The following is a 48,158-nucleotide window of genomic DNA, read 5'->3' on the forward strand; positions in this document are numbered from 1 at the left end:
GCGTGTGGGGATGGCCCCCGGGGGTCGGCACACCCACCGCGCTCACCCTCCGGCGCCGGGTCTCCCGCCCGGGACCCCGCACCGGGTAATCGGGCCGGGGTGGGGGCGGCTGGCTGCTTATTATAGCAACCGCCGCCCGCCCCCAGTTCGTGGTCGCCGCCCGCGTGGCCGCAGTTCTCCCTGGGTAGCCCGATCGTCCTCCACACCATTTCCGTCAGCGCGGAATTCACCCGATCGTGTCACCACTGCCGTGTCACGACAACCGGCAACGCTCAGCTCCCATTCATCCCAGCCGGACCATGCGCTCACCGGCCCAATTTAACGCAACAATCCGCCACTAACAAGCACCTGCGTTTCGCTGTCGGCGTACGGTGCGACTTGCGGGATCATCGGCTGCATGACCGGGCGGCAGGGTGGATCCGACAGTTCGTGGCCCCTCGGCCGGTTGCTCCGCGAGGCACGGGAAGACGCCGGACTCAGCCAGACGGCGGCGGCGCAGCGGGCCCGGATCTCGCGCGCGCAATGGCAGAACCTGGAAAAGGGAACGGGCTCGGGCGGAAAGCCGGTCCGGCCGAAGCCGAACACGGTCACCAGCGCGGCCGAGGCGGTCGGCCTCGACCCGCAGCACGCGTTGGAACTGGCCGGACTCGACCCGTCGAACTACGACCCGGCGCGCCCCGGACGGCCCACCGCGTCACTCGCCGAGGCCCGCGACCTGCTCGCCCAGGTGACCGAGCGGCAACTCCAGGCGGTCATCGACCTGCTGCACGCGTTCCTCGATACCCGGCCGACCTCGTCGCCGACGACGGCGGAGCCGTATCGGCGCGGCAGCACCCTCAGCGACGCCGAGCAGCAGCACAATTCCGGGCGCACGCCGGAGTAGCAGCTAGCCGCGTTCCCGGCGCGCGTCGTAGAGCGCGTCGTCGAGCATTCCCCGTTCCATCGTCGGGTCCAGATCGCCGATCGGATAGCACCGACCCCGCCGAGTCACCGCCTGGCCCGCGTCGTCGGACTCCAGGGTCCTGAAGACGACGACCGCGTGCGTCACGACACGCCCTGGTGGCAGGTGGCCCTCGGCCACCAGGAAAGCCTTGATTGCCTCCCCCACGTCTGCGGAGGTGCGGTCGATGTCAGCCAACAGGACTCCTTTCCCCGAGCCCGACGCCCCGAATCAGCGCGCCGCTATGTCCCGCTCAAGTGGACCACGGAGTTCCGCATGACCGCACCTGTGCGCGGCTCAGCCTGTGGACAACTCGCGGGACTAGAAGTCCTCGTCCAGCGCTACCGAGCCTGCGACAGCCACCTGGTAGGCCGAGACGCGGCGCTCGAAGAAGTTGGTGAGTTCCTGGACGTCCTGCAGTTCCATGAACCCGAACGGGTTCTCCGCGCCGAATTCGGCCGGGTAGCCGAGGCGGGCCAGGCGCTGGTCGGCGACGAACCGCAGGTACTGCGCCATCTCGCCGACGTTCATGCCGGACAGGCCGTCGCCGCAGACGTCGCGGGCGAACTCCAGTTCGCAGTCGACGGCCTCGCGGATCATCCGAACGACCTCGCCGCGCAAGGCGTCGTCGAACAGGTCGGGTTCCTCGGCGCGGACGGTGTCCACGACGCTGAACGCGAAGTTCATGTGCATGGACTCGTCGCGGAAGACCCAGTTGGTGCCGGTGGCCAGGCCGTGCAGCAGCCCGCGTGAGCGCAGCCAGTACACGTAGGCGAAGGCGCCGTAGAAGAACAGGCCCTCGATGCACGCGGCGAAACAGATGAGGTTCAACAGGAACTGCCGCCGCTGCGCCTTGGTTTCCAGCCGTGCCACCGATCCGATCGAGTCGATCCACCGGAAACAGAACTCGCCCTTCTGCCGGATCGACGGGATGTGTTCCAGCGCGGCGAATGCCTGCGCGCGCTCGTCGGGATCGGGCAGGTAGGTGTCGAGCAGGGTCAGGTAGAACTGGACGTGCACGGCCTCCTCGAACAGTTGGCGCGACAGGTAAAGCCGTGCCTCGGGGGCGTTGACGTGCTGGTACAGGTTGAGCACCAGGTTGTTCGCCACGATCGAGTCGCCCGTGGCGAAGAACGCCACCAGGCGCTTGACGAGGTGGTGCTCGGCCGGGGTGAGCTTCGCCAGGTCCGTGACGTCGGAGGCGAGGTCGACCTCCTCGACGGTCCACGTGTTGCGGATCGCGGCCCGGTACTGCTCGTAGAAGTCCGGGTAGCGCATGGGCCGCAGGGTCAGGTCCATGCCGGGGTCGAGCAGGGTGGTCACTGGCATGCCTCGCAGGTCTCGGGGTTCTCCAGCGAACAAGCCACCGCAGTGTCCATAATGGACACCATGGTCGGCTGAATTCGGGTGGCGGGACGGGAACGTAGGTAGTACGTGGTCTTGAGGCCGCGACGCCAGGCGTAGGCGTACATCGAGGACAGCTTGCCGATCGTCGGACTGGCCTGGAACAGGTTCAGCGACTGGCTCTGGTCGATGAACGGCATGCGGGCGGCGGCGAGATCGATGAGCGCCTTCTGCGGCAACTCCCAGGCCGTGCGGTACAGCGCGCGCAGCTCGGCGGGCAGGTCGAGGCCCTGTACGGAGCCGTCGGCCTGCTTGATCGCGTCGCGGGTGCGCTTGTCCCAGCGCCCCAGGCGTTTCAGGTCGGCGACCAGGTGCGGGTTGAGCTGGATGAACTCGCCCGACAGGGTTTCCCGTTTGAACACTGTGGACACGATCGGCTCGACGCACTCGGAGCAGCCCGCTATGGCGGCGATGGTCGCCGTGGGCGCGATCGCGATCATCAGCGAGTTTCGCAGTCCGGTCACCGCGATTCGGTCCCGCAGCGCCGCCCAGCGCGCGGGCTCGGCGATCTCCGCGCCCGGGAAGTGGTCGACGTGCAATTCGCCGCGCGCGGCGCGGGTCTGGCCGTACGCCGGGTGTGGGCCGACGTCGGCGGCCAGGTCGGCCGAGGTCTCCGTGGCCGCGAGCGCGATCCGCTCGGCGATCCTGGTCGAGAGCGCCAGCGCCGCGGGCGAGTCGAAAGGCAGGCGCAGCGCGAAGAACACGTCCGCGAGACCCATCACACCGAGCCCGATCGGTCGCCACTTCTGGTTGCTGCCGGACGCGGGCGGTGTCGGGTAGAACGACAGGTCGATGGTGCGGTCGAGGAACCGGACGGCCGTGCGCACGGTGCGCTCCAGCTTGTCCCAGTCGAGGCCCACGCCGTCCACATGGGACGCGAGGTTGACCGAGCCGAGGTTGCACACCGCGGTGGCGTCGTCGGCGGTGACCTCCAGGATCTCCGTGCACAGATTGGAGAGGTGCACCACGTTGCCCGGCTCCGCGGTCTGGTTGCACGCCCGGTTCGCCGCGTCCTTGAAGGTCATCCAGCCGTTGCCGGTCTGCGCGAGGGTGCGCATCATCCGGCCGTAGAGCGTGCGTGCGGGAATGGTGCGCGCGGCGAGCCCGCGGCGCTCGGCGTCGGTGTACGCGGCGTCGAAGTCCGCGCCCCACAGGTCGGGCAGGGTGGGCACGGCCTTGGGGTCGAACAGCGACCAGTCGGCGTCGGCCTCGACCCGGCGCATGAACTCGTCGGGCACCCACAGCGCGAGGTTGAGGTTGTGCGTGCGACGGGCCTCGTCGCCGGTGTTGTCCTTGAGTTCCAGGAACTCCTCGATGTCGGCGTGCCACGGTTCCAAGTAGACACACGCGGCGCCCTTGCGGCGGCCGCCCTGGTTGACCGCGGCCACGGACGCGTCCAGGGTGCGCAGCCAGGGCACGATGCCGTTGGACTGGCCGTTGGTGCCGCGGATCAGCGAGCCGCGCGAGCGCACCCTGCTCCAGGAGATGCCGATGCCGCCCGCGTGCTTGGACAGCCGCGCGACCTCGGCGTAGCGGTGGTAGATCGAGTCCAGCTCGTCGCGCGGCGAGTCGAGCAGGAAGCACGACGAGAGCTGCGGGTGCGCGGTGCCGGAGTTGAACAGCGTGGGCGAACTGGGCAGGTACGACAGGGAACTGGTCAGCGCGTACAGTTCCGCGGCCTCGGCAGGGGACTCGGCCAGTCCGCAGGCGACGCGCAGCAGGAAGTACTGCGGCGTCTCCAGCACCTGGCGCGTTTCGGGGTGGCGCACCAGATACCGGTCGTAGACGGTGCGCAGGCCGAAGTACCCGAACCGGTCGTCGGCGCCGTGGTCGACGAGCGAGTCCAGTTCGACGGCGTGCGCGGCGACGAAATCGGCCAGCCGCGCGGAGAACACGCCGACCGCGCGGCCGAGCGCGACCGCGCCCGCGAAGTCGCCGACGCCAGAGTCCTCGACCTCGGCGCGGATGTGCGCCGCGAGCAGCCGGGCCGCGAGCCGGGAGTACTGCGGCTCCTCGCCGATCAGCCCGGCGGCGGTGCGGATCGCCAACTCGCGCAGTTCGTGCGCGGTGGCCCCGGGATGCGCGCCCGCACTCGCCGCGGCCACTACCCGCGCGACGTCCACATCGGACAGTCCGACCGCCGCGGCCGCGATCGTGTCAAGGGTGACGGTCACTGACGCTCTCCTTCACGAGGGCAGGCGGGGAGTCGGCGCGCGAAGGCAGGCGGACCTGACCCGTCCGCGTCGACCCACCCACGAGGCCCGGGACCGCGCGCGCCGGGATCGACGCGCGCGCCGGTGGCAGGTCTTCGGACTCGCGGGCACCCGCCGGGCGACCCCGGCGGACCTACTGGCCGTCGCTTCCCAGGCTCGTGCCCAGTGCTCTGTGACGGCGGTCGCTCCCACTCACCGCTGCGGGGCAGTCCCGGGTTCGCACCGGGTTCCCTCTTGCCTCGCCCGAACCGGGCGAACCACCAGCACGGCGAAGACTACATGTTGGGGTAAGCAGCTCGCCACACCCCTAGATGGTCCGCGTGTCGGCTACATGCCGCGGTAGTCCCGGGGGGCGAACCGCGGCGCGAAGCGGGGTTTGCGGAAGCCGCTGGCCTCGATGTAGCGCACCGCGCGCTGACGCTGCGGCGCGTAGGGCGCGAGCACTTCGAGCATGCCCGCGTCGTCGAGTTTGCGGCCGACCAGCGCGTGGCCGACCACGCCGGGGATGTGGTAGTCGCCGACGCTGACGGCGTCCGGGTCGCCCCAGGCGCGCTGGGCGACCTCGGCGGCCGTCCACACGCCGATGCCGGGCACCTTGCGCAGCAGCGCCCGCCCCTCGACCCCGCGCAGGTCGGCCGCCCGCTCCAACCGGTCCGCCACCTGCGCCGCCGCGATGATCGTGCGGCGCCGGGCACCGTCGACGCCCGCCTTGTGCCACTCCCAGTCCTGGATGCCGAGCACCGCGCGCGGCGTCGGCGGCACGAACAGCTCCGCGGGACCCGGCGCGCGCTCGCCGAAGCGGCGGGCGAGGTCGCGCCAGGCGCGGTGGGCCTCGTGGCCGGTGACCTTCTGCTCCAGGATGGCGGCCAGCAGCACGTCCCAGACCCGGCCGGTGGACCCCAGCCGCAGCCCCGGACTGCGCCGCCGGGCCTCGGCGATCAGCGGGTGGTGGGCTTCGAACCCGGAGTCGTCGTCGTGCGCGCCGAGCAGCGCGGGCACGCCGTCGAGCAGCACATCCGCGCCCGGCCCCCATGCGGTGCTGTGCACCTCGCCGCCCGCGACCCGCAAGCGCAGGGTGCCCGGACCGGCGGCGGTGTTGGCGGCGAACCAGGCGCCCGCGTCGGTGCGGCGCAGGGTCGGATCGCCGCCGCCACGGCGCAGGGGCCGCAGCAGCGCGGCGACGTCGAGCGGGCCATCGGGCACCCAGCGCCCGGTCCGCTCCGTGCCGGTGGGGATCGCGGTCATCACGAGGACCGTACCGGCCGGGTGGCTAGAGTGGCGCCACATGGCTGGATCGTCGGGGACAAGGACACCAAGCTCAGTGACGTCGACCGAACTGCACATCGTCGTACCCGCGGGCGGGAGCGGCACCCGGCTCTGGCCGCTGTCGCGGGCGGCGAACCCGAAGTTCCTGCACCGGCTCACCGGCACCGACCGGTCGCTGTTGCAGGCCACCTTCGACCGGCTGGTTCCCTTGTCGTCAGCGGAGAATCTGCTCGTGGTCACGGGCACCGCGCACGCGGCGGGCGTCGCCCGGCAGTTGCCCGACCTGCCCGAGCGCAACATCCTGGTCGAGCCGTTCGCCCGCGATTCGTGCGCGGCCATCGCGCTGGCCGCCGCCGTGATCGACAAGCGCGGCCCCGGCGCGGTGATGGCGTCCTTCGCCGCCGACCACCTGATCGCCGACACGGCCGAGTTCGCGCACACCGTGGCCCGTGCCGTCGACGGCGCCCGCGCGGGCCACCTGATGACGATCGGGATCACCCCGACCCGCCCCGAGACCGGGTACGGCTACCTGCGGTGCGGCGAGGTCGCCGAGCGTTCGGTGATCCAGCGGGTGCTGGAGTTCAAGGAGAAGCCCGCGCTCGACGTGGCCACCAAGTACGTGGAGTCGGGCAGCTACCTGTGGAACGCCAGCATGTTCGTCTGGCGCACCGACGTGTTCCTCACCGAGCTGGCCGCCCGCCGCCCGGACGTCGCCGACCCGATCCGCGCCATCGCCGCCGCGTGGGACACCCCCGCGCAGGACGCGGTGCTCGCCGAGCTGTGGCCGACGGTGCCGAAGGTCGCGGTCGAGTACGCCGTCATGGAGCCCGCCGCCGAGGAGGGCAAGGTCGCCACCGTCCCCGGCGATTTCGGCTGGAGCGACATCGGCGACTTCGAGACGTTGGGCGAACTGCTGGGCGTCGACGCGGGCGCGGGCTGCCGCTCGGTCGCCACCGGCACCCACGATGGCAAGGTCGTCGCGGTCGACGGCGCCGAGATGATCATCGTTCCGGCCGGTGGCAGACTGGTCGCCACGCTCGGTGTGCGCGACCTGATCGTCGTCGACACCGACGACGCCGTGCTGGTCTGCGCGCGTGACCGCGCCCAAGACATCAAGATGCTGACCGAGATCCTGCGCACCCGGGGTGACCTCGACTACGTCTGATTTCACCTGACCGATTCGCCGTGTCCGCTGACGGCACGTGAGGAGAGGGATACTCTGGCAGAGCACATCGATGGACGCAGGAGAGGCCGATACATGGACCCCCGTGACCGGGCCGACGCCATCCTGGCGCGAGCCCGCGCGCGCGGCGCCTACGTGGTCACCCCGGAGAGCGCCATCTCGCCGATGGACGCCGCCGCGACCCTGCAGATCCCGCGAGCCGTGGTGTCCGCGCTCGACAACGACGACCCCGATGTGACGATGGTCTTCCCGATCGCCCGCATGGACGATGAGCTGCCCGCGATCGCCCAGGAAGCGGCGACCCAGTCGCTCGCGGCGCCGGGGCGGCCGACGGAGCGCTTGCCGGTGCCGCAGCAACCCCCGCCGCCGGAGCCCGAACGCGTCGACGGACTGGTGCCCACGGTCAAGCAGCCCCCCACCGCCCGCCCCACCCTCACCCAACGCCTCGACGGCGGCCATCACCGCTGAATTCCGATTCGTCGGTCAGCGGGTTTGCAATTTCAGGCGCACTGCGAGGCCGGCCTTGATCGCCATTCGCACCGGCGCCCAGTGGGGACCCTGGTGCCGATCGGCGATGTACCGGTACGCGCTGTCGTGATGCGCCGCCAGCATCTTCGCCGATGATTTCGCCGTGGAAACGCCCTGGATGTGCATGATCTCCGCCGACGGCACGTAGACGTTCTGCCACCCGGCCCGGCTCAGCCGTGCACCCAGGTCCGTGTCCTCGAAGTACATGAAATACCGCGAATCGAACCCGTCCACCGAATCGAATGCCTCGCGCCGGATCAGGAGACAGGAGCCGGACAGCCAACCCGCCACCCGCTCACGCACATCGGCGGACGACTGCTTGTACGACTTCGTCCACGGATTGCCCGGCCACACCTTTCCCAGCACGCCGTGCCCGATTCCCTTTCCCAGCGACGGGAGATCACGCGCCGACGGGTAGACCTTTCCGCTCGGTTCGGTGATCAGGGGACCGAAAGTGGCGCCGCGGGGCCAGCGGTCGGCGGCGTCGAGCAGGGTGTCGAGGGAGCCGGGGTGCCATTCGACGTCGGGGTTGGCGACGACGATCCAGCCGTAGCGGGAGTCCAGGGCCGCCACGCCGCGGTTGGCGCCCGCGCCGTAGCCCAGGTTGCCGCCGGTCGGGACGAGTTCGACGTGGTCACGGGCGGCCGCGGCGGCCTCGGGGGCGCCGTCGGTGGAGCCGTTGTCGGCCAGGACCACGTGCACGGGCCGGGTGGTGGCCTTCGCGAGGGTGTCGAGGAACCGCTCCAGCGTCTCCCCCGGCGAATACGTCACGGTCACGACAGCGAGGTCGCTGCCGTAGGAGGTGTGTTCGGTCACGGTCAGACATTGTGCACGCCCGCGCGGACCCGACTCAGCGCGCCCTGCGGTGCTGGGCGACCGCGCGCCCGTACGCGGTCCGGTGGAGTTCGGCGCTCTGGCTCCAGGAGAACTCCTTCGCCCGCTGCTGCGCCGCCGTCGACAGCGCCGCGCGGCGGGCCGGGTCGTCGAGCAGGTCGGCGAGCGCGGCGGCGATGTCGCCCGCACCGACGCCGCAGTACGCGACCGCTTCGCCACCGACCTCGGGCAGTGACAGGCGGCGGGTGGTGAGCACGCACGCTCCGCACGCCATGGCCTCCAGCACCGGCAGGCCGAACCCCTCACCGAGGCTGGGGTACGCGACGAGCGCGGCGCCGCCGAGGAAGCCCGCCAGGTGCTCGAACGGCAGGTACCCGGCCCGGATGACGCGCAGCCGGTGCGGCACGCCGTCGAGCGCGCGCTCGATCTGCCCGTCCCACCCCGGCTGGCCCGCGAGCACCAGCGACGGCGGCTCGGCTCGGCCGCGGCACGCGGCGGCGAACCCGCGGACCAGCGCAGGCACGTTCTTGCGCGGCTCCAGCGCACCGAGGAACGCCACGTACGGCTGGTCGCCGAGGCCGATGGCGGCGCGGGCGGCGCGCGCCTCGTCGGGCGAGGGCGGGTGGAACCGGTCGTCGTCGACACCGTGCTGGATGACGTCCAGCGCGCGCGGGTCGGCGCCCGCGACCCGGGTCAGCTCGGCGGCGGTGGCCTCGCTGGGCACCACGCAGCGGGACGCGCGCATCAGCGCGGTCTTGGTCCACGCGCGGAAGAAGCGGGCCTTGATGGAGTGGTGCAGCGCGGCGTCGGTGAAGAAGGTGGCGTCGTGCAGGGTGACCACGGATGCGGCCGGGTTGGCCAGCGGGCTCGTGTAGTGCGGCGAGTGCAGCACGTCGACCCTGAGCCTGCGCACGAGGCGCGGCAGCGTTGTCTGCTCCCAGGTGAGGCGCGCGGTGCGGGTGGTCACCGACTCGGAGGTGGGCACGATCCGCGCGTGCGGCGCGAGGTCGGTGTAGAGGGCCGCGTCCCGCGGCTGGCAGACGACGCCCAGGTCGGCGCCGTCCGCGTCCAGGGCGGCGACCAGCGAATCGACGTAGCGGCCGACGCCGCCGCGGTCCGCGGGCACGGCTGTCGCGTCGATGAGTACGCGAGGATCGGCCGGGGACACGCAGGGAAGAGTACGACGACCGCTGTCGACCCATCTCACGAACGGGTTAACTTCCACCGATCGGGTTCAGCCGCCGCGCACCGTGGCGTGGACCTGCAGGTGCAAGCGCCACAACGACTCGGCGGCGCGCTCCCAGGTGAAAATGTCGGCCCGGGCCCGTCCCCGCGACACCATCAACGCCACCCGATCAGGTGACTCCGCCACGCTGCGGAGAGCGCGGGCCAGGCCGACCGGGTCGTCCCGGCGGGTGACCAGGCCGGTGCCGCCCGCGACCTCGACCAGCGCCGGAGCGTCGGAATGCACCACCGGCACCCCGGCGGCCATCGCCTCCAACACGGGCAGGCCGAAGCCCTCGGCGCGGCTGGGCGCGGCGAGCACGGTGGCGCGGTGCAGCACGACGGCGAGTTCGGCGTCGCTGACCCGACCGAGGGTGTGCAGACTGCTCTGCGGCAGGCCGTGCTGGTCCGCGAGCCCGCGCAGATCGACCGCGCCCCAGCCGGGCGGACCCGCTACGACCAGCGGCAGGTCGGGCCCGACGGAGGTGGCCATCGCCGCGATCAGCACGTCGAGGCCCTTGCGCGGCTCGACGGTGCCGACCGCGAGCACATACGCCTCGGGGAGCCGGTACTTCGCGACGACGTCGGCGACGACCGCCGGGTCGGGCGGGGTGCGGAGCACGGCGGGCACCCCGTGTCCGACGACGTGCACCCGCGCCGGTCCGGGGGCGTAGCGGGTCAACTCCGCCGCGACGGCCGCGGTGGGCACCACGATCGCGTCGGCCCGCGCGACGGCGCGCTTGATCATCGTCTGGTGCCACGCGGCGCCCCGCTTGGTGAGCGTCTCGGGGTGGGTGAACGGCACGGTGTCGTGCACCGTGACGACCAACCCCCGCCCGCGCCGCGCCGCCGCGGGGGCGAGCGGGGTCGGCGCGTGCACGACGTCGCCGCCGGGCCACAGCGGCACGCCGTGCTCCCAGGCCAGGGTGAGCGCGCGGCGGGACAGCGGCAGCGACCGGGGACCGGCCACCCCGGACACCACGGCGGGCCGCGGGTCGGGGTGCCGCGCGGTGACGCCCGTGACGGTCCAGCCCACGGGTGCGCCGGCGGCCAGGGCGGCGGCCAGCTCGCGGGTGTAGCGGCCGGTGCCGCCTGGGACCGGAGCGAGGAGCTGCTCGGTGAGCACGACGAGCTCTGGCACCCGCACAGGGTGCCACGGCGCGCGGTGGTTCACTTTGACCGTGCGCACGACGGTCGTGGTGGTCACCTGGCGTGGCAGGGACCACGTCGGCGCCTGCCTGGACGCGCTCGCCCGGCAGACCCGTCCACACCGGACGGTCGTACTGGACAACGCCTCCGCCGACGGAACCGCGACGGTGCTCGCCGCGCACCCGTTGTCCCCCAAGGTGATCCGGCTCGACCGCAACGCGGGCTACGCGGGCGGACTCGCCGCCGCGCTGCCCGCCGTCGACACCGTCTACATGGCCTGGCTCAACGACGACGCGGCGCCCGCGCCCGGCTGGCTCGCGGCCATGGAGGACGCGCTCGACGCCGACGAGCGGGCCGGGGCGGCGAGCGCGCGCCTGGAGCGGCCGGACGGGGCGGTGCAGTCGGTCGGCGTGGGCCTGACCCCGGACGGGCACGGGGTGGACGTGACCGGCGGCGCGGTGTTCGGGTTCTGCGGCGGCGCGGCGCTGCTCAGGGTGTCCGCGCTGGCCGAGGCGGGCGGGGTGCCGGGCGAGTTCTTCTGCTACTACGAGGACACCGACACGTCCTGGCGGCTGCGGCTGGGCGGGTGGCGGGTGCTCTCGGTGCCCGCCGCGCGCGTCACGCACCGGCACGGGGCGAGCACCCGGCCGGGCTCGCGGCCGTTTCACCGCTGGAACGAGCGCAACCGGCTACTGATGCTGCTGCGCTGCGCCCCGGCCGGGGTCGCGCTCCGCGAAGTGGTCCGGTTCGCGCTGGTCACGGCGCTGCTCCCGGTTCGCCGCGCGCTGGGCAGGCCGGTGCCGGACGCGGCGAACTTCGCGGTGGGGCTGCGACTGGGGGTGTTGGGCGCGGTGCTGGCCCGGCTGCCCCGGACGCTGGGCCAGCGCCGCGCGATCAGCAGACGCGCGGCGGTGACCCGCACGGACGTGTGGGCGAGCGTTTTGGACGGTTGAGCGACTGTCACGCACCGCGATGAGGCACGCTATGCGGAACGAGGACGTGAGGAGGCCGACTTGGCAGAGGGGGCGGGATTGCTTCCCGTGCTGTCGGTGGTGGTGGTCAACTACCGAGGCGCCGAGGACACTGTGACGTGTCTGCGGGCGCTGCGGACCGACCTGGACTACCCGAGCGACCGGCTGCAGGTGATCTGCGTCGACAACGCCTCCGGGGACGGCGGCGCCGAGCGGATCCGCGCGGTCGAGGGGGTCGACCTCGTCGAGGCGCCCGCGAACCTCGGCTTCGCGGGCGGCTGCAACCTGGGTGCCCGGCGGGCCACCGGCACGGTGTTGGCGTTCCTCAACAACGACGCCAGGCCCGACCCGCAGTGGGCGCGCGCGGCGGTGCGGGTGCTGGCCGAGCAGCCGGATGTGGCGGGTGTGGCGAGCAAGGTGCTCGACTGGGACGGCGCGAACATCGACTTCGTCGACGGCGGGCTGACCTGGTTCGGCATGGGCTACAAGCGCCACGCCGGGCAGCCGGACGACGGCAGCCACGACGCCCCGCGCGACGTGCTGTTCGCGACCGGCTCGGCGATGTTCGTGCGGGCGGGTGTTTTCCGCGAGCTGGGTGGGTTCGACGAGCGCTTCTTCATGTTCTACGAGGACGTCGACCTGGGTTGGCGGCTGAACCTGCGCGGCTGGCGGGTGCGCTACGAACCCGCGTCGCTGGCCTTCCACCGGCACCACGCCTCGGTGTCCAAAGTGGATACCCCGGACAACTCGCGCGAGCTGTACCTGCTGGAGCGCAACGCGTTGGCGGCGCTCTACAAGAACCTGTCCGACGCCACGCTGGCCAAGGCGCTGCCTGCGGCGCTGGCGCTGGCCGTGCGCAGGGCGACCGCGCGCGGCGAGATCGACCCGACCCAGTTGGAGATCACCCGCCGCGCCGAGGGCGACGGCGGCGACGTGCCGATCGCGCGGACGACGCTGGCCGGGCTGCTGGCCATCGACCAGTTCGTCGAGCTGCTGCCGTCGCTGGCGGCCTCCCGCGAGGTCGAGCAGGCCAACCGGGTGCGCACGGACGCCGACCTGATCCCGTTGATGCGCAAGGCGATGGAACCCGCCTACCCGCTGCCGCGCTACCTGGCCGCGCACGACATCCTGGTCGAGGCGTTCGGCCTGGAGGCCGCGTTCGGCGGCGCGCGCCGCATCCTGGTGATCACCGGCGACGCGATCTCCGCGCGGATGGCGGGTCCGGCGATCCGGGCCTGGAACATGGCCGACGTGCTGGCCGCCGAACACGACGTGCGGCTGGTCACGGTCAACCCGATCTGCGCGCCGCCGGACGCGTCGTTCGCGGTGCTGCGCGCGCACCGCCGCGAGCTGGACGCGCACGTGGCCTGGGCCGACGTGGTGATCCTGCAGGGCCACGCGCTGGAACTGGTGCCCGCGCTGAAGAAACCCGGCTCCACCAAGATCGTCGTGTGCGACGTCTACGACCCGATGCACCTGGAACTGCTGGAGCAGGGCCGAGACGAGATCGCCGAACAGCGCGCGCTCGACCTGGCCGGGGTCACCAAAGTGCTCAACACCCAGCTCGACCGGGGCGACTTCTTCGTCTGCGCCTCCGAGCGGCAGCGGCACTTCTGGCTGGGGCACCTGCTTTCCCTCGGCAGGCTCACCCCCGACCTCTACGACGCCGACCCCACGCTGCGCTCACTGCTCGCGGTCGTCCCCTTTGGACTCCCCGGCAAACCGCCGCAGCAGAGCCGGTCGCCGATCAAGGGCACCATCCCCGGGATCGCCGAGACGGACAAGGTCGTGCTGTGGGCGGGCGGGGTCTACAACTGGTTCGACCCGCTGACCCTGGTCGGCGCCATCGGCATCCTCGCCCGGCGCCGCCCGGACGTGCGGCTGGTGTTCCTGGGGATGAAGCACCCCAACCCCGAGGTGCCGGAAATGGGCGTGGGCAGCCAGGTTCGCGCGCTGGCCGCCGGGCTGGACCTGACCGACCGGCACGTGTTCTTCAACGAGATCTGGGTGCCCTACGACGAGCGGCAGGACTGGCTGCTCGACGCCGACTGCGGCGCCACCACGCACTACGAGCACGTGGAGACCACGTTCGCGTTCCGCACCCGGGTGCTCGACTACCTGTGGGCGGGGCTGCCGATCGTGACCACCGACGGCGACTCCTTCGCCGACCTGGTCCGCCAGGAACGGCTGGGCGTGGTGGTTCCCGCGCAGGATCAGGAAGTGCTGGCCGACGCGCTGGAGCGGGCGCTCTACGACGCGGAGTTCGCGCGCGGCTGCCAGCAGCGCATCGCCATCGTGCGGGAACGGTTCACCTGGGACAACGTGCTGGCCCCGCTCACCGCCTTCTGCCGCGACCCGCGCCCGGCCGCCGACCGGCTGCCTGGCCGGGAACCGTTGGTGCGCAAGCCATCGCTGGGCGCGTCCGGCACCGCGCGGCGCGACTTCGGCCTGGTGCGCGAGTACCTGGACGCGGGCGGCCCGACCGAACTGGCCCGCCGCGCGGTCGGCCGGGTGCGCAGGCTCGCCCGCGAACGGTTGACGGGACGCGGGAATGGCTAGCCGCCCGGTCCGCGTGCTGATCGACGGCACGCCGCTGCTCGGCAACCGCACGGGAATCGGCCGCTACACCTCGGCCCTGGCCGAGGAACTGGCCGCGTCGTCCGATGTGGACATGCGCGCCGTGGCCTTCACCCTGCGCGGGTGGCGCGGACTGCGCCGCGTGCTCCCGCACGGTTCGCAGGCGCGCGGCATGCCGGTGCCCGCCCGGCTGCTGCGCAAGGCATGGCTGCGCGCCCCGTTTCCGCCGGTCGAGCTGTTCGCCGGGTTGACCGATGTCGTGCACGGCACCAATTTCGTGCTGCCCGCCGCCTTCCGCGCGGCAGGCGTGCTCACCGTGCACGACCTCGCTTTCCTCGACGCCCCAGGCGATCTGCCGCCCAGCGACGCCGAACTGCCGCAGCTCGTGCACCTGTCCGCCCGGCGGGCCGATGTGGTGTGCACCCCGACCCAGGCCGTGGCCGAGCGGGTGATCGACCGGCTCAACGTCTCGGCGGACAAGGTCGTGGTCACTCCGCTCGGCGTCGACCTGGCCTGGTTCACCGCCCGCCCGCCGAACGAGGCGCTCGCCCGCCGCATCGGCCTGCCATCGGAGTATCTGCTGTTCGTGGGCGCGGCGGGACCCCGCAAGGCGTTGAACTGGCTGCTCGACGCGCACGCGGCCACCCCGTCGCTGCCCCCGCTGGTGCTCGCCGGACCTGGCCACACGGTCGGCTCGGCCAGGGTACTGTCCACCGGCTATCTGTCCGAAGTGGACTTGCGGAGCGTGGTGGCGGGCGCGTCGGCGCTGGTGCTGCCGTCCCGGGACGAAGGGTTCGGCCTGCCGGTACTGGAGGCCATGGCCTGCGACGTGCCGGTGGTCTGCTCGGACGTGCCCGCGCTGCGCGAGGTCGCCGGCGGACACGCCACCCTGGTCCCGTTCGGCAACCGCGAGGCGATGGCGGTCGCGCTCACGGCCGCGCTGGAGAACCCGCCGTCCCCCGCGGTGCTGACCACCCGCCGTGTCCACGCCGCCAACCACACCTGGCGCCGCTGCGCGGAACTGACCATCGCCGCCTACCGCAGAGCGTCGGGCCGCTGACCCGTCAGGGCCGGAAGTCCTTGGGGTGCAGGAGAAAAGCAGCCGCCAGGGCGTCCCGCCACAACCGCATCGGGGTCAGCCCCTCGGCAACCCACGCCGCCCCGGACAACGCCGAATACGCGGGCCGCTCCGCCTGCGTCGGATAGTCGCGCGAACCGCACGGACGAACCCGTTCCGGGTCGGCGCCCAACTCCTCGAACACCGCCCGCGCGAAGCCGTACCAGGAAACCGCGCCCGCGCCAGTGCAATGCAACACCCGGCCCACCGGCGGCGCACCGCTCGCGATCTTCGCCGCCAACTCCACCAGACCCCGCGCCAGATCCCCGGTCCAGGTCGGCGAGCCGACCTGATCGTCCACAACAGACACCGTGTCCCGCTCCGACTCCAACCGCGCGAAGGTCTTGGCGATGTTCGCGCCGTAGGCGCCGTAGGCCCACCCGGTCCGCACTATCCACGACCGCGCACCGGACCCGAGCACGGCCTGCTCGCCCGCGAGCTTGGTGATCCCGTACGCCGACTTCGGTCCCGTCGCGTCGCCCACTTCGTACGGACGGTCGGCGTCACCGGGGAAGACGTAGTCGGTGGACACGTGCACCAGCGGGATTCCGCGCGAGGAACAGGCGGCGGCGAGAACGCGCGGTCCGTCGGCGTTGACCGCGAACGCGCGCGCGCGCTCGGCCTCGGCCCTGTCGACCGCCGTGTACGCCCCGGCGTTGACCACGACCGGGCGCCTGCCCTGCGCGCGGGCGGTCTCGGCGAGGGTGGCGACCGCGTCGATGACCGAGCCCGCGCTGGTCAGGTCGAGGTCGGCCGACCCGGGCGCGTGCACGGAGACCTCGTCGGTGCCGAGCGCGGCCAGTTCGCGGCCGAGTTGGCCGTGGCCGCCGGGAACCAGCAGTGCGAGCTGCACGGTCACCGACCGAAATGCCCGGTGCGCTCCCGCAGCGGCTCCCACCAGGCCCGGTTGTCCCGGTACCACTGCACGGTGCTCGCCAGACCGTCCGCAAAGGACACTCGCGGCTGGTAGCCCAGCTCCGTGCTGATCTTGGTGATGTCGACCGAGTAGCGCCGGTCGTGGGCCTTGCGGTCGATCACGGGCCGCACGAACGACTCGTCGGTGCCGGTGGCGTCGAGCAGCAGGCTGGTCAGCTCGCGGTTGTTCAGCTCGGTGCCGCCGCCGATGTTGTAGATCTCGCCCGCGCGGCCCGCGTCGGCGACGAGCTGAATGCCCTGGCAGTGGTCGTCCACGTGCAGCCAGTCGCGCACATTGAGTCCGTCGCCGTAGAGCGGGATCTTCTTGCCGTCGAGCAGATTGGTGGTGAACAGCGGGATGACCTTCTCGGGGAACTGGTACGGCCCGTAGTTGTTCGAACACCGGGTGATGCACACCGCGAGTTCATGGGTGCGGAAATACGAGCGGGCCAACAGATCCGAGGACGCCTTCGACGCCGAGTACGGCGAATTCGGCTCCAGCGGGTGCTCCTCTGGCCAGGAACCCACCTCGATCGAGCCGTACACCTCGTCGGTGGACACGTGCACGAACTTGGCCACGCCCTCGTCGACCGACGCCTGCAACAGGGTCTGCGTGCCGAGCACGTTGGTCCGCACGAAGTCGGTGGAGCCCGCGATGGAGCGGTCCACATGCGACTCGGCGGCGAAGTGCACCACCAGGTCGGCGCCCGTGATGCTCTCGCGGACGATGTCGGGATCACAGATGTCGCCCTCGATGAACCTCAGCCGCGGGCTGTCGGCGACGGGCGCCAGGTTCTCCCGGTTGCCCGCGTAGGTCAGCTTGTCGAGGATGACGATCTCGGCATCGGCCAGCGTCGGGTATGCCCCCGTCAGCGCTTGCCGTACGTAGTGCGAACCGATGAATCCGGCACCGCCTGTCACCAACACCCGCATCTTGGCCCCATGTCTCTCTCGCCTTTGCCGCCGGATGCCGCAGTCTTTCACGCCATTGGCCAACCTCGGCAGCCACCAGTGCGTTCTATCGGTGGAAGGGGCGAAAGCCTTACCGATCGAATCTGGGTAATCTGAAATCGGACGGGACGGACGGGGAGGAGCGTGCGTGGACGAGCGTGCGCAATCGGGGGCCGACAGCGCGGCGGTATCCGCGGCGAATCTTGCTGCGACAGTCCGGCCTCCCCCGAATTTCGGCAGGTCAGAGCCGCGATCGCGGGTCGGCGGAGCGTTCGTGCGCACGGTCGCGGTGGCCACGTCCGCCGCGGTGCTGGCCGCGATGGGTTACGGCTGGTGGACCTTCGGTGACATAGACGACAACACCGTCACTACCGACGTCATCTCCGCCGAAGTGGCCGACCGCGGCCCGGTGCCGCTCGACGGCGCGATCGACCTGCTCCTCGTGGGCATGGACAGCCGCACCGACGCCTACGGCAACCCGCTCCCGCAGGAAGTCCTCGATCTGCTCAACGGCGGCAAGGTCGACGGCGAGCGCAACACGGACACGATGATCCTGGTGCACATCCCGATCGACGGCCGCCGCGCCACCGCGATCTCGTTCCCCCGCGACTCCTGGGTCGACATCGGCGAGGGTTTCGGCAAGCACAAGCTCAACTCCGCGTTCGTCTACGCCTACAACGACGCCCGCAAGACGCTGGCCGCCGAGGGCGTCACCGACCTCAAGGAACTCGACGCCAAGGCCACCGTGGTGGGCCGCAAGAACCTGATCGCCACGATCGAGCGACTCGTCGGCAACGCGGTCACCATCGAGCGCTACGCCGAGGTCAACCTGGCCAGCTTCTACGAGGTCACCAAGGCCATCGGCGGCGTCGAGGTGTGCCTGAACAACGCCGTGGACGAGCCCCGGTCGGGGGCGCGGTTCGCCGCCGGGCGCCAGACCATCGAGGGCAGGGACGCGCTGGCGTTCGTGCGGCAGCGCTACGACCTGCCCGGCGGCGACCTCGACCGGATCGTGCGTCAGCAGGTCTTCCTCGCCGCGCTCGCCGACAAGGTGCTCTCGGCCGACATGCTCACCAACCCGGCCAAGGCGCGCGACCTGATCACCGCGGTGCAGAAGTCCGTGGTGCTCTCCAAGGGCTGGAACCTGTCCCGCTTCGCCGCCCAGATGCAGGGCCTGACCAGCGGAAACATCGAGTTCTACACGATCCCGAACCAGGGCGACGCCAAGATCGGCGGCGCCGACGTGATCAAGGTCGACCCGCCGGAGGTGCGCGACTTCGTGGCCAGGCTCACCGGCGGCACGCCGAGCACGCCGTCGACCGGCCGCGGCTCCGCGCCCGCCACCACCGCGCCCGTGCCCGTGCCCGTGCCCGGGACGTCGTCGGCGTCCGCCGAGGCCATCACCGTCGAGGTGCGCAACGGGTCCAACACCCGCGGCCTGGCCTCGACGGTGCTCTCCAGCCTGACTGGGCTGGGCTTCCGGGCGGGCGCGGTCGGCGACGCGCAGGTGCAGTCCAGGTCGGTCATCCGGTACGCGGTGGGCGAGCTGGCGAAGGCCAACCGGGTCGCGAATTCGCTCAGCGGCGGCTTCGTGTTCGAGGAGGACCGGACGCTCCCGCCCGGCCGCGTCCGGGTCGTGCTGGGCACCAACTACCAGTCGGGCTCGCCCGCGGGCGAGCGGGCGATGCGGCTGCAGCCCACCGCGAGCGACGCGCCGAGTACCCCGCAGCCGAGTACCCCGCAGCCGAGCCGGATCGAGGGGGGCGGCGTCACCTGCGTCAACTGAACGGGCCGACCAGTCACGATCCGTGCGGGAACGTCACTACTCCGGGTGAACGACCGTCATTCCATCGAGGTCGTTGTCTAGTGTCGTGACCGGCGCCCGCCGGGGCGGAGAAGGAGACCGACGTGACCGACCGGCTGCCGCCCGATCCACCGGACGACGACGCGGCCGAGTCTGCCCCGGCGGCCTCCTGGTTCACGGCACCGGTGGACGACACCGAGGTGTTCGGCGCGATCCCGGCAGACCCGAAACCGCCCGCGGCCCGGAAACCCTCGCCATCGCCCGCGGCGGGCCGGAAACCGGCACCGTCGGCAGCTCGAAAACAGTCGACCGCCCCCAAAAAGTCGGCCGGGCGGCGGGCCACGGTTCGAAGACCGCCACCGGTCCGCGCGCGTCCATCGGGCTGGCTGGCCGCGGGCCGCACGCTGGTGGCGCTGGTGTCGGTGGCCACGCTGGCCGCCATGGGCGTCGTGTGGTCCCGCGTGGACGAATTCCAGCAGAGCGTCACCACCACCGACGCGCTCGCCGTGGCCCAGCAGAGCCCGGACACCCCGCCGCCGCCCGCCGACGACGGCGCCAACGACATCCTCGTCGTCGGCAACGACACCCGCACCGACCTGCAGGGCAGGCCGCTGTCGCTGCGGGTGCTGCGCGAGCTGCGCACCGAGGCGACCGAGACGATCAACACCGACACCCTGATCCTGCTGCGGGTGCCGCGCGGCGGCGGCAAGACGGCCGCCGTCTCCATTCCGCGCGACACCTACGTGCCGATCCCGGGACACCGCGACGAGAAGATCAACGGCGCGTTCGGCGTCACCAAGGCGCGGGTCGCGAAAGCGCTGGTCAACGGCGGCGAGCGCGATCGGGAGAAGATCGAGCGCGAGTCCGACAGCGCGGGCCGCACCGCGCTCGTGCAGACCGTGCAGAACCTCACCGGCGTGCGGGTCGACCACTACGCCGAGGTCACCCTGTACGGGTTCTACCTGCTCACCGAGGCCATCGACGGCGTCGAGGTGTGCCTGAACCGCTCGACCAGCGACTCGGACTCCGGGGCGAACTTCCGCCGCGGCAGACAGACCGTGCGCGGCGGCGACGCGGTGTCCTTCGTGCGCCAGCGCAAGGGCCTGCCGCGCGGCGACCTCGACCGGATCGTGCGCCAGCAGACCTTCCTCGCGTCGGCGATGAACAAGGTGCTCAGCGGCGACACGCTCACCGACGCGGCGAAGCTGAACGCGTTGGCGTCGGCGGTGTCCAAGACCGTGGTGATGGACCCGGGGCTGCATTTCCTCGACCTGGTCAACCAGGCGCAAGCGCTCGCGTCCGGGCAGGTGGCGTTCGTGACCATCCCCGTCACCGCGGTCGGCGCGCGCAACGAGCGCGGGCAGAGCATCGTGTCGGTGGACCTCGCCCAGGTGCGGGCCTTCGTCGACGGGCTCGTGAGGCCGCCCGCGCCGCCTGGTGAGAGCCTGACCGGGGGCAGGCTGCTCGACCTGGCCGCGCCCGCCCGCGCGACAGCGGTCGCCGCTGTGCCCTGCATCGACTGACCGGAGTGTCCGTGAGTCTGACCGAGGCCCTGCTCCGCCCGCTGCGGTCCGCCGCCGCGCGGCCGCTGATCACCCACTACGACGACGCGGCGGGCATCCGCGTGGAGCTGTCGGTGGCCACGGTCACTTCAGCGCGCTGCGGAACTGTGCTGAACGGCTAATTGTTGAGTCGGTGCCGTCCTTCGACCTGGTCGACGGGCTCGTACCGGCCGCTGGCCAGCGGGTATGGCCGGGGTAGCCGCTGTGTCACGTCCGGGTCTTCGGCTTGCTGCGCAAGGCGTTCGTCCAACTCGTCGTATGCCTCCCCCACCTCGCGGTCGAAATGCTCCCGCTCGCGACGCATCTCATCCAGATATCAAGTCCAGAACGGCGAGCTAAGCACTGGCTCGACACTGGCCGTGCGCTCAGTGCGCTACCCGGTCGCGAAGACGCGGCGGTCACGGCGTTCAGGGAGAGCGAACGGCTAGCCGCCCTGCGCCTGCGGGCCAACGTGTACGCCCGGGAGTCGGTCACCGACCTGTTGCCCCGCGTGCGCCGGGACACCTCGACCGGTCGTGAACTGCGCGGCATCGCCTACCGCATGGGGATCAGCGCGTAGCGACTTGCCAGTCAGGCAAGACGCCGACGGTCCGGCCGCTTACCGTCGCGGTCATGTGTGACGACGGGTGGCTGTGTGGCGACAACGACTGGCTCTGGCCTGACCTGGAGACGGGCGACGATGAACCCGCTCAGTCCTCGCCGGGGTCTGCCTCGGGATCGAAGCCCGGCACTGTCTTGCCATAGCGCCGCAGGATCCGGGCGAGCTGCCGGTACGCCGACGGGTGGTACCTCTTGGACCGTGGGTTGTTGTTGATGTACGTGTGGAACCCGTCCTTGACGTCCGGGTCGTCGGTGGTCAGGTGGATCGTGCCGTCGTCAGCAGCCCACAGGTTCAGACTGTCGATCTTGACTGAACGGATGCCGTCGCGGGTGCTGGCCATCGCTACTTCACCTCCATGGCCTGCGCGCCAGGCAAGTTGGAATGATTCACGTAGTGCGTGATCTTCATGCCGTCCGGCGGCGGATACGCCACGAACTTGATGTGCCCGTCCGCGTACACGGACACATAGCCGAGCTCGCCGAACTTGTACATGACGCCCGCGTCCGCGTGGACTCCCGGAATCTGCTTCTTGACCGGCTCGATCATCAGCCCATCGTGACAGGGCTCTCGCCCAACTGCCAACGTCACCGCATCAGAGCCGCTCCACCTCGATCAGGAGGCCGTAGCCGCGCTCCGCAAGGGCGGCCGAGGCGGTCTGGCGCGCTCACGGCCCGTCGGGGGCCGGTTCGGTGGGGCACGGTCGGTAGCCGGGCGTGGGGGCCGCGTTCTTGCCCGGGTGGTTGATCTTGGCAACGGCGGCCGTGGCCACGTAGGGCCACAGCGCAGGGGTAACCGCCCGCTTCACCAGGTCGCAGGGTGCTTGCATCGGCTCGCGGACTTACTGGCGGTAGCTTGGTGCCGTGAGCCTCACCGAACGCCTGTTCCGGCCGTACCTGAAGAACTCGGCACGACCAGTCATAACGCACTACGACGACGCCCTGAACACCAGAATTGAGCTGTCGGTGGCCACGGTGACCAACTGGGCGGCCAAGACGGCGAACTGGCTGGTCGAGGAGCACGACGTCGAGCCGGGTACCCCCGTGGCGGTGCGCCTGCCCGCGCACTGGCAGACGGCAGGCATCCTGCTGGGTGCCTGGTGGTGCGGCGCGCACGTGGTCGCCGCGGCCGACGACGCCGTCCTGACCTTCGTGGCCCCCGGCGAGTCCGCCCTCGGCACGGTCGCGGCGGTGTCCCTGGACCCGATGGGCCGCGACCTGGGCGGCTCGTCGGGCGGCGCGCTCGACTTCGTCGGCGAGGCCCGCCTCTTCGGCGACGACTTCTTCGGCGCACCCGTGCCCGGGTCGACTCCCGCCCTGGCCGGGTCCACTGTGGACGAAGTGCTGGCAGCGGCTCTCGCCATCGGGATCGCTTCTGGCACAAGGATACTGTCCACTCGCGAGTGGACAGTGCCGGACGGGGTGCTGGCCGCACTGGTGGCACCACTCGCGGCAGGCGGGTCGGTGGTGCAGGTCAGCAACCCGGACCCCGCCCGCCTCGATGCCCGCCGCACAGCCGAGCGCACCACGGCCGACCTGCTCGCCGACTGACCCACGGCAGCATTCTTCCGGTTGCGTTCTCAAGCGGTAGCCTTCGTTTGTCACCCTGGGGGAAGGAACACCGCAGTGAAACGAACCGCTGTGGTGCTGGCCGCTGTCAGCGCCACGATCGCGCTCGCCGCCCCGCCGGTCACGGCCGAACCCGGCCTGGACTGGCAGCCGTGTTCGCCGGGCAACGCCGCGCAGTGCGCGACCATGACCGTGCCGGTGGACTGGGCGAAGGGCACCGGCACGCTGGAACTCGCGGTCTCGCGCCTGCCCGCAAGCGACCCCGCGCGGCGGATCGGCGTGCTGATGTTCAACCCGGGCGGCCCCGGCGCGGGCGCCGCCGCGATCACCTCGCGCCCGGACTGGGCGGCCGGGTACTTCCCGGCCGAGGTGTTGCGGCGCTTCGACGTCGTGGGCGTCGACTTCCGGGGCACGGGGAGCAGCAATCCCATCGACTGCGCCCGGCCACCCCATGATCCGCGCGTCAACCGCTTCCCGACGAACCTGTTCGGACAGGCGAAACTGGCCCTGGCCAACGCCTCGTTCGCGACGTCGTGCTTCACGCGCACCGGCCCGGTGCTGGCCCATCTCGACACGGCGAGTGTGGCCCGAGACCTGGATGCGGTGCGGGAAGCGTTGGGAGAGCGGCAGATCAGCTATCTCGGCGTCTCCTACGGCACCATGCTCGGCCAGTCCTACGCGGAACTGTTCCCGCATCGGCTGCGCGCGTTCGCGCTGGACGCCGTCGTGGACCGCTCGCTGTCGGCTCGGCAGCTCGTCGAGGACAATGCGGTGTCCACACAGGACGGTGTCGACCAGTTCGCCGCTTGGTGCGCGCGGGAGTCCGCGTGCGCGCTGCACGGCAAGGACATGAGCCAGGTGCTGACCGACGTGACCGCCCGCGCGGACCGGGGCGAGGTCACGGTGGGCGAGACCGCGCTGACCGCGCGGGAAGTGCACGCCGGGGTGACCGCGGCGCTCAACTTCGGCTCGTCGTTCCCGTCGCTCGCCGAGGGCCTGCTCGCCGCGTCGAACGGGGACGGCACCGGGATCGGCGAAGTCGCCGCCACCGACCCGGCGTTCTACCGCGCGTACCGCTCGATCATCTGCCAGGACATGCCGGTCGACTTCGCGGCGCGCGTGCCGGAGACGGTGGCCAAGGTGCGCGCGCTCGGCCCGGACCTGCGCGGGTACTCCGAGTTCTGGGACATCGCGTCGGGCTGCGTCGGCTGGCCCCTGCCCGCCCGCTGGACGCCGCGCCCGTGGCAGGTCTCCCCCGAACTGCCGCCGACCCTGCTCGTCTCGGGCGCCCACGACGTGGCCACGCCGAGGAAGTGGGCGGAGAACGTGCAGCGGCAACTCCCCGGCAGCACGCTGCTGCGCTGGGACGGCGTCGGCCACGCCTCGTGGACGGCCAACAACTCCTGCGCGGCGAAGGCGACCGCCGACTACCTGCTCACCCTGGAACTGCCGACCGGAACCTGCTGACCACGGATCGCGGCGTCGGACGTCGACGAGGCCGGACTCAGGGAGACCGCCGACCTGGCGCACGCGGGCGCCGCCCTGCACAAAGCGCACCGTCCTCGATCACGGTAGTGATGCTCGGCCAGGCTGGGCCTGTTACTCCCACACTGTCCCAGTAGGCTCGTTGCGCCCGGACGAGTCGGCCGAGCCCCGACGCCGCCATCGTTGGGGGTATCCGCTGGAGGACTCTACGGAGTGCATGGCCCGGGCCGCGCCCACTCGGGCGGATGCCGTTCATAACCATCAAGGCGGCTGTGCGAACCGCGTCGAGCAAATCTACCGACCAGAGCTCCGCGTCGTCTCCGAACACGGTCGTGGCCCATGATCCTGGCGACAAATGCCATCGCACTCGTTCGAGTCCTGAGCCGATGTCCGACGCCATGTAGGTGGGGTTCTCGGCGTTCCACAACAGCACGGCGTCACTCAGGCCCACGCCGTCACAGTCGCAGAAGAGGGTGACGCCGCCGACCGGTCCGCGTTGCCACGGCGTCAAGTCACCGTGGATGGTGAGCCTGCCGGCGTGGATGCCCACTGCCGACAGAGCGCTAATCCAGCTGTCCATCAGATCCACGTGACGGTCCACGCTAGCGATCCGCAGAACGCAGGACAGGTTGACGAACGAGGTGAGGAAGCCGTCCCGAAGACGCCCTTGATCATCGCGCTCGCCCGTAAATCTGACAACGGGCTGCGGGATGTAGCCCTCTCGGTGCACTCGGCGTTCTGCGTTCTTCAACCACGGGTCAAGACCCTGCACGGCCGAGATGAGCAGGTCGGTGTCTCTGCCCCAGCGGAGCGGCAGCAGGGCAGGTCTGGTCACTGCGGCCCGACCGAACTCCGCACCGATCTTATCGAGCAGGTCAGTCGGGTGCGGTACGCGCCGCAATCTGGATGGCGACACCTGCGATCCTCGGTGCCGCATTGCCAACCGCCCGCCGTCGAGATGGATGCTCCATCGGGTGTCGAACTTGGCGCGGAGGGCCGTGACGAGTTCGGCGGCCAGTCGTTCAGGCTGGCTGTCCGTCAACAAGGACACGGAAGTGCCTCCCTGGATCGAAGCGGTCGAGGCCGATCGCTTGCACCTCGGCCGCGTCCAACCGCTCAGCACGGACGATCGCTTCGGCGAGTACTTGGGCGGCCTCGCGATCCGTGGCGTCGGTGTCCAGACTGGCCAGTGCGCCGGTGTGTTCGCAGAGAGCGGCGTGTGCGCAGGTGCCTGGCCGCCATGCCAGAGCGGCGACCGGGGTTCCCGATCGCAGTGCCTCGCCGAACACCGCCGCGCCAGCTTCGACGTAGTCCGCCCCGTGGGTGTAGACCAATACCCGGCCCTGCCGAAGGTGATCGAGCTTGGCGTCGCCTGCCACCTCCCCAACGAGTTCGACGTGCGGCGCGTTGAGCGCGCGCGCGTACCGCTGGGCGTAGCCCTGGTCCAGAATCGGCCCGATGAGCCGGATTTTCCGGCCGAGCAGGCACGCGGCCTCAACAGCGATGTGTGGGGCCTTCTGCTGGTCGATCCGACCGAGCCAGACCAGATCGTCACCGTGTACGGCAGACGGCGGGTTCTCCTCACCCGCTCCGAACTGGACACTCAACGTCTGAGTGGGCGCGTGCTCGGAGTACCGGTTGACCATCTCCGGCGAGTAGCAGTAGAGCCGTGACCGGTCGCCGTCGAACGCGTCGGGCGCGTGACGGAAGTTGGGATCATGCTGGAAGGTAACGACGCGACAGCCCAATTCCGACCAGGTGTCCCGCCAGGACGCAAGAGACGGGTACTCGTGTCCGACGACGAGGACGTCCAGGTCGAGCAACTCCAGGGTGTGGAAACCGTGGTCGCCGGGCCGGAGAGCTTCCAGTCGGACCGCAACGCGGCCGAAGTCTCCAGGTAGGTCACCGCGCCAGGATGGTCCGATGAGATGGATGTCCGCTTCGGCCTGTTGTCCGCCGAACGCCACGGCCCACAGCCACCGCTCGATGCCACCATAGCCGTGTGGTGGAAAGGCATAAACCGAGGGAAAGTCGCAGACTCCGACCTTCATCAGCTCGTAGTGCCGTCCGGGTTGATCTTGCTGTACCCGAGGAACGGCGCGAGTGCGGCGGGCAGGACAACGGAGCCGTCGGCCTGCTGGCCCTGCTCCAGGATCGCGACGAGGGTGCGGCCGATGGGCAGACCCGAACCGTTCAGGGTCGCGGGGAATCCGCGCTTGCCGTCCTTGGCCTTCATGCGGATGGTCGCCCGACGCGCCTGGAACGTCGAGCAGTCCGAGCAGCTTGAAATCTCGCGGTACCGCTGCTGGCTGGGAATCCAGACCTCGATGTCGTAGGTGAACCGAGCGGAGAACCCGAGATCACCGGCCGCCAGCGCGACGACCCGGTACGCGAGACCAAGCTCCCGCAGGCACGCCTCGGCATGACCGAGCATGACCTCCAACTCATCGCTGGAGCGCTCCGGGTCGCAGAACCGGACCATCTCGACCTTGCTGAACTGGTGCTGCCGAATCAGGCCGCGCGTGTCCCTTCCGTAGGAACCCGCCTCCGATCGAAAGCACGGCGTCCACGCGGTGTAGGCCAGTGGAAGTGCCTCGGCGGAAAGAGTTTCGCCCGCGTGCAGGTTGGTCAAGGGGACTTCGGCGGTCGGCGTGAGGAAAAGCTCGCGGTCGTCGCCAATGCCGGTCTTGAACAAGTCCTGCTCGAACTTCGGGAGCTGGCCGGTACCCGTCATGGTCGTTCGCGTCACCAGCGCTGGAAGGGAGAACTCCGTGTAGCCGTGGCGTTGGGTGTGCAGGTTCAGCAAAAGCTGGGCAATGGCGCGTTCGAGTTGCGCACCGACACCCCTGATCACCGCGAACCTGGGCCCCGAGAGTTTGGTCGCCCGGCCGAAGTCGAAGATGCCGAATCGCTCGCCGAGGTCGACGTGGTCCTGCGGATCGAAGTCGAACACCGAAGGAGTGCCCCAGGTACGCACCTCGACTGCGAACTCGTCTGAATCCCCGTCTGGGCACCGGTCCTCGGGGATATTCGGCACGCCGAGCAGGAAGTCTCGCAACTCGTCCTCGACCTGGCGATGCCGTTCCTCGCCCTCCGCTATCTGCCCTTTCAACGCCCTGGCGCGCTCGACCAACTGGGTCGTGTCCGCACGCGCCTTGGCTGTGGCCTGCACCTCCTTCGCGATCCGATTGGACTCGCCGCGCGCCGCATCCGTCTCGGCGATGACGGCATTACGCTGACTGACGAGCTTCTCCAACCGCCCGAGGTCGAGCTGATAGCCACGCCGGGCCAGCTTGGATACGGCGTCGGTGGCGGGATCGAGCAGAACACGTGGGTCGTGCATCAGACGCATCCTTCAGGAGTCGACTCGGGAGTACAGAGTATCTGGCCTGGTCGCACGGGTTTTTCGCACTATCACTGTCCGCAGTCAACGCGTTGATCTCCGTGCGCACCGACCTGATCAATCGACCGAGCTGGTTGTCGGTAACCGCAACCGGCGTCACGTATGCCGCTTCGGGCAGCCTCAGTTCAGCCAGGCCGCTCCCGGGGGCCGGGCGTGACGCCCGTGCTTATCAAGCCACGCCCCGTAGATGAGCCACGACCCGCCCTCGAAGTCGCCATAGTCGATCTCGTCAAGCCGAGGCTCCACAACGCGGTGTGGTGTGCGGGTGCCGAGCACGATGTCCGCTGTCTGCTGGGCACGAGCGAACTGGCTCGTGATGCAGGTGGCGATCCCATCGAGCCATGGAACCTCGGCGAGTTGACGGCACTGCTCTTCTCCGGTCAAGTCCAGTATCGTCCTGCGGCCCGGAACGCCGTTGACCAGATGGGCGGCACTCATCGGTGTCCGGCCGTGGCGAATGAGGTGGGTGACCGTCACGCGCACTGCCGCCTGCAAGGGATCACGCCTGAGGGAACGCGAGCGAAGTGGTCACCATCAGGCGAACCGTAGCCCGCCACGAATGACTTCCTCGGTCAGCGCGGGGAAGTTGAGCAGTACCTCGTCAGCGACCGTTCGCACGTCTGCTTCGGTCACGTCCGTACTCGACATACGGACCATCGTCTGCCAAGGCGTCGCCAGCGCCTGCCCGGTCGCGCTGACCAAATGCACCTCGGCGTAGCCACCGAACCGCTCATGCAGCCGTCGCGCGATGCGCTGGGCAGCCACGTTGTAGAGCTTGCCCACGTGGTAGACGGGATTCTTGCCGTTGACACCCTCCAGGTTCATCGGCCGGAGCGGCGTGATCAGCCCGTTGATCCGATTCCCACGCCCGACAACGCCCTCGTCGCCTGACTCGATAGAGCTGCCCGTGTAGGTGAGGTACAGCTCATCGAGTTCGACGATGTCCCTGGCGTTCACGCGGAACGACGCCTTGACGTCAGGCAGATCAACGGCGGCGAGGCGTCGACACTGCTCGATCACGTCATCGCGGTTCGCGAGATAGGCCGCCCGGTTCGGCACGTGAGCGGACTTCTGCGGCACGCACAGCACGACGTCCAGTCGCTCGTCGTCACCGAAGGCCATGACCTTCACATCCGACCCGCACCACGGGCGTGCGCCACGAAACTCGCCGGGCGCGGACATCACGTCCACGAGTTTTCGGACGAACGCCTCGATTCTGTTGTCCGGCGCCCATCCGGTTCCGAGCGACGTGTCGTTGGAGATCAACGTCCGACGCTCACGCAACTGATCGACTGAGGCGGGCGCGAACCACGATGCCCGCTCTGGTTCCTCGTCCTGCGCACGCACTGCTCCCGGACTGGAGTTCGTGGTGACGTTCAGCTCGATGCGCACGTACTCCACCAGTTCGGGGAGACGAACAGCGAAGAAGCGGCGCACCGTCTCGACGATCAACAAGTCCACTGGCACCCTTACTCCACCACACATCCGCGTGGCCCTGCCGTTGACCAGGACGCGCACGGGCTCAAGCATTCTCCCGCCGCCGTAAGACACCTCGGAGAGCCCACCGAGCAGTGCGAGTTTGTCGAAGTGATGAAGGACTGCGCCGACCTCGTCCAGCGTCCACCTGCTGTAGGCGCCGGAAAGTTCCTCGGCCAGATGATCGGCCAGAGTGTCGGGGTGCCCCCATCCTTTCCGCTCCACCAACGCGACGGTGGCATTCGGCAACCAGCCCGTTTCCAACGTCATCCGTGTGTCCGAACGGTCCTCAGTCGTGCTCATCCTTGCCCTCCCGGCCGGTCCTGTGGAATCGAACTCGTCGAAGTTGCGCGTCCCGACATCTCGATCAAGCCCGCGTTCGAGCGGCATCCAAGTTGCCGACGAACCGAGACATGGTCGAACTGGTGTCATCGCCGGCCGTCGATGCGTACCTCCTGTCACGAGCGTGGACTTCTATTTTGGTATCCTGAGTCTACGAGTAGGTTCCTACTTTAGGAACTCGTCCGACTGGGTGAGGGTTGTTTGCCGTGCCTCGCACGAGAGTCCAAGATGGCCTCCTGACCCGAAGGAGGCTCGACCTGTGGCATCACCGACACTCCAGCGGCGGAGGCTCGGCAAAGCGCTCAAACGTGCGCGCGAGCGCTCCGACAGGACACAGGAAGAAGCCGCAGAGAAGATCGACGCCGCGTCCAGCAAGATCAGTCGCATCGAACTCGGCCAGAGTGGACTCAAGCTCGTCGACTTGAACGCGTTGCTCGACCTCTACAGCGTGACCGGCGAGGCCGCGCTACACCTGCGTGACCTCGCTCGGGCAGGTCGCAAGCGCGGCCGATGGAGCGCCTACCGAAACGTCATCCCGAACTGGTTTCGCGACTACCTCGACCTTGAGGAAGACGCGTCAGAGATCCGCTGGTACCAGCCCGAGGTCGTACCGGGCATCCTGCAGACCGAGGCGTACATCCGCGCCGTTTACACGACGGCTACGCCTCGCACGGTAGATGACGAGATCGAACGGTTCGTGCGGATGCGTCTGGATCGCCAGGCGGTGCTGGAGCGCGCAGACGCAACGCTGCATTTCATCTTGAGCGAGGCCGCACTGCGTCGGACGGTCGGCAACGTCAGGCTCATGGCCGACCAACTACAGCACGTCGCCGACGTCGCCGACCGCGTCAATGTCGAGCTGCAGGTGCTGCCGTTCGACGCCCAGACCTACTGCCCGGCATCCTTCGGCTTCACGATCTTGAGATTCGAGAACGATGCGAGCACCGACGTGGTGTATCTGGAGGACTACACCGACGCGGTCTACCTCGACGAGCAACAGCCCGTGCGGGCCTACAATGCGTTGTGGAACCGCTTGTCGGCCGCCGCTCTGGGGCAGGTCGAGTCCCAGGACTTGATCCGCAGGATCACCAGCGAGTACGGAACACAACTCTGAGATGAGCGCGATCATGATCACCCCGGACCTCTCTCGCGTGACGTGGCGGAAGAGCAGCCGCAGCGAAGACAACGGCGGCCAATGCGTCGAGGTCGCCACCGCACCCGGCTGGGCCGCGATCCGTGACTCCAAAAACCCGGCCGGGGGAGCCCTCCTAATGTCCGCGCTTGCCTGGAAGGGCCTCGCCGTCACACTCACGGTGAGCGACGCCGACTGATCCGATCGCCCCGCAGACCGGGGCCGGGGCAGCAGCGACACGACGGGGCCTACTTGGAGTAAGTTACGGGCCAGTAGACAACGACGGAGGTGGCTGTGAAGTCGTTCGCGGGCAAGGTGGCCGTGGTGACCGGCGCGGGCTCCGGGATCGGGCGCGGGCTGACGCTCGCGCTGCTGGCCGAGGGAGCACGGGTCGCGGCGTCGGACATCGACGAGGCCGGACTCAAGGAGACCGCCGATCTGGCGCGCGCGGGCGCCGCGCTGCACACCGCGAAGCTCGACGTCGCCGACCGGGACGCGATCTACGTGTACGCGGCGACGGTCGCGGACCACTTCGGCACGGTCAACCTGGTCTGCAACAACGCCGGGGTCGCGCTCAAGGGCAGCGTCCGCGAGATGTCCGACGACGACCTGCGCTGGGTCATGGACATCGACTTCTGGGGTGTCGTGCACGGCACCCGGGCGTTCCTGCCGCACCTCGTCGCGTCGGGCGACGGGCACGTGGTGAACGTGTCGAGCGTGTTCGGGCTGATCGCCGTGCCGAGCCAGAGTGCTTACAACGCCGCGAAATTCGCCGTCCGCGGGTTCACCGAGGCGCTGCGCCAGGAGATGCGGCAGGAGCGCACGAAGGTCGGCGTGACCTGCGTGCACCCGGGCGGCATCAAGACCAACATCACCCGCAACGGCCGCACCTCGAACCCGGCCGACGCGGCGGACTTCGCCGCGTCACTGGAGAAGGTCGCGCGGACCAGCCCGGAGACCGCGGCCCGCACCATCCTCAACGGCGTCCGGCGCGACCGAGCCCGTGTCCTCATTGGACCGGACGCGTACCTGATCGACGCGCTGCCAAGGCTTTTCGGCTCGTTCTACCAGCCGCTGGTCAGGTGGGCGGCGCGGACGCTGACACGCTGACCGGGACGCCGTTGAGCACCGCGTTGCCCGACACCGGGTCGAGGACGCGCGCGTCGGTCAGGTCGTTGGCGCTGGCCGCGCGGTAGCCGTGCGGCAGGCTGACGACACCGCGCATGATGTCGTCGGTGGCGGTCACCGGCACCCGCACCTCGCCCACCGCGGACCGCACGCACACGGTGTCGCCGTGGGCGAGGCCGCGCTCGGCGAGGTCGTCGGGGTGCATGAGCAGGTGGTGGCGGGGACGGCCGCGGGTGAGCCGCGCGACGTCGTTCAGCCACGAGTTGTTGGCCCGCAGGTGCCTGCGGCCGATCAGCAGCAACCCTTGCGGTGCCTGGATTCCCGCGATCGCGTCGACCAGCGGGGGTGGCGCGAGGCGGATGCGCTTGCCGGGGGTGCGCAGCCTGCGTGGGAGCGCGGGAGTGAGCGGCCCGAGGTCGATCCCGTGCGGGTTGCGGCGCAGCACCCGCAGCGACAGCCGGTATGGGCCGACCCGCAGCAGTAGATCGACGATGCGCGCCGGGGTGAGCCGCAGCCGCAGCGCGGCGAGCCGGTTGCCGCGGAAATGCTTGCGGTAGCGCAAACCGAGGTCGCGGAAGATCTCCCAGTCGTGCCGGGCGGTCTCCGGTTTGTCGAGCGCCGCGGGCGAAAACCGGGCCGTGTTGCGAATGGCCAACGCGTGGAAGATCAGGTCGTAGTGGTCGCGTTCGAGCGGCGTCGTCGGCGGCAGGACGACATCGGCGTGCCGCGACGTCTCGGTGATCCGAAAGTCGATCGCGACCAGAAAGTCCAGTCCGGCCAACGCCTTGCCCAATGTCGCACCGTCCGGTGTAGACAGTACCGGATTGCCCGCCGACACCACCATGGCACGAATCCGCCCCGCACCGGGCGTGGTGATCTCCTCGGCGAGCACCGCGACAGGGAACTCCCCCGCGAACTCGGGCGCGCCACGCACCCGACTGCGCCACCGGGCCCGCGCCCCCGGCGAGGAGATCCGCAGCAGATCGATGGCGGGCCGCGTCACCATCGTGCCGCCGGGTCGGTCGAGGTTGCCGGTGATGATGTTGAGGAGTTGGATCGCCCAGTGGCACAGCGCCCCGTGCCGCTGCGTGGACACGCCCATGCGGCCGTAACACGCGGCACCGTCCGCCGCCGCGAACTCCGTGGCAAGCCTGGTGATCACCGTGGCGTCGACCCCGCTGACCGCCGCCGCCCAGTCCACTGTGCACGGTTCGACGGCCGCCCGCACCTGATCGATCTGGTCCACATAGGACGGCGGGTTGGCCAGTCCGTCGGACAGGATGACGCGCACCATCGCCAGCAGCAGCGCGGCATCGGTGCCCGGCCGCACGAAGTGGTGCTCGTCGGCCACCTTCGCCGTCTCCGTCCGGCGCGGGTCGAGCACCACCATCCGCCCACCCCGCGCCGCCAGTTCCCGCCGCCGCCGCGCGAAGTCGGGGACGGTCATCAGACTGCCGTTGGACACCATCGGATTGGCGCCCACGACAAGGAAGTAGCCGGTCCGGTCGATGTCCGGGACGGGCAGCAGCATCTGGTGCCCGTAGAGGAGATAGGAGACAAGGTGGTGCGGGAGCTGATCGACCGACCCCGCCGAGAACCGGTTGCGGGTGCCGAGCATGCCGAGGAACCCGCCCCCGTGGGTCATCGCGCCGAGGCTGTGCACGGTCGGATTCCCCTGGTACACCCCGACCGCGTCCGCACCGTGCGTCCGGCGGATGTCGACCAGCCGCCGCACGACCAGCCCGATCGCCTCGTCCCACCCGATCAGCTCCCACCCGGTCGCGGTGCGCCGCACCGGTGTCCGCAGCGCGTCGTCGCGGATGTCCGGCAGCGCAACGGCTTTGGGGCACAGATGGCCGCGGGACAGCGGATCGAGGGCGTCGCCGGTGACCGAGGTGACCCGGCCGTCCGCGACCTGGAGTTCCAGCCCGCAGACGGCCTCGCACAGCGGACACGTCCCGAACCGCGTCACCCCATGCTCTTCTGACCGTCCAGCGACTCTCGCAAGATGTCCGCGTGCCCGGAGTGCTGCGACGTCTCGGCGATGATGTGCACCAACACCCGCCGCGCCGACCAGGTCGCGCCCGCCTCGAACCACGGCGCCACCGGCAACGGATGCGCCGCGTCGAGGTCGGGCAGCGTCGCCACCAGTTCGTCGGTCCGCCTGGCCACGTCCTCGTACTCGGCGAGCAGCCCGGCCAGCGTCTCGTCCGCCCCCATGGTGAACTGCCCCTCCCAGTCGACCGGGACGCTCTCCATCCCCTCGGCCCCGTCCAGGATGAACCGCACCCAGGCCGCCTCGGTCCCGCTGACGTGCTTGATCAGCCCGCCCAGGCTCAACTCGCTCACCGTCGTGCGCTGCCTGGCCTGCTCGTCGGTCAGGCCCGAGACGGTGTGCCGCAAGAAGTACCGGCTCTTGCCCAGCGACTCCAGCAGATCCGCCCGCTCACCCTTGACGGTGGTGGTCTCGGTGCTGGTCATGATGTCCGCCTTCCCTCGTGGTCTGTAGGACAGACATTAGGACCGCTTCCGGTCAACTCCTGTCCGCAAGACCCCGCGAGTTCCGACAACTTTCGGTGACCCCACAACTACCCCCTGAGCAGGGCCTTGGCCATGACCAGGCGCTGGATCTGGTTGGTGCCCTCGTAGATCTGGGTGATCTTGGCATCGCGCATCATGCGTTCGACCGGGAAGTCGCGGGTGTACCCGGCGCCGCCGAAGAGTTGGACAGCGTCGGTGGTCACCGACATGGCGGTGTCCGAGGCGAAGGTCTTGGCGGCGCTGGAGGCGAAGGAGCCGTCCGGTTCGCCGCGTTCGACCTTGCCCGCGGCGGCGTAGACCAGGTGCCGGGCGGCCTCGATCTTCATGGCCATGTCGGCGATCATGAACTGGACGCCCTGGAACTCGGCGATGGCCTTGCCGAACTGCTTGCGGTCGCGCACATACGCGATGGTGGCGTCGAGGGCGCCCTGGGCGATCCCGAGCGCCTGCGCGCCGATGGAGTGGCGGGTGTGGTCGAGGGTGCGGAACGCGAGTTTGAGGCCCTGGCCGGGCTCGCCGATGATCCGCTCGGCCGGGATGGTGCAGTTCTCGAAGTAGATCTCGCGGGTCGGGGAGCCCTTGATGCCGAGTTTGCGCTCCTTCGGGCCGACCGAGAAGCCCGGGTCGTCCTTGTGGACCATGTACGCCGAGACGCCGTTCGCGGGCCTGTCCGCGTCCGGGTTGGACACCGCCATCACGGTGTACCAGGTGGAGACGCCCGCGTTGGTGATCCAGCACTTCGTCCCGTTGAGCACCCAGTGGTCGCCGTCGAGGCGGGCACGGGTGCGCATGGCGGCGGTGTCGGAACCCGCCTCGCGCTCGGACAGGGCGTAGGACGCCATCTCGCCCGCGGCGATCGAGGGCAGCACGAGCTTCTTCAGCTCCTCGGAACCGCCGAGAATCAGGTTCATCGTGCCGAGCTTGTTGACCGCCGGAATCAGCGACGACGACGCGCAGACCCGGGCGATCTCCTCGACGACGATGTTGGTGGACACCGAGTCGGCGCCTTGACCGTCGTACGCCTCGGCGATGTGCGGGGCGTTGAACCCGGCCTTGTTGAGCGCCTTCAACGCCTCGGCCGGATACCGCTCCTGCTCGTCGACCTCCGCGGCGTACGGCGCGATCTCCTTCTCGGCGAGATCGCGGACCGCTGCCCGCAGGGCGTTGTGCTCGTCGCCGAGCTGATAGAGACCGAAGCCGGTATCCACGTCGTTACCTCCCGGTAGGACCACATCCGCCCACGATGTTAGTCCCCGTTTACTAGGAAGTCCTCGTGTCGTCCCGCACGGGCCCGCGGGACCGTGCTCGACGGGACGAGCACGGTCCGCCTGCCGGGGTTACCAGAAGTGCGCCACATCGACGACCAGCCGTGAGCCACCAGCCGGACCGTCGAGGACGAAGGCGCGGAACGGGAGCCGGGCGCGGACGCCGAGGCCGACGGTGGACTGGCCCTCGAACGAGCCTGCCCAGGCGACCTGGCGGAAGGTCTGCCAGCCCGCGACGTTCACCAGTTCGGCGCGGTTGACAGGGTTGTAGGTGAGCGCGCCCAGGTCGTTGTACGCCGGGGCGATCACGACGACCCGCAGCTTCGCGCCGCCGCGCAGCGGCACGACGTTGCCCGAGCCGTCCTCGCTCACCTGGCCGACGTACTCCACGCGGTAGCCGTCGGCGCCGCCCGCGCTGATGTCCACGACGAGCCGGTCGTAGCAGTCGTGCCTGCCCGCCCGGACGTCCACCAGCGTCGACACCTCGGTGGGCGACGCCGATTTGGCCAGGGAACCCCAGGCGATCCCGCAGTAGCCCGGGGTGGCTGTCGCGGACGACGGGACCGCGACGGCGACGGCCGCGGCCAGGCCGACAGCGGCGATCAGCGAGCGTCCCCACGTTCTTCGTTGCACCATGTCGATCTCTCCTCGCACAGGCCGAACCGAGTGTTCGGCGAGCGAACGGCCGTGCACACGGCCATACCAGGAGGACGTGTGATGGGGCGCACGGTTGTGCGAGCCTCAGATCGTGGCCGGACCGATTCCGTGACACGGCCGGGTGCGCAGATCGGCGACGTAGTCCGCGGGCGCGCCCGCGGCCTCCGCGGCGTCCGCGACGACGCCGAGGTAGCGCGCCGAGGGCAGCCCGCCCTCGTAGGCGTCGAGCACGTAGAGCCAGGCCAGCACCGAGCCCTCCAGGGTCTGCACGCGCAACCGGATCTTCGAGTGCAGGCCCAACTCGGAGCCTTCCCACCGGTCGAGGTTGACCTCGTCGTCGGTGACGTCGTAGAGCACCGCGAACACCTGGGTGTCCGGCTCCTCCACGATGGTCGCCAGGGCGCCTTCCCAGCCGAGATCCTCGCCCCCGAAGGTCAGTCGCCACCCGACGAGCCACCCGGTGCCCGCCATCGGCGAGTGCGGGGCTCGCTGCATCATCTGGCCAGGGTCCATGTTCGACCCGTAGGCGGCGTAGAGCGGCACGACGGACAGCCTAGCGACACAACCGATCATCGGCAGCGAACCACCCGGTCGGACCGGGCGTTTCGTGGCCGCGCGGGTCCGCCGCGTACGGTGTTCGCGGACGTCGACGCCGGATGGAGGACCAGGTGACCCGGATCGTGATCATGGGCGGCGGGCCCGCGGGCTACGAGGCCGCGCTGGTCGCCGCGCAGCACGGCGCCGAGGTCACCGTGGTCGAGCGCGACGGGCTCGGCGGCGCCTGCGTGCTCTACGACTGCGTGCCGTCAAAGACGTTCATCGCCTCGGCGGGCGCCCGCTCGGCGTTCCGCGACGCCGACGAACTCGGCATCGGCGTGGACGACGTCGACTCCACCGTGCACCTGCCCGTGGTCCGCGGCCGGGTCCGGGGCCTGGCGATCGCGCAGTCCGCCGACATCCGCAACCGGGTGCAGCGCGAGGGCGTGCGGGTCGTGCTCGGCACCGCCCGGTTCTGCGACGACCGGCGGGGCCTGGCCTCGCACCGGGTGGAGATCACCTCCGGCGACACCACCGAGATCGTCGACGCCGACGTGGTGCTCATCGCGACCGGCGCCACCCCCCGGGTGATCCCGGGCGCCGAGCCGGACGGCGTGCGGGTGCTCGACTGGCGTCAGATCTACGACCTGGAGGAACTGCCCGAGCACCTGGTGGTCGTCGGGTCCGGGGTGACCGGAGCCGAGTTCGCGTCGGCGTTCATCGAGATGGGCGTCAAGGTCACGGTGATCTCCAGCCGCGACCGGGTGCTGCCGCACGAGGACGCCGACGCCGCCGCGGTGCTGGAGGACGTGTTCTCCGAGCGCGGCACCACGCTGGTCAAGCACGCGCGGGCGGAGAAGATCGAACGCGACCGGACCGGCGTGGTGGTGCACCTCAAGGGCGGCGAGACGGTGCGCGCGAGCCACGCGCTGATGACGGTCGGCTCGGTGCCCAACACCGAGGAGATCGGCCTGGGCAAGATCGGCATCGAGCCGGGGCCCGGCGGGTTCATCTCGGTGGATCGGGTGTCGCGCACCAATATCCCCGGCGTCTACGCGGCGGGCGACTGCACCGGGGTGCTCATGCTCGCCTCGGTCGCCGCCATGCAGGGCCGCATCGCGATGTGGCACGCGCTGGGCGAGGGCGTGGCGCCGATCAAGCTCAAGACGGTCGCGGCGAACGTGTTCACCCACCCCGAGATCGCCACGGTCGGCATCAGCCAGCAGGCCATCGACGCGGGCGAGGTGCCCGCGCGCACGGTCATGCTGCCGCTGGCCACCAACGCGCGGGCGAAGATGCAGGGGTTGCGCCGCGGGTTCGTCAAACTGTTCTGCCGCCCGGCGACGGGCGTGGTCATCGGCGGCGTGATCGTCGCGCCGAGCGCGAGCGAGCTGATCCTGCCGATCGCGCTGGCCGTGCAGAACCAGCTCACCGTGGACGACCTGGCGCTCACCTTCTCGGTGTACCCGTCGCTGTCCGGCTCGATCACCGAGGCGGGCCGCCAGCTCATGCGCCACGACGATCTTGACTGACCTCACCCGATAGTGCGGCACATCCCGGCGTAACGGCCGCCCCATTCCCCTCCGCGTCACCGGCTTGTCACCAGTACGAGTGGATTCGTGCTGGGTGACTAGGAGCCGCCCTACTGAGGCGGTACGCCTGTGTCCGACAGGGCGGGGAACGACCCACCACCGGAGGAATCCCATGTCGCGTCGAACCGAGTGCCCCGAGTGCCTTGGCTCGGGTCTGGCCCCCAACCGGCGCGACTTCTGCCGCCGCTGCGGCGGCATCGGCCAGCTCCCGCGCCTGCTGGCACAGCGATTCCGCGCGCTGGTCGCGGCCAGGTGACCGCGCGGGGCCGACATCGGACGGGGTCGGTAACGGGCGGAGCGGTTCGGGCGAAGAATGATCATCGCCCGTTCACCACGAGAGGTGCCCATCTGATGTACGCCGCCCCTTATCAGCAGCCGATCGCCTACCAGAACGGGATCGGCACCGCAGGCTTCGTGACCGGCCTGATCGGCCTGGTCTTCTCGGTCATCCCCATCGTCGGCGTCATCGCGTGGCCGCTGGTAATCATCGGCGCGGTGCTGTCCGGCGTCGGTTTGTCCAAGGCGAGCCGGGGCGAGGCGAACAACAAGGGCCTCGCGATCGCGGGAATCGTCTGCTCCATCGTCGGGTTGCTCATCTGCATCGTGTGGGTCGCCGCGCTGGCGGGCTCGCAACCCGTCTGACCGCGAACCCTCCACGCGTGGTGACGCCCCCGCGCAGGCGCGTGCGCGGGGGCGTCCGGCGAGGATGGTCTGTCCTCGTCCCAACCGTCAGTCGTCGTCCTCCACCCAGTCGAACGTGCGGGTGACGGCCTTCTTCCACTGGCGGTAGGTCCGTTCGCGGGCGGCGTCGTCCATCGCGGGCGCCCACTCCTTGTCCTTGGCCCAGTTCGTCCGAATGTCGTCCTCGCCCGCCCAGAAGCCGACGGCGAGTCCGGCGGCGTAGGCGGCACCCAGCGCGGTGGTCTCCGCGACCACCGGCCGGATCACCGGCACGCCAAGGATGTCGGCCTGGAACTGCATCAGCAGCTCGTTGCCGACCATGCCGCCGTCGACCTTGAGCGCGGTCAGCGGCACCCCGGAATCGGCGTTCATCGCGTCGATGACCTCGCGGGTCTGGAACGCGGTGGCCTCCAGCACCGCGCGCGCCAGGTGGCCCTTGTTGACGAACCGGGTCAGCCCGACGATGGCGCCGCGCGCGTCGGAGCGCCAGTACGGGGCGAACAGGCCGGAGAACGCGGGCACGAAGTAGCAGCCGCCGTTGTCCTCGACCTTGCGCGCGTGCTCCTCGATCTCGGCCGCCGAGCTGATCATGCCGAGGTTGTCCCTGATCCACTGCACCAGCGAACCGGTGACCGCGATCGAGCCCTCCAGCGCGTAGACCGGGTCCTGCGAGCCGATCTTGTAGCAGACCGTGGTGAGCAGCCCGTTCTCGCTCATCACCTGCTCGGTGCCGGTGTTGAGCAGCACGAAGTTGCCGGTGCCGTAGGTGTTCTTGGCCTCGCCGGGCGACAGGCACGCCTGCCCGAAGGTCGCCGCCTGCTGGTCGCCCAGGATGCCCGCGATCGGCACCCCGGCCAGCGCGCCGCGCGCGCGCACCTTGCCGTACTCCTCCGACGACGACCGGATCTCCGGCAGCATCGCCAGCGGCACGCCCATCTCGGCGGCGATGTCGGCGTCCCAGGCCAAAGTGGACAGATCCATCAGCAGCGTGCGGGAGGCGTTCGTCGGGTCGGTCGCGTGCACGCCGCCGTCCGGGCCGCCGGTCATGTTCCACAGCACCCAGGTGTCCATGTTGCCGAACAGCAGGTCGCCCGCCTCGGCCTTGGCCCGGGCGCCGTCGATGTTGTCCAGGATCCAGCGGATCTTGGGCCCGGAGAAGTAGGTGGCCAGCGGCAGGCCGGTCTTGGCCCGGTAGCGCTCCTGCCCGTCGCCGAGCGCGCCCAGTTCGTTGGCGATCCGGTCGGTTCGGGTGTCCTGCCAGACGATCGCGTTGTACACCGGCTTGCCGGTCTTGCGATCCCACACCACGGCGGTCTCGCGCTGGTTGGTGATGCCGACCGCGACGATGTCGGAGACCGCGAGGTCGGCCTTGGCGAGCGCGCCCGCCGCCACCGCCCGGGTGTTCTCCCACACCTCCTCCGGGTTGTGCTCGACCCACCCGGCACGCGGGAATATCTGCTCGTGCTCGCGCTGGTCGACCGCGACCACCTCGCCCGCGTGGCTGAAGATCATGCAGCGCGTCGACGTGGTGCCCTGGTCGACGGCGGCGACGTACTCGGTCATGTGCTTGGTACCTCTCGGTTGTGGTTCGCCTCGATCAGGAGGGCAGGATCTGGAAGAGCAAGCCTGCCAGCACGGCGCCGACCAGGGGACCGACGATCGGCACCCAGGCGTAGTTCCATTCGGCGCCGCCTTTGCCCTTGATCGGCAGCACCGCGTAGGCGAGGCGCGGGCCGAGGTCGCGGGCGGGGTTGATGGCGTACCCGGTCGGGCCGCCGAGCGAGTTGCCGATGCCGATGACCACGAACGCCACCGCGGCGTAGCCGAGCGCCACGTTGCCGGTCGGGTTGGTCACGATCCAGAACACGAGCACGAAGGTGCCGATGACCTCGGTGACCAGGTTCCAGGCGTAGTTCGGCACGGTCGGGCCGGTGGCGAAGATGCCCCGGGTGTGCTGTGGCTCGTCGTGGGTGTCGAACTGGAGTTTGTAGGCCGCCCAGCACAGCACGGCACCGAGGAACGCGCCCGCGAACTGGCCGATCAGGTAGGCCGGGACGTCTCCCCAGCCGAGTTTGTCGGCGGCCAACAGGCCGATGGTCACCGCTGGATTGAGATGTGCGCCACTTGGGGCGGCGATGCTCGCACCGACGAACACCGCGAAACCCCAGCCGACGTTGATCAGTAACCAGCCGCCGTTGACCCCCAGCGACTTCTTCAACACCGCGTTCGCGACGACACCGCAGCCCAACAGGGTCAGCGCCGCCGTACCCATGAGTTCCCAGAGGACTATCTCACCGAAGTTGAGGTCCATGAACAGATCTCCCTCTCGCTCCCGATAGCGAAAGGCAGGCGACCGGCGCCTGACCGGGCGGCGGCAGTGCCTACCCTGAGTGAAGACGGACGCTACCGTGAGGTTGGTCAACTGTCCATGAGCCGAATGCCGGACCCGGTGCCGGTAGCGTTGCCGTGGTCGGTGTCCGCACGAGCAGGGGAGGCGGCCGTGGCCAACCGCAAGACGTCCAGTGCTGCGACACGCTCCACATCGGACCCATTCGGCGGCAGGCTCGGGCCTGCCGAACGCCAGGAATCCTGGCGCAGACTAGGTTCCGAGTACTTCGACGTCGTGGTGATCGGCGGCGGCGTTGTCGGTGTCGGCACCGCGCTCGACGCGGCGACCCGCGGCCTCAGGGTCGCGCTGGTGGAAGCGCGCGACCTCGCGTCCGGCACGTCGAGCCGGTCGAGCAAGCTCTTCCACGGCGGACTGCGCTATCTGGAGCAGCTCGAATTCGGCCTGGTGCGCGAGGCGCTGCGCGAGCGCGAACTCATGCTCACCCGATTGGCGCCGCACCTGGTCAAGCCGGTCAGCTTCCTCTACCCGCTCACCAGGCGCGGCTGGGAGCGCCCCTACACCGCGGCCGGGCTGCTCCTCTACGACACCATGGGCGGCGCGCGGTCGGTGCCCGGGCAGAAGCACCTGAGCCGCGCGGGCGCGCTGCGCATGGTGCCCGCGCTCAAGCGCAGCGCGCTGATCGGCGGCATCCGCTACTTCGACGCGCAGGCCGACGACGCCCGGCACACGATGACCGTGGGCCGCACGGCGGCGCACTACGGCGCGGTCGTGCGAACGTCGACGCAGGTGGTCGACTTCATCCGCGAGGCGGACCGGGTCTCCGGCGTCCGCGTCCGCGACGTCGAGGACGGCCGCGAGCTGGACGTCCGGGCCAACGCGGTGATCAACTGCGCCGGCGTGTGGACCGACGAGCTGCAGCGGGTCTCGGGCAGCCGCGGCCGGTTCCGGGTGAAGGCCAGCAAGGGCGTGCACATCGTCGTCCCGCGCGACCGGATCGTGTCCGAGTCGGGGCTGATCCTGCGCACGGAGAAGTCGGTGCTGTTCGTCATCCCGTGGCGCAACCACTGGATCGTCGGCACGACCGACACGCAGTGGAACCTCGACCTCGCCCACCCGGCGGCGACCAAGCAGGACATCGACTACATCCTCGACCACGTCAACGAGGTCCTGGCCACCCCGCTCACGCACGACGACATCGAGGGCGTCTACGCCGGGCTGCGGCCGCTGCTGGCGGGCGAGAGCGAGGAGACCTCCAAGCTCTCGCGCGAACACGCGGTCGCCCGGGTCGCCCCCGGCCTGGTCGCCATCGCGGGCGGCAAGTACACGACCTATCGGGTGATGGCCGCCGACGCGGTCGACGCCGCGTCGGTCGACCTGCCCGGGCGGCTGCAGCCGTCCATCACCGACCGCGTCCCGCTGCTCGGCGCCGACGGGTACCACGCCCTGGTCAACCAGGCCGACCTGCTCGCCGCCCGGCACGGCCTGCACCCCTACCGGGTCCGCCACCTCCTCGACCGCTACGGCTCGCTCGTGCACGAGGTCCTCGCGCTGGCCGACGGTCGCCCGGAACTGCTCAAGCCGGTCGACGCCGCGCCGGACTACCTCCAGGTGGAGATCGTCTACGCGGCGGGCCACGAGGGTGCCCTGCACCTGGAGGACGCGCTCGCCCGACGCACCCGGATCTCGATCGAATACCCCCACCGCGGCGTCGACTGCGCCCGGCAGGTCGCCGACCTCATGGGCGAGACGCTGGGCTGGGACGAGGCCACGATCGCCCGGGAGGTGGCGGTCTACCTGGCCAGAGTGCAGGCGGAGCGCGATTCCCAGACCCAGCCGAGCGACCAGGCCGCCGACGCCACCCGCTCGTCCGCCCCCGAGGCGCGCCCCTATCTACTGGAACCGGTGCGGTAACCGGGCCGCGCGCGCCGCGGTCAGTTGTCCCCATCCTCGACAACCATCCACAGTTTTTCGCGCACTCTGTCCGCCGGCCCAATTGCCGATAGCCTGGAGCAGGGCAGACCACCCGAGGTGGGTGGGGGTTTTGCTGGTGCTGGTTTTGCTGGTGCTGGGAGCTGTCAAGCAGTCAACGCCGACCGTGGGGTGGCCAGGCGGTCAGCCGCCGATGACGGTGGGGGGTAGCTGGTGTTCCTCGCCGTCGATCGAGACTGACTCGACTACGGAGTCGGGGGCGTGGCCGGTGCCCTCCTGCTCGGTGGCAGCGAGGTCGCGCCTGCGGGTGCTGACCGGCCGCTGAGCCTGCGGCTAGTCGGTGTCGCCGAAACACTTGCACGATACGAGCGCCTCCGGGGCGAACCGGCGCATCGCCGGCTTGTCCGCGGGCATGCCCGCGCCACCCGCGGCACCGGCGCCCATCGGCGCGCCGATCGGGGCGCCTGCCGCCGCCGCGCCTGCCAGGGAACCCGACGTGGTGTGGCTGGAGTTGCCGAAATCGCCGAAGGCGCCGGTCGCGGCCGGGGTGACGGGCCTGCGGCCTGCGCCGCCGCCGCGGTTGCCGGAACCGTCGCCGGACCGGGTCGACGGCCGCGCGAAGGGCACCTGCTCGAAGCGGGCGACACCGGACATCACGCCCGGGCCCAGCGGAACCCGCCGCGCGGGCTCGGCCTCGACGAACGCCGTCCCCGCGACGCCGACGCCCTGGCCCGACACCGGGGCCCGCCCGGGCTGCTCGACCGGCGCCTGCGCACCGCCGCCCGCGAACGCCGTGGTGGTCACCGCGGCGATGCCTTCGCCACGCGAGCTGTGCAATTCGTCGGAGCGGATCAGCTCGGCGGGCTCATCGAACGTCGACAACGCGGTCAGGTTGGTGCTGGTGTTCAGCTCGTAGGCGGCCATCACCTCGAACGCGCGCTGCTCGCCCGCCGACTGCCTGGCCTCCACCGCCTCGGCGTCGGTCTGCAGGCCCGCCACCTGCACCGGCGCGGGCATCGTGGGGTCGGGCTGCGCGCTCGGCAGGTCCTCCGGCGCGGGCATGTCGGCCCGCGCCTGGGCGATGTAGTCGCCCTGGTTCTCCACCGCGAGCCGCATCTCGCCCGCGCGGGTCGCGGACGCCTGCGCCCACGCCGCCAGCGGCACGAGCCGGTCGTAGGCGGCGCCCGCCGCCCGGCCGACCCAGGTCGAGCCCGAACTCTCCAGCGCGGTGCTCAGATCCTGGCCGACGTCGGTCAGGGTGGCGGCCACCTCGGCCCAGCGGCGCGACGGATCGGCGGACGCCTGCGCGCCGGGGCCGTCGTGCAGCATCAGGTACAGCTCTTTGTGGGTGAACCCGCGCCAGCGCTTGGCCTCGGTCGCCTGGTCGGTCATCGCTCGTCCCCTTGCCCCTCGCGAGTACTAGCCGTGGACCCCGTTGCCCTTTTGGGTGACCGTCGCCTGGTTGTCGTCTTCCAACAGCCGGTACTGCTCGGTGATCTTGCCCAGGTTGTCGACCGCGACACCGAGCTGGGTGCGGAAGGCCAGCAGCGCGCCCATCGCGGCGCCCTCGGCGTCGACCGCCAGCGCGTTGATGCCCTCGGTCGCGTGCCTGCTGACCGGGTCGGCCGCCCACGCGGTGATCCGCAGGTCGGCCTGCGCCAGCTCGATCTGCCGGTCGACCTCCGTCAACGCGGAGGTGAACGCGTCGCGCAGGGCGGGCACCGCGTCCGGTGCCACGTCGAGCAGGTCCGCCGCACTGTCGTGACCATGCCCGTTGGTACTCGGTGACACGCCGCCTCCCCCGTCACTGCCTGTGGTGCGCCAACTCTATCGAGTGGACATGCTCGGATTCGACCGTTCCGGCCGACTTTTTGTGGACGCCCACCGCAACCGTCCGGTTCCGTTCACCGCCGGTCTACCCGCGGGCCTCGTTGCGCAGCACCAGCTCGGCGTCCTCGTCGGTGTCCCGGATCAGCGCGAACCCCAGTTTCTCGGCAACACGGCGGGAGGCGGTGTTGCCCTTGCCGTGCTTGTAGGTGATCTCGCGCAGGCCGAGCGCGCCGAAGCCGAACCGCACGACCGCGCCCAGCGCCTCGGTGGTCATGCCGCGGCCGCGGGCGTCCGGGTGCGCCCAGCAGCCCGCCTCGGCGGTGCCGCCCGCCAGGTCGAGGTTCTTCAGCAGCACCTCGCCGAGCAAGTTGCCGGTCAGCGGGTCAGCCACGGCCCAGGACAGCCTGGTCTCGTCGGCCCAGCCAGCGGCGCGCATGGCGATGTACTCGCCCGCGCGGTGCACGTCGCCGATGTCCAGGTGCGACAGCCAGCGCCTGCTCTCCGGGTCGGCGAATCCCTCGACGATCGCCGGGCGGTCGTCGATCCGGTCGTCCGCGCGGTGCGCGCGGAGGTAGTACCTGCCAGCGTTGATCTCCACCGGTTCCACGCGCCCACGCTAGTGGTTGCGACCGGAGATTCGTCGGGGGTATCGGTGGATCGAGGTTTCCGCTGGGCGTGCCGGTGGAAGATCCTCGTACCGGGTTGTACTCGGGCCTTTCGCCGGTGCGTCCAGCGGGAAGCTCGGCCGCCGAGACCCCCGACGAATCTCCGGTCGTGACCACTAGTGGTTCAGCCGAGGAGTCCGTGCACGGACAGCGCGGTGCGCAGCGCGTCGGTGTCCGGGACGTGCGCCGCGGCCAGGCCGAGCGCGGCGGCGGCCGTCACGTTCCCGGCTTTGTCGTCGCAGAACAGCGTCTCCTCCGGGCGGGCGTCCAGCAGCGCCAGCGCCGCGAGGTACGCCTCGGGGTCGGGCTTCTCGGCACCGGTCTCGGCCGAGGAGACCACGCCGTCGACCTCGCGATCGAGGCCGAGGAAAGCCAGGTCAGCGCCCAGGCGCGTGGTGGCGTTGGTCAGCAGCGCGACCCGGCAGCGCGCCCGCGCCGCCCGGACCAGCGCCAACGCGTCCGCGATGACGAACCCCGGTGTCGACCAGGCCCGCACCGCCGCGCCTGCCGTGTCCGCCGGGACGCCATCGCCGACGAGGGCGTCCGCGACCGTCGCGAGCCACCGGTCGTGGGTGACCAGGCCGGTGACCGCGGGGCCGATCAGGTCGCGCCGGAACGCGACCGCCGCCAGCGATCCGGGAGCCAGACCGTGGGCGCGCTCGACGGCGGCGGGTGGGTCGAACCGGCGCAGCACGCCGTCGAGGTCGAGCAGCAGCAGTGAGCGAGCTTGCGAGCGAACCACTGTCACAGGGCGTCCGCGAGCGGCGGCACCGAGCCTGCGAGGGGGCGTCGCTCGGGCGCGGTCAGTACCGGCCCCCGTTCAGGTGCCTGCGGTGGTGGCGTCGGCGGCGCTCGAACTCGCGCCGGTCGTGCTGCCAGTCGTTGCCGAACAGGGCGCCGCCCACCATCGTCACCACCAGCGGGAGCAGGAACACCGGCCAGAACCGGAACACGGACAGGAACAGCACGACCGCGACGATCGCCGAGATCGGCACCAGCGCGGCATAGACCCGCTGCGCGACCGGACGCTGCTCCCAGCCCACCGCGCGCTGCGGCGCCGCCACCACGGGGACGGGTGCGGGCGTGCCGAACTTCGGCCGCGGCTCGGGCAGGTCGCCGAACAGGGCGACCAGTTCGCCGCGGGTCTTGGCGGTCGTCACCTGGGCGGTGCGGTCGCCGTACTCCTCGATGTCGAGCCTGCCCGCGCTCATGTGCTCACCGAGAGCACGCAGCGCCGCCTCTCGCTCGACGTCGCCGATACGCAGGTCGGACGGCTGATTCTCGGTCACGTCTCGATCCTACGGAACCGCCGCGCCGACAAGCTGAGGCGATTCTCAGCGATCGCGTCAGTCCTTGATCTCGCAGATGACGCTGCCCGTGGTCACCGTCTCGCCCTGGGCCACGCCGAACCCGGTGACGGTGCCCGCCTTGTGTGCGGTGACGGGGTTCTCCATCTTCATCGCCTCCAGCACGACAACCAGGTCACCCGCGGCGACCTGCTGGCCGTCCTCGACCGCGATCTTGACGATGGTGCCCTGCATCGGCGCGGTGACCGAGTCGCCGGACGCCGCGCCGCCCGCCTTGCCGCCCGCGCGCTTGCGCGGCTTGGCCTTCGCAGCCGCCGCGCCGCCGCCCCCGGTGCCCACGGCGAGAGTGCCCGGCAGCGAGACCTCCAGCCTGCGTCCGCCGACCTCGACCACGACGGTCTGGCGCGGCTCATCCTCGGCCGCCTCGGCGCCGCCGGTGAACGGCTCGATGGTGTTGTCGAACTCGGTCTCGATCCACCGGGTGTGCACCGAGAAGTCCTTGCCGTCGCCGATGAACGCCGGGTCGCGCACGACCGCGCGGTGGAACGGCACCACGGTGGCCATGCCCTCGACAACCAGCTCGTCCAGCGCCCGGCGCGAGCGGGCGAGCGCCTGCTCGCGGTCCTCGCCGGTCACGATGATCTTGGCCAGCAGCGAGTCGAACTGGCCGCCGATGACCGTGCCGGACTCCACGCCCGCGTCGACCCGCACGCCGGGCCCGTCCGGCGCGACCCACCTGGTCACGGTGCCGGGGGCGGGCAGGAAGTTGCGGCCCGCGTCCTCGCCGTTGACCCGGAACTCGATCGAGTGGCCGCGCGGCGCCGGGTCCTCGGTGAACCGCAGCCGCTCGCCCGCGGCGATCCGAAACTGCTCGCGCACCAGGTCGACCCCGGTGGTCTCCTCCGAGACCGGGTGCTCGACCTGCAACCGGGTGTTGACCTCCAGGAAGGAGATGGTGCCGTCGGTGCCGACGAGGTACTCGACGGTGCCCGCGCCGGAGTAGCCCGCCTCCTGGCAGATCGCCTTGGCCGAGG

General features: G+C 70.5%; 47 protein-coding genes, 1 pseudogene and 1 riboswitch. Of the genes and pseudogenes, 19 read left to right on the plus strand and 29 right to left on the minus strand.

Annotation, left to right across the window (positions count from 1 at the left end):
- The first annotated feature begins 397 nt into the window (after nucleotides 1–397).
- Nucleotides 398–883, plus strand: a complete 486-nt coding sequence (locus ACT4N7_RS01895) for a helix-turn-helix domain-containing protein (RefSeq protein WP_444826790.1) — start codon at nucleotides 398–400, stop codon at nucleotides 881–883.
- Nucleotides 884–886: 3 nt separating this feature from the next.
- Here ACT4N7_RS01895 and ACT4N7_RS01900 read toward each other — a convergent pair whose 3' ends face one another.
- The 4 genes from ACT4N7_RS01900 to ACT4N7_RS01915 form a co-directional block, all read right to left on the minus strand.
- Nucleotides 887–1,138, minus strand: coding sequence for a hypothetical protein (locus ACT4N7_RS01900; RefSeq protein WP_444826791.1), 252 nt, complete (start codon nucleotides 1,136–1,138; stop codon nucleotides 887–889).
- Between the two features lie 123 nt (nucleotides 1,139–1,261).
- Nucleotides 1,262–2,269 carry a ribonucleotide-diphosphate reductase subunit beta gene (locus ACT4N7_RS01905; protein WP_444826792.1) on the minus strand — a complete coding sequence of 336 codons (1,008 nt, stop codon included), beginning with the start codon at nucleotides 2,267–2,269 and terminating at the stop codon, nucleotides 1,262–1,264.
- Nucleotides 2,260–4,518 carry a ribonucleoside-diphosphate reductase subunit alpha gene (locus ACT4N7_RS01910; RefSeq protein WP_444826793.1) on the minus strand — a complete coding sequence of 753 codons (2,259 nt, stop codon included), beginning with the start codon at nucleotides 4,516–4,518 and terminating at the stop codon, nucleotides 2,260–2,262. The genes ACT4N7_RS01905 and ACT4N7_RS01910 overlap by 10 nt, the downstream gene beginning before the upstream one ends.
- A 108-nt stretch (nucleotides 4,519–4,626) precedes the next feature.
- A riboswitch (cobalamin riboswitch) is annotated at nucleotides 4,627–4,834 on the minus strand.
- 50 nt (nucleotides 4,835–4,884) lie between these two features.
- Nucleotides 4,885–5,802 (minus strand): DNA-3-methyladenine glycosylase family protein, encoded by a 918-nt coding sequence (locus tag ACT4N7_RS01915; RefSeq protein ID WP_444826794.1) that lies wholly within the window; start codon nucleotides 5,800–5,802, stop codon nucleotides 4,885–4,887.
- A gap of 76 nt (nucleotides 5,803–5,878) precedes the next feature.
- On the opposite strand from ACT4N7_RS01915, the gene ACT4N7_RS01920 reads away from it, so the two are divergent.
- Nucleotides 5,879–6,988, plus strand: a complete 1,110-nt coding sequence (locus tag ACT4N7_RS01920) for a mannose-1-phosphate guanylyltransferase (protein WP_444826795.1) — start codon at nucleotides 5,879–5,881, stop codon at nucleotides 6,986–6,988.
- Nucleotides 6,989–7,081: 93 nt separating this feature from the next.
- On the plus strand, nucleotides 7,082–7,474 hold the full coding sequence (locus tag ACT4N7_RS01925; protein ID WP_444826796.1) for a hypothetical protein: 393 nt from the start codon (nucleotides 7,082–7,084) through the stop codon (nucleotides 7,472–7,474).
- A gap of 15 nt (nucleotides 7,475–7,489) precedes the next feature.
- Here ACT4N7_RS01925 and ACT4N7_RS01930 read toward each other — a convergent pair whose 3' ends face one another.
- The 3 genes from ACT4N7_RS01930 to ACT4N7_RS01940 all read right to left on the minus strand — a co-directional run bounded on the left by ACT4N7_RS01930 (nucleotide 7,490) and on the right by ACT4N7_RS01940 (nucleotide 10,733).
- Nucleotides 7,490–8,350, minus strand: coding sequence for a glycosyltransferase family 2 protein (locus ACT4N7_RS01930; RefSeq protein ID WP_444826797.1), 861 nt, complete (start codon nucleotides 8,348–8,350; stop codon nucleotides 7,490–7,492).
- Between the two features lie 34 nt (nucleotides 8,351–8,384).
- The gene (locus tag ACT4N7_RS01935) at nucleotides 8,385–9,536 is read right to left on the minus strand and encodes a glycosyltransferase family 4 protein (protein WP_444826798.1); all 1,152 of its coding nucleotides are present in this window, start codon (nucleotides 9,534–9,536) and stop codon (nucleotides 8,385–8,387) included.
- 66 nt (nucleotides 9,537–9,602) lie between these two features.
- Nucleotides 9,603–10,733 carry a glycosyltransferase family 4 protein gene (locus ACT4N7_RS01940; protein ID WP_444826799.1) on the minus strand — a complete coding sequence of 377 codons (1,131 nt, stop codon included), beginning with the start codon at nucleotides 10,731–10,733 and terminating at the stop codon, nucleotides 9,603–9,605.
- Nucleotides 10,734–10,767: 34 nt separating this feature from the next.
- Here ACT4N7_RS01940 and ACT4N7_RS01945 point away from each other — a divergent pair, with 34 nt between their 5' ends.
- Genes ACT4N7_RS01945 through ACT4N7_RS01955 form a run of 3 tightly spaced genes read left to right on the plus strand, consistent with a single transcriptional unit; the run spans nucleotide 10,768 to nucleotide 15,349 of the window.
- Nucleotides 10,768–11,694 (plus strand): glycosyltransferase family 2 protein, encoded by a 927-nt coding sequence (locus ACT4N7_RS01945; RefSeq protein WP_444826800.1) that lies wholly within the window; start codon nucleotides 10,768–10,770, stop codon nucleotides 11,692–11,694.
- Nucleotides 11,695–11,754: 60 nt separating this feature from the next.
- On the plus strand, nucleotides 11,755–14,271 hold the full coding sequence (locus ACT4N7_RS01950) for a glycosyltransferase (RefSeq protein ID WP_444826801.1): 2,517 nt from the start codon (nucleotides 11,755–11,757) through the stop codon (nucleotides 14,269–14,271).
- Nucleotides 14,264–15,349 carry a glycosyltransferase family 4 protein gene (locus ACT4N7_RS01955; protein WP_444826802.1) on the plus strand — a complete coding sequence of 362 codons (1,086 nt, stop codon included), beginning with the start codon at nucleotides 14,264–14,266 and terminating at the stop codon, nucleotides 15,347–15,349. The genes ACT4N7_RS01950 and ACT4N7_RS01955 overlap by 8 nt, the downstream gene beginning before the upstream one ends.
- A 4-nt stretch (nucleotides 15,350–15,353) precedes the next feature.
- Here ACT4N7_RS01955 and rfbD read toward each other — a convergent pair whose 3' ends face one another.
- The gene (gene rfbD, locus ACT4N7_RS01960; protein ID WP_444826837.1) at nucleotides 15,354–16,259 is read right to left on the minus strand and encodes a dTDP-4-dehydrorhamnose reductase; all 906 of its coding nucleotides are present in this window, start codon (nucleotides 16,257–16,259) and stop codon (nucleotides 15,354–15,356) included.
- Nucleotides 16,260–16,261: 2 nt separating this feature from the next.
- On the minus strand, nucleotides 16,262–17,254 hold the full coding sequence (gene rfbB / locus ACT4N7_RS01965; protein ID WP_444826804.1) for a dTDP-glucose 4,6-dehydratase: 993 nt from the start codon (nucleotides 17,252–17,254) through the stop codon (nucleotides 16,262–16,264).
- Nucleotides 17,255–17,546: 292 nt separating this feature from the next.
- Between rfbB and ACT4N7_RS01970 the strand changes: the two genes are divergently transcribed.
- The 4 genes and pseudogenes from ACT4N7_RS01970 (at nucleotide 17,547) to ACT4N7_RS01985 (ending at nucleotide 21,197) form a co-directional block, all read left to right on the plus strand.
- Nucleotides 17,547–19,058, plus strand: a complete 1,512-nt coding sequence (locus ACT4N7_RS01970) for an LCP family protein (RefSeq protein ID WP_444826805.1) — start codon at nucleotides 17,547–17,549, stop codon at nucleotides 19,056–19,058.
- A gap of 122 nt (nucleotides 19,059–19,180) precedes the next feature.
- Nucleotides 19,181–20,599 (plus strand): LCP family protein, encoded by a 1,419-nt coding sequence (locus ACT4N7_RS01975; protein WP_444826806.1) that lies wholly within the window; start codon nucleotides 19,181–19,183, stop codon nucleotides 20,597–20,599.
- Nucleotides 20,600–20,610: 11 nt separating this feature from the next.
- Nucleotides 20,611–20,730, plus strand: a pseudogene (locus ACT4N7_RS01980) (TIGR03089 family protein); the annotation flags it as partial.
- A gap of 134 nt (nucleotides 20,731–20,864) precedes the next feature.
- The gene (locus ACT4N7_RS01985; RefSeq protein ID WP_444826807.1) at nucleotides 20,865–21,197 is read left to right on the plus strand and encodes a hypothetical protein; all 333 of its coding nucleotides are present in this window, start codon (nucleotides 20,865–20,867) and stop codon (nucleotides 21,195–21,197) included.
- Nucleotides 21,198–21,327: 130 nt separating this feature from the next.
- Here the strand turns inward: ACT4N7_RS01985 and ACT4N7_RS01990 are convergent, their stop codons facing one another.
- Together ACT4N7_RS01990 and ACT4N7_RS01995 are read right to left on the minus strand one after the other, a co-directional pair.
- Nucleotides 21,328–21,579 (minus strand): hypothetical protein, encoded by a 252-nt coding sequence (locus ACT4N7_RS01990; protein ID WP_444826808.1) that lies wholly within the window; start codon nucleotides 21,577–21,579, stop codon nucleotides 21,328–21,330.
- A gap of 2 nt (nucleotides 21,580–21,581) precedes the next feature.
- A complete protein-coding gene (locus tag ACT4N7_RS01995) occupies nucleotides 21,582–21,785 on the minus strand; it encodes a hypothetical protein (protein ID WP_444826809.1) in 204 nt (67 codons plus the stop codon).
- 314 nt (nucleotides 21,786–22,099) lie between these two features.
- Here ACT4N7_RS01995 and ACT4N7_RS02000 point away from each other — a divergent pair, with 314 nt between their 5' ends.
- Together ACT4N7_RS02000 and ACT4N7_RS02005 are read left to right on the plus strand one after the other, a co-directional pair.
- Nucleotides 22,100–22,786: a TIGR03089 family protein gene (locus ACT4N7_RS02000; protein ID WP_444826810.1), complete on the plus strand. Its 687-nt coding sequence runs from the start codon at nucleotides 22,100–22,102 to the stop codon at nucleotides 22,784–22,786.
- Nucleotides 22,787–22,861: 75 nt separating this feature from the next.
- The gene (locus tag ACT4N7_RS02005; RefSeq protein WP_444826811.1) at nucleotides 22,862–24,271 is read left to right on the plus strand and encodes an alpha/beta hydrolase; all 1,410 of its coding nucleotides are present in this window, start codon (nucleotides 22,862–22,864) and stop codon (nucleotides 24,269–24,271) included.
- Nucleotides 24,272–24,308: 37 nt separating this feature from the next.
- Here ACT4N7_RS02005 and ACT4N7_RS02010 read toward each other — a convergent pair whose 3' ends face one another.
- From ACT4N7_RS02010 to ACT4N7_RS02030, 5 genes are all read right to left on the minus strand, one after another.
- On the minus strand, nucleotides 24,309–25,340 hold the full coding sequence (locus ACT4N7_RS02010) for a hypothetical protein (RefSeq protein ID WP_444826812.1): 1,032 nt from the start codon (nucleotides 25,338–25,340) through the stop codon (nucleotides 24,309–24,311).
- A complete protein-coding gene (locus ACT4N7_RS02015) occupies nucleotides 25,312–26,340 on the minus strand; it encodes a hypothetical protein (protein ID WP_444826813.1) in 1,029 nt (342 codons plus the stop codon). The genes ACT4N7_RS02010 and ACT4N7_RS02015 overlap by 29 nt, the downstream gene beginning before the upstream one ends.
- A complete protein-coding gene (serS, locus tag ACT4N7_RS02020) occupies nucleotides 26,340–27,632 on the minus strand; it encodes a serine--tRNA ligase (RefSeq protein ID WP_444826814.1) in 1,293 nt (430 codons plus the stop codon). The genes ACT4N7_RS02015 and serS overlap by 1 nt, the downstream gene beginning before the upstream one ends.
- A gap of 180 nt (nucleotides 27,633–27,812) precedes the next feature.
- Nucleotides 27,813–28,169, minus strand: coding sequence for a histidine phosphatase family protein (locus ACT4N7_RS02025; RefSeq protein WP_444826815.1), 357 nt, complete (start codon nucleotides 28,167–28,169; stop codon nucleotides 27,813–27,815).
- Nucleotides 28,170–28,226: 57 nt separating this feature from the next.
- Complete coding sequence (locus tag ACT4N7_RS02030; RefSeq protein ID WP_444826816.1) at nucleotides 28,227–29,471, minus strand: methionine adenosyltransferase; 1,245 nt, start codon at nucleotides 29,469–29,471, stop codon at nucleotides 28,227–28,229.
- A gap of 298 nt (nucleotides 29,472–29,769) precedes the next feature.
- Here ACT4N7_RS02030 and ACT4N7_RS02035 point away from each other — a divergent pair, with 298 nt between their 5' ends.
- The 3 genes from ACT4N7_RS02035 to ACT4N7_RS02045 all read left to right on the plus strand — a co-directional run bounded on the left by ACT4N7_RS02035 (nucleotide 29,770) and on the right by ACT4N7_RS02045 (nucleotide 31,752).
- Nucleotides 29,770–30,624, plus strand: a complete 855-nt coding sequence (locus tag ACT4N7_RS02035) for a helix-turn-helix domain-containing protein (RefSeq protein ID WP_444826817.1) — start codon at nucleotides 29,770–29,772, stop codon at nucleotides 30,622–30,624.
- Between the two features lies 1 nt (nucleotide 30,625).
- Nucleotides 30,626–30,841, plus strand: a complete 216-nt coding sequence (locus ACT4N7_RS02040) for a DUF397 domain-containing protein (protein WP_444826818.1) — start codon at nucleotides 30,626–30,628, stop codon at nucleotides 30,839–30,841.
- Between the two features lie 95 nt (nucleotides 30,842–30,936).
- On the plus strand, nucleotides 30,937–31,752 hold the full coding sequence (locus ACT4N7_RS02045) for an SDR family NAD(P)-dependent oxidoreductase (protein ID WP_444826819.1): 816 nt from the start codon (nucleotides 30,937–30,939) through the stop codon (nucleotides 31,750–31,752).
- Here the strand turns inward: ACT4N7_RS02045 and ACT4N7_RS02050 are convergent.
- The 5 genes from ACT4N7_RS02050 to ACT4N7_RS02070 all read right to left on the minus strand — a co-directional run bounded on the left by ACT4N7_RS02050 (nucleotide 31,721) and on the right by ACT4N7_RS02070 (nucleotide 36,776).
- Entirely contained in the window at nucleotides 31,721–33,742 is a 2,022-nt protein-coding gene (locus tag ACT4N7_RS02050; RefSeq protein WP_444826820.1) for a molybdopterin-dependent oxidoreductase, read from the minus strand. The two genes, ACT4N7_RS02045 and ACT4N7_RS02050, sit on opposite strands and share 32 nt — an antisense overlap.
- Nucleotides 33,739–34,251: a DinB family protein gene (locus ACT4N7_RS02055; RefSeq protein WP_444826821.1), complete on the minus strand. Its 513-nt coding sequence runs from the start codon at nucleotides 34,249–34,251 to the stop codon at nucleotides 33,739–33,741. Before ACT4N7_RS02055 ends, ACT4N7_RS02050 begins: the two co-directional genes overlap by 4 nt.
- Before the next feature lie 107 nt (nucleotides 34,252–34,358).
- Nucleotides 34,359–35,519, minus strand: coding sequence for an acyl-CoA dehydrogenase family protein (locus tag ACT4N7_RS02060; RefSeq protein ID WP_444826822.1), 1,161 nt, complete (start codon nucleotides 35,517–35,519; stop codon nucleotides 34,359–34,361).
- 129 nt (nucleotides 35,520–35,648) lie between these two features.
- Entirely contained in the window at nucleotides 35,649–36,212 is a 564-nt protein-coding gene (locus ACT4N7_RS02065; protein WP_444826823.1) for an AMIN-like domain-containing (lipo)protein, read from the minus strand.
- Between the two features lie 105 nt (nucleotides 36,213–36,317).
- Nucleotides 36,318–36,776, minus strand: a complete 459-nt coding sequence (locus ACT4N7_RS02070) for a gamma-glutamylcyclotransferase family protein (protein WP_444826824.1) — start codon at nucleotides 36,774–36,776, stop codon at nucleotides 36,318–36,320.
- Between the two features lie 125 nt (nucleotides 36,777–36,901).
- Here ACT4N7_RS02070 and ACT4N7_RS02075 point away from each other — a divergent pair, with 125 nt between their 5' ends.
- From ACT4N7_RS02075 to ACT4N7_RS02085, 3 genes are all read left to right on the plus strand, one after another.
- Complete coding sequence (locus ACT4N7_RS02075) at nucleotides 36,902–38,302, plus strand: NAD(P)H-quinone dehydrogenase (RefSeq protein ID WP_444826825.1); 1,401 nt, start codon at nucleotides 36,902–36,904, stop codon at nucleotides 38,300–38,302.
- A gap of 172 nt (nucleotides 38,303–38,474) precedes the next feature.
- Nucleotides 38,475–38,618: a hypothetical protein gene (locus ACT4N7_RS02080; protein ID WP_444826826.1), complete on the plus strand. Its 144-nt coding sequence runs from the start codon at nucleotides 38,475–38,477 to the stop codon at nucleotides 38,616–38,618.
- 95 nt (nucleotides 38,619–38,713) lie between these two features.
- The gene (locus ACT4N7_RS02085) at nucleotides 38,714–39,004 is read left to right on the plus strand and encodes a hypothetical protein (RefSeq protein ID WP_444826827.1); all 291 of its coding nucleotides are present in this window, start codon (nucleotides 38,714–38,716) and stop codon (nucleotides 39,002–39,004) included.
- Between the two features lie 87 nt (nucleotides 39,005–39,091).
- Here ACT4N7_RS02085 and glpK read toward each other — a convergent pair whose 3' ends face one another.
- Both glpK and ACT4N7_RS02095 read right to left on the minus strand, forming a co-directional pair.
- The gene (gene glpK / locus ACT4N7_RS02090) at nucleotides 39,092–40,606 is read right to left on the minus strand and encodes a glycerol kinase GlpK (protein WP_444826828.1); all 1,515 of its coding nucleotides are present in this window, start codon (nucleotides 40,604–40,606) and stop codon (nucleotides 39,092–39,094) included.
- Between the two features lie 34 nt (nucleotides 40,607–40,640).
- A complete protein-coding gene (locus ACT4N7_RS02095) occupies nucleotides 40,641–41,354 on the minus strand; it encodes an MIP/aquaporin family protein (RefSeq protein WP_444826829.1) in 714 nt (237 codons plus the stop codon).
- Between the two features lie 117 nt (nucleotides 41,355–41,471).
- Between ACT4N7_RS02095 and ACT4N7_RS02100 the strand changes: the two genes are divergently transcribed.
- Nucleotides 41,472–43,304, plus strand: a complete 1,833-nt coding sequence (locus ACT4N7_RS02100) for a glycerol-3-phosphate dehydrogenase/oxidase (RefSeq protein ID WP_444826830.1) — start codon at nucleotides 41,472–41,474, stop codon at nucleotides 43,302–43,304.
- A gap of 351 nt (nucleotides 43,305–43,655) precedes the next feature.
- Here the strand turns inward: ACT4N7_RS02100 and ACT4N7_RS02105 are convergent, their stop codons facing one another.
- The 6 genes from ACT4N7_RS02105 to ACT4N7_RS02130 all read right to left on the minus strand — a co-directional run.
- Nucleotides 43,656–44,714, minus strand: coding sequence for a PPE domain-containing protein (locus ACT4N7_RS02105; RefSeq protein ID WP_444826831.1), 1,059 nt, complete (start codon nucleotides 44,712–44,714; stop codon nucleotides 43,656–43,658).
- A 27-nt stretch (nucleotides 44,715–44,741) separates the two neighbouring features.
- Nucleotides 44,742–45,113, minus strand: coding sequence for a transcriptional regulator (locus tag ACT4N7_RS02110; RefSeq protein ID WP_444826832.1), 372 nt, complete (start codon nucleotides 45,111–45,113; stop codon nucleotides 44,742–44,744).
- 124 nt (nucleotides 45,114–45,237) lie between these two features.
- Complete coding sequence (locus ACT4N7_RS02115; RefSeq protein WP_444826833.1) at nucleotides 45,238–45,759, minus strand: GNAT family N-acetyltransferase; 522 nt, start codon at nucleotides 45,757–45,759, stop codon at nucleotides 45,238–45,240.
- 182 nt (nucleotides 45,760–45,941) lie between these two features.
- Nucleotides 45,942–46,565, minus strand: a complete 624-nt coding sequence (locus ACT4N7_RS02120; protein ID WP_444826834.1) for an HAD-IA family hydrolase — start codon at nucleotides 46,563–46,565, stop codon at nucleotides 45,942–45,944.
- Nucleotides 46,566–46,620: 55 nt separating this feature from the next.
- Nucleotides 46,621–47,106, minus strand: a complete 486-nt coding sequence (locus ACT4N7_RS02125) for a DUF1707 SHOCT-like domain-containing protein (protein WP_444826835.1) — start codon at nucleotides 47,104–47,106, stop codon at nucleotides 46,621–46,623.
- A gap of 57 nt (nucleotides 47,107–47,163) precedes the next feature.
- Nucleotides 47,164–48,158 (minus strand): ATP-binding protein (locus ACT4N7_RS02130; RefSeq protein ID WP_444826836.1); only part of this gene is annotated, 995 nt, incomplete at its 5' end.

The organism is Actinokineospora sp., assembly GCF_052390155.1.
Classification (GTDB): Bacteria; Actinomycetota; Actinomycetes; order Mycobacteriales; family Pseudonocardiaceae; genus Actinokineospora.

Bases quoted from the DNA above. Each gene is read 5' to 3' on its own strand.
- ACT4N7_RS01915 (WP_444826794.1), bottom strand. From the start codon at position 5,802: ATGACCGCGATCCCCACCGGCACGGAGCGGACCGGGCGCTGGGTGCCC.
- ACT4N7_RS01955 (WP_444826802.1), top strand. From the start codon at position 14,264: ATGGCTAGCCGCCCGGTCCGCGTGCTGATCGACGGCACGCCGCTGCTC.
- serS (WP_444826814.1), bottom strand. From the start codon at position 27,632: ATGCACGACCCACGTGTTCTGCTCGATCCCGCCACCGACGCCGTATCC.
- ACT4N7_RS01925 (WP_444826796.1), top strand. From the start codon at position 7,082: ATGGACCCCCGTGACCGGGCCGACGCCATCCTGGCGCGAGCCCGCGCG.
- ACT4N7_RS02080 (WP_444826826.1), top strand. From the start codon at position 38,475: ATGTCGCGTCGAACCGAGTGCCCCGAGTGCCTTGGCTCGGGTCTGGCC.
- ACT4N7_RS02100 (WP_444826830.1), top strand. From the start codon at position 41,472: ATGAGCCGAATGCCGGACCCGGTGCCGGTAGCGTTGCCGTGGTCGGTG.
- ACT4N7_RS01905 (WP_444826792.1), bottom strand. From the start codon at position 2,269: ATGCCAGTGACCACCCTGCTCGACCCCGGCATGGACCTGACCCTGCGG.
- ACT4N7_RS01895 (WP_444826790.1), top strand. From the start codon at position 398: ATGACCGGGCGGCAGGGTGGATCCGACAGTTCGTGGCCCCTCGGCCGG.
- ACT4N7_RS02085 (WP_444826827.1), top strand. From the start codon at position 38,714: ATGTACGCCGCCCCTTATCAGCAGCCGATCGCCTACCAGAACGGGATC.
- ACT4N7_RS02040 (WP_444826818.1), top strand. From the start codon at position 30,626: ATGAGCGCGATCATGATCACCCCGGACCTCTCTCGCGTGACGTGGCGG.
- ACT4N7_RS02105 (WP_444826831.1), bottom strand. From the start codon at position 44,714: ATGACCGACCAGGCGACCGAGGCCAAGCGCTGGCGCGGGTTCACCCAC.
- rfbB (WP_444826804.1), bottom strand. From the start codon at position 17,254: ATGCGGGTGTTGGTGACAGGCGGTGCCGGATTCATCGGTTCGCACTAC.
- ACT4N7_RS01995 (WP_444826809.1), bottom strand. From the start codon at position 21,785: ATGATCGAGCCGGTCAAGAAGCAGATTCCGGGAGTCCACGCGGACGCG.
- glpK (WP_444826828.1), bottom strand. From the start codon at position 40,606: ATGACCGAGTACGTCGCCGCCGTCGACCAGGGCACCACGTCGACGCGC.
- ACT4N7_RS02030 (WP_444826816.1), bottom strand. From the start codon at position 29,471: ATGAGCACGACTGAGGACCGTTCGGACACACGGATGACGTTGGAAACG.
- ACT4N7_RS02065 (WP_444826823.1), bottom strand. From the start codon at position 36,212: ATGGTGCAACGAAGAACGTGGGGACGCTCGCTGATCGCCGCTGTCGGC.
- ACT4N7_RS02055 (WP_444826821.1), bottom strand. From the start codon at position 34,251: ATGACCAGCACCGAGACCACCACCGTCAAGGGTGAGCGGGCGGATCTG.
- ACT4N7_RS02015 (WP_444826813.1), bottom strand. From the start codon at position 26,340: ATGAAGGTCGGAGTCTGCGACTTTCCCTCGGTTTATGCCTTTCCACCA.
- ACT4N7_RS01990 (WP_444826808.1), bottom strand. From the start codon at position 21,579: ATGGCCAGCACCCGCGACGGCATCCGTTCAGTCAAGATCGACAGTCTG.
- ACT4N7_RS02095 (WP_444826829.1), bottom strand. From the start codon at position 41,354: ATGGACCTCAACTTCGGTGAGATAGTCCTCTGGGAACTCATGGGTACG.